Origin of the sequence: Nocardioides allogilvus (assembly GCF_003047285.1) — a bacterium.
Lineage (GTDB): Bacteria > Actinomycetota > Actinomycetes > Propionibacteriales > Nocardioidaceae > Nocardioides > Nocardioides allogilvus.
This window is the reverse complement of record NZ_PZYX01000005.1, coordinates 1-55,507: the sequence shown is the minus strand read 5'-3', so window position 1 is coordinate 55,507 and position 55,507 is coordinate 1. Positions and strand designations below refer to the sequence as shown.

Below are 55,507 nucleotides of genomic sequence, written 5' to 3'. Positions count from 1 at the left end.
CGGCGGTCGCGCCGGAGCCGATGACCACCACCCGCTTGCCGGCGAAGTCGAGGTCCTCGGGCCAGTGCTGCGGGTGCACCACCTGGCCGGTGAAGTCCGCGCGCCCGGGGAAGTCGGGGGTGAACCCCTCGTCGTAGCGGTAGTAGCCCGAGGTGGACATCACGAAGCCGGCCGTCAGCTCGTGCGTCTCACCGGTGTCCGTGCGCTCCACGGTGACGGTCCAGCGGGCGGTGGCGCTGGAGAACTCGGCCCGCACCACGCGCTGCTGGTAGCGGATGTGCTGGTCGATGCCGTGCTCCGCGGCGGCCTCGCGGAGGTAGGCGAGGATGTCGGCGCCGTCGGCGATCGCCTTCTTGCCCAGCCACGGCTTCCAGCTGAAGCCGAGGGTGTACATGTCGGAGTCGGAGCGCACGCCGGGGTAGCGGAACAGGTCCCAGGTGCCGCCCAGGCTCTCGCGCATCTCGAGGACCGCATAGCTGCGGTCGGGGAAGGCCTTGCTGACGTGGTAGGCGGCGTCGATGCCGGACAGTCCGGCACCGATCATCAGGACGTCGAGGTGCTCGGTCATGGTCGTCTCTTCTCTGTGGTCAGCCGGCCGCGGCGGCGGCGACGAGGGTCTGGGCGGGGACGTCGGGTACGTCGACGCCGCGACTCGCGGCGAGGTCGTGGATCTGGCACCAGGCACCCTGGGTGAGGACCTCGACGAAGAAGTCGATGTCGGGTGCGATCACGGGACGCGAGGACCAGCGGCGCACGGCCTGCATGCAGCCGCCGATCAGGCCGAAGACCCACGGGTCGAGGCTGGCCTTGTCGTGCTCGCTCAGCTCGCCGCCGAGGAGCGTGAGCAGCATCTCGATCATGGTCTCGACGCCGTCGGCGACCTGGGCGATCACCTGCTCCAGCGGTCGCTCGGTGGAGCCGGCCACGTCGCGTTCGACGAAGCGCAGCAGCGAGGCGTGCGCCACGGCCCAGTGGGTGTAGGTGGAGATGATCCGGCGCACGATCTCGCGCGGGGTCCCGTCGAGGGTGATGGCGCCCATCACCTCGGTCCCGGCGACCGCACAGATCTCGCGTTGCACCGCGACCTCCAGGTCTGCCCGGTCCTCGAAGTAGCGGTAGAGGGCGGAGCGGTTGATGCCGCCCCGGGCCGCGATCTGCGCGACCCTGAACTCCGCACCCGCGGGAGCCTCGTCGATCACCAGCAGCGCGGCGTCGATCACCTGCTGGCGGCGTTCCTCCTGGTGGCCGAGCCAGCGCGAGTGACGGCCGTCCTCGGCGCTCACGTCGGCACCCGCAGCCGTCGGCGGGGGCGGAGGCGTCCGGCCAGCGCCTGCTCCTCCGGGTCGGTGATCTTGAGCCGCGGGCGACCGACCAGGGCGCCGCGTGCCCGTTCCTCCGCGTCCAGGACTCGCCAGTCGTCGAGGCCGCTCACGTCAGGTCGCCGCTCGCGGACGAAACCGGCCGGGTCCGTGGTGATCACGGGCTCGGGGAGACCCGCGTCGAGGTCGTCCAGCAGGGTGTCGACCGTCTCCTGGGCGCAGGTCTTGTTGGTGCCGATGAAGCCGACCGGCCCGCGCTTGATCCAGCCGGCGACGTAGAGCCCGGGCTCCACCCGGCCCGCGGTGTTCGGCACGGTCGAGGTGACGGGGTCGAAGGGGAGCCCCGACACAGGGGTAGCGCTGTGCCCGACCGAGCGGACGACGAGGCCGGCCTCGAGGGTCGACTGCTCGTCGGTGGGCTCGGCACGCACGCTGCCGTCGGGGCCGGTGACGAGGTCGTTGCGGACCAGCCGGACCCCGCTCACGCGGCCGTCGCGACCGAGGACCTCGACGGGTGAGGTGGCGAAGGCCAGCACGATCCGGCGACGCCCGGGGTCACCGGAGGTCGTGCGGGCAGCGAGCTCGGCGAGCAGCCGGCTGCGCTGGTCGCTGCCGGTCAGGGTCGCCGGGTCGGCGTGCACCACGACGTCGACATCGCTCAGCCCGGCCAGGCCGATCAGCTCGGGCACGGTGAAGGCGGACTGCGCGGGTCCGCGCCGTCCGAGCACGACGACCTCGCGCACCGCGCTCGACCGGAGCGCAGCGAGCGGCCCGGGAGCCACGTCGGTGCGGGCGAGCACGTCGGGGTCGCGGGTGAGCATCCGGGCGACGTCGAGGGCGACGTTGCCGTTGCCGACCACGACCGCACGCTCGTGGTCGAGAGGCACGTCGAGGTCGCGTCGGCCGGGGTGGCCGTTGTACCAGCCGACGACGTCGGTCGCGGCCAGCGAGCCGGGCAGGTCCTCGCCCGGGATGGCGAGCTGCCGGTCCGCGGAGGCGCCCACGGCGTGGACGACCGCGTGGTAGCGGCTGCGCAGGTCGGCCAGCGTCAGGTCGGTGCCGACGTCGACGCCCAGGAAGTAGCGGAAGCCCGGCTGCTGCTCGATGGCGCCGAAGAGCTCGGTCACGCGCTTGGTGGAGGCGTGGTCGGGGGCGACGCCGTGCCGGACGAGGCCGTACGGCGTGCGCAGCCGGTCGTAGACGTCGACCGCCTCGACCTCGGGGTGCCGGAGCAGCTCGTCGGCGGTGTAGAGGCCGGCGGGACCGGCGCCCACCACCGCCACCCGCACGGGCGTCGCGGTCCGCAGCCGCCGTTGGGCGGGCACCGTCGCGACGGGAGCGCGGTCAGCGTGGGGGAACGTGGCGTAGTAGTCGGCGTTCAGCGCCAGGAACGGTTGCTGCGCCGGTGTCAGCTTCGTGTCGGGCACGATCGCGCCCACCGGGCAGGCCGTGACGCAGGCGCCGCAGCCGACGCAGGAGTCCGGGTCGACGTACAGCATCTCGGCCTCGGCGAAACCGGGCTCGCCGGGGGCGGGATGGATGCAGTTGACCGGGCAGGCGACCACGCACGAGGCGTCGGCGCAGCAGGACTGGGTGATGACGTAGGGCATCGGTCAGCTCGCTGCCGAGTGGGGCTCGCTGCGGAAGCGCGAGGGCCGACCGCCGATGCCGAGGAGGGTCCAGACCCGTCGGGACACGGGGTTCATCAGGCCGAGCTCGTCGGCCAGCATCCGCACGTCGCCGAAGGTGTCGCGCAGGAGCTTGCGGGAGTGCTCGCCGTCCCACCAGATCTCCTTGATCACCTCGGCGGGGATGTCGAGGTCGCGCTGCATCTGCCGGCTGGGCTTCATGATCACGTCGCACAGGACGCGCATGATCACCGGCATCAGGACGGACAGCACCGCGCGCTGGAGGCGCGAGTAGTCCTTCGAGCGCTCGGTCAGGTAGGAGTGGGCGAAGCCGATGTGGCGGGCCTCCTCGGCGACGTGGATCTGCATCACGCGGGTCACCATCGGGTGCATCTGCTCCCCGGAGCGCAGGATCGACTTCTGCAGGTGGTCGATCGGCTCCTCCCCGGCGAGCACGCCCATGAAGAAGATGTTGGGGAGGGGACCGGCCGCGATCGCGAGGAGCGGTGCGACGGCGCGGAACCAGCGGGGACCGCCCGGAACGTCCTGGCCGATGCGGTTGACCATCTCCTGGAACATCTGCGTGTGGTGGCACTCCTCGGTCGCCTCGTGCGTGGAGTAGCGGAACTCCGCGGAGCCGTTGGGCAGCGTCAGCGCGTGGTTCATCAGCCCGCTGATCAGCAGCTGCTCGAACTGCAGGCCGACCTTGGCGATGTTGGCCTGGCGATACATCCCGATCCGGATCTGCCGGTCGAGGGGGAGCGAGCGGTACCACTCGGTCGCGCCGAGCGAGTCCGCCCGGGGCATCACCCAGCGGGCGTCGGTCGGGTCGACGGCGAAGTCGGGGTCGTCCCACGTGATGTCGGTGAAGGCGTCGAAGTGCTGGTGCACGGAGGCCTCGGAGAGGTGGTGCAGCAGCTCGTCGTACGAGAAGTGCTCGGTCTGCGCGGTCATGCCTGCTCCCTCAATCGTCTGTGACGCGATGTCACAGACAAGTTAATGTGACATCGCGTCACAGGCAAGGGTTTCGCAGGAAAAGTTGGCGCGCGTCGCCGATCAGTGGTCCGGCCACACCTCCGGGGAGCAGGCGGCGACGATCGCCCGTCGCGACGCGCGCTCCAGCGGTTGGAGGGCGGCCCTGCGGGCCTCGATCTCGTACGCCGACACAGCACCTCCGTCGTCCTCGAGCGCCAGCTCCGTGATGGCCCAGCCCTGCAGCCCACGCGCCGCGAGGTCGGCGCAGCGCGGTGGTGTGCCCAGGGGAGCCTCGAGCCCGGGCCGGTGCCCGAGGTTCATCAGCCGGTCGGCCACCTCGGGGCGCCAGCGGGCGACGTCGAGGTCGGCGAGCAGGTTGGCCGAGTCGAGCAGCGCGGCGCGCAGCGACCGGTCGGCCTCGCCCACGTCGGGGAGCTGTCGCGGCGCCGCGGGCTGCACCCGCCAGTGGCAGACCTCGCCCACCACCTCCGGCACGACGGCCCAGGCGCCGACGACGACCGCCTCGCCGGCCTCGATCGCCGCGTCGTTGAACGCGCGTGGCCCGCCCAGGCCGAGCAGGTCACCCTCCACGGGCAGCGCCAGCCCCGCCCCGGTGGCGCCGGAGCGCCTCGCTTCGAGGAGGAGGTCGAGCATCGCCGTACCCCCCGCGAGGCCGTCGGCGAGGTGCGCCAGCTCGCCGTCGGTGACGGCGTCGAGCACGTGGTCGGTGACCTCCGTGCCGCGCAGCCAGGCAGTGAGCCACCAGGCGAGGCGGGCGGACAGCGGGAGTTCGAGGGACACGGCGCCAGAGAATACGTCGGGGTCCGGACCGGTGGTGCGGTGCTGGATAGGGTGACGCGCATGACCGCCGTGATCGAGTTCGCCGACCTCACGGTCCGCCGGGGCGGGGCGACCCTGCTGGACGAGGTCAACTGGGCCGTCGAGGAGGACGAGCGCTGGGTGATCCTCGGGCCCAACGGCGCCGGCAAGACCACGTTGCTCCAGGTGGCCTCGGCGCAGATCCACCCGACCTCGGGCGTCGCCGGGATCCTGGGCGAGGTGCTCGGCACGGTCGACGTCTTCGACCTGCGTCCGCGCATCGGCCTCACCAGTGCCGCCCTGGCCGATCTCATCCCGCGCACCGAGCTCGTCAGGGACGTCGTGGTCTCGGCCTCCTACGGCGTCCTCGGTCGCTGGCGCGAGGTCTACGACGACCTCGACCACGACCGGGCCGCGTCGCTGCTGACCGAGGTGGGTGCCGCCCACTTGGGCGAGCGCACGTTCGGCACGCTCAGCGAGGGCGAGCGCAAGCGCGTGCAGATCGCCCGGGCGCTGATGACCGACCCGGAGATGCTGCTGCTCGACGAGCCGGCGGCCGGGCTCGACCTGGGGGGTCGCGAGGACCTCGTGTCCACGCTCTCGGTCGTCGCCCTCGACCCCGACTCGCCCGCGACCGTGCTGGTGTCGCACCACGTCGAGGAGATCCCGCCCGGCTTCACCCATGCCCTGCTGCTGCGCGCGGGACGGGTCGTGGCGTCGGGTCCGCTGGAGCGCGTGGTCACGGCCGAGACGTTGTCGGAGACCTTCGGGATGCCGATGCTGCTGACGCAGGAGGACGGGCGGTTCGCCGCCCGCAGGCGCCCCCGCCACCTGGCTGGTTGACGCGGGCTAGGGTCTGTCCATGGAGTGGCTCAGAGATCATGCGTGGGAGACCTGGCTCGGTCTGACGATCGTCCTCGGGGTGGCCGAGATGTTCAGCCTCGACCTCATCCTCATCATGCTCGCGGCCGGTGCCCTCGTCGGCATGGTCGCCGCCCTCCTGGACCTGCACATCGCCATCCAGATCCTCGCTGCGTCCGCTGCCTCGTTGGCCGCGATCTCCGTGGTGCGGCCCTCGATGGTCAAGCGTCTGCACGGGGGACCCGAGCTGTCGCTCGGACACGGCAAGCTGGTCGGCAAGCAGGGCGTCGTCACCGAGGAGATCTCGGCGCTGGCCCCGGGCCGGATCAAGCTCGCGGGTGAGTTCTGGACCGCCGAGCCCTATGACGAGACCGCCACCATCGCGGCGGGCGAGACCGTCGAGGTGCTGGCGATCCGCGGTGCCACCGCCCTCGTGCACCCCGTCGCTCGTCTCGAGTCCTGACCCGAAGCCCGTCCCAGCCAACCCGTTCTGAGAAGGAGACGTCCATGGAGATCGCCCTGGTCCTGTTGGCGCTACTGGTCCTGTTCGTGATCGTGGTGCTCGCCAAGACGGTGCGCATCGTGCCGCAGGCCCGCGCCGGCATCGTCGAGAGGTTCGGCAAGTACAAGGGCACGCTGCCCGCCGGCCTCAACATCCTGATGCCGTTCATCGACCGACTGCGCTACCTCATCGACCTGCGTGAGCAGGTCGTCTCGTTCCCGCCGCAGCCCGTGATCACCGAGGACAACCTCGTGGTCTCGATCGACACGGTCATCTACTTCCAGGTCACCGACCCGGTCGCAGCGACCTACGAGATCGCCAACTACATCCAGGCGATCGAGCAGCTCACCATGACGACGCTGCGCAACATCGTCGGTGGCATGGACCTCGAGGAGACGCTGACCAGCCGCGACCAGATCAACTCCGGTCTGCGTGGCGTCCTGGACGAGGCGACCGGCAAGTGGGGCATCCGCGTCAACCGTGTCGAGCTCAAGGGCATCGACCCGCCGCCCTCCATCAAGGACTCGATGGAGAAGCAGATGCGCGCCGATCGTGAGAAGCGGGCCGTCATCCTCACCGCCGAGGGTTCGCGCCAGGCCGCGATCCTCACCGCCGAGGGTTCCAAGCAGTCGCAGATCCTCAACGCCGAGGGTGATCGCGAGTCGCAGATCCTGCGCGCGCAGGCCGACCGTGAGGCCTCGATCCTGCGGGCCCAGGGTGAGGGCCAGGCCATCCAGACCGTCTTCCAGGCGATCCACGACGGCCAGCCCGACCAGTCCCTGCTGGCCTACCAGTACCTCCAGATGATGCCGAAGATCGCCGAGGGCAGCGCCAACAAGGTGTGGGTCATCCCCTCGGAGATCACCAAGGCACTGGAGGGGCTCGGTTCCTCGATCCACGAGATCGCCGGCATCCCGCAGGACGCCACGCCGCGCACGCGCGTCGACATGGGCCCGACCGAGCCGCAGCTGCCGCAGTCGTCGGGGCACGGCGACACCAAGAAGGTCGTCGAGGAGGCCATCGCCGCCGCACAATCGGCCAGCCGCACGCCGTCGGCCGCTGCGCCGGCCACGCCGCCCGCCGAGCCGACCGTCGAGCCTCCCGCTGCCGAGGAGCCCCCCTCGGCGTGAGCCCGCTCGAAGCCGTGCTGATCGCCCTCGCGGGCGTGGCGGCCGGCACCATCAACACCGTGGTGGGGTCGGGAACGTTGATCACGTTCCCGACCCTGCTGGCGTTCGGCGTGCCACCGGTCACCGCCAACGTCTCCAACTCCATCGGCCTCGTGCCGGGCTCGGTCACCGGAGCGGTGGGCTACCGCCGAGAGCTCGTCGGCCAGCGCAGCCGCATCCTGCATCTCGCCAGCGCCTCGGCGCTGGGTGGGCTGCTCGGTGCGGTCCTGCTGCTGTGGCAGCCCGGTGCGTTCGAGGTGATCGTCCCCGCGCTGATCCTGCTGGGCCTGGTCCTGGTCGTCGCCGGCCCACGGATCTCGGCCTGGGTCGCACGCAGGCACGAGGCGACCGGAGGGTTGCCGGCCCGTGGCGCCTGGTGGGTGTGGCCCCTGATGCTCGCGTGCGGGGTCTACGGCGGCTACTTCGGTGCCGCCCAGGGCGTGCTGATGATGGCCGTGCTGGGGATCGGCATCGACGAGGCCCTGCAGCGGCTGAACGGGCTCAAGAACGTGCTGGCCGCCCTGGTCAACGGGGTCTCGGGCGTGCTGTTCGCGTTCGTCGCCGACGTCGACTGGCTGATCGTCGTGCTGATCGGCAGCGGGGCGATCGTCGGCGGACTGCTCGGCGCCTCGATCGGGCGCAGGCTGCCCGCGGCGGTGCTGCGGGCCTTCATCGTGGTCGTGGGCGTGGCCGCGCTGATCACGCTGCTGACCTGAGGTCGCGACTCACTCGACGTACGTCGCGAGCCACCTGTCCAGCTCGGCGTAGACGCGCGCCCTGACCTCGGGCACGGAGAGCACCAGGTCGTGGCGTCCACCGTCGATGGCGATGCTGGTGACGTGGGAGCCCAGCGACGAGGCCCAGCGCCGGATCTGCTGGACGTCGAGCACCACGTCGGCCCTGTTCACGGCGTCCGGGTCCACGGCAGCGGAGGCCGAGACCGTCGAGGACAAAACCAGCACCGGCGCGGACACGTCGAGGCCGGCGTGCACCCGGTCGTGCCCGGCGCGGATCGCCCGCAACCAGCCGGCATAGACCGGCCACGACTCGAGCGGCTTCCAAGCGAGGTCGTAGTCGAACTCGCCGCCATGGCTCGTGTGCAGCGCGCGGCCGTAGCTGGTGTCGACGTTGCGCGGGATCAGTCGCCTGGGCTGGCGCACACCCAGCTGGTTGAGCGCGGCGCGGGCGGCGGGGTTGCGCAGCCACCCGGAGCCCTGGAGGTCGAGCCAGGGGGAGTTGAGCACCATCGCGGACAGCTCGTCGGGGCGGCGGTCGTTGACCCACAGGGGCAGCGTCAGGCCGCCCGTCGAGTGGGCGGAGACCGCCACGCTGGTGTGGCCGTCACGCTCGGTGATGCGCTGCCAGGCCGCGTCGATCTCGAGGTAGTAGTCCGCCAGGTCCTCGGTGTAGTTGGGCGTCTGGTGGTCGAGGATCGAGCGGCCGTACTTGCGCAGGTCGAGGGCGTAGAAGGTGTAGCCGCGAGCCGTCCACCACTCGGCGTACTCGCGGTGGAAGAAGTAGTCCGCGAACCCGTGCACGTGCAGGACGGCGCGGCCGGCCCGCTTGCGGGTGGGCTTGTGCACGAGGGTGGCCACCACCGGGCCCTCGGAGTCGTCCGGGAGGTCGATGGTCTCGACGCGGTACGGCCGACCGAGGACGTCGGTCTCGAAGGCGGCGGGCATGGGCCGAACGCTAACGCCATTCCCGGGCGAGTTGTCTTGAATCATTCCAGAAAACCTGATTGAGTGCAGGGGATGTCACTTCTGCCCACTGTCGATCCCCGCGAGCGCCTCAAGGTGGCCGGCCTGCGCGTGACGCAGCCGCGCGTCGCCGTGCTCCACGCGTTGGCAGCGCAGCCGCACGTCGACGCCGACGCGCTGGCCACCGCGGTCCGCGCCGAGCTCGGCGCCGTGTCGACCCAAGCGGTCTACGACGTGCTGCACGCGCTCACCGATGCGCGGCTCGTGCGCCGGATCGAGCCGGCCGGATCGCCCGCTCGCTACGAGCTGCGCGTGGGGGACAACCACCACCACGTCGTGTGCCGCTCGTGCGGAGCGATCGCCGACGTCGACTGCGCCGTCGGGCAGCGACCCTGCCTCGACGCCTCCGACCACCACGGCTTCGTCATCGACGAGGCCGAGGTGACCTATTGGGGCGTCTGCCCCACCTGTGCCGAATCCACCCGAACCCCACTCAACGAGGAGCGATGAACGATGGCGTTTGAAGAGAACACCAACCCGATCACCACCGCGGCCGGCGCACCGGTCGCCGAGAACCAGAACAGCCTGACTGCCGGCCCTCGCGGACCGATGCTGCTGCAGGACCTGTGGTTCCTCGAGAAGCTCGCGCACTTCGACCGTGAGGTGATCCCCGAGCGCCGCATGCACGCGAAGGGCTCGGGCGCCTTCGGCACGCTCAAGGTCACCCACGACATCTCGCAGTACACCCGGGCGGCGATCTTCAACAAGGTCGGCAACGAGTGCGAGATGTTCCTGCGCTTCTCGACCGTCGCCGGTGAGCGCGGCGCAGCCGACGCGGAGCGCGACATCCGCGGCTTCGCGGCGCGCTTCTACACCGAGGAGGGCAACTGGGACGTCGTCGGCAACAACACCCCGGTCTTCTTCTTCCGCGACCCGCTCAAGTTCCCCGACCTCAACCGCGCCGTGAAGCGCGACCCGCGCACCAACCTGCGCGACGCGGAGAACAACTGGGGCTTCTGGACCAACCTGCCCGAGGCGCTGCACCAGGTCACGATCGTGATGAGCGACCGTGGGATCCCGAAGTCCTACCGCCACATGCACGGCTTCGGCTCCCACACGTTCTCCTTCATCAACGCCGCGGGGGAGCGCTTCTGGGTGAAGTTCCACTTCCGCACCCAGCAGGGCATCGAGAACCTCACCGACGACGAGGCCGCCGCCGTCGTGGCCGGCGACCGCGAGTCGTCGCAGCGCGACCTCTACGAGTCGATCGAGAAGGGCGACTTCCCGAAGTGGAAGTTCTTCATCCAGGTGATGCCCGAGGCCGAGGCCAACGACTACCGCTTCCACCCCTTCGACCTCACGAAGGTCTGGTCGAAGAAGGACTACCCGCTCATCGAGGTCGGCGAGTTCGAGCTCAACCGCAACCCCGACAACTACTTCGCCGACGTCGAGCAGGCCGCCTTCTCCCCGGCCAACCTGGTCCCGGGCATCTCCTTCAGCCCCGACCGCATGCTCCAGGGCCGGCTCTTCTCGTACGGCGACGCGGCGCGCTACCGCGTCGGGGTCAACCACCACCAGATCCCCGTCAACTACCCCCGTGGGGCAGTGCAGACGCTCAACACCTACCACCGTGACGGTGCGATGCGCGTCGACGGCAACCAGGGCTCGGTGCCCGGGATCGAGCCGAACAACTTCGGCCGCTGGCCCGAGCAGCCCGCCTACGCCGACCCGGCCCAGGCCATCGGTGCCGTCGCCGACCGGTTCGACTTCCGCGAGGACGACGACAACTACTACGAGCAGCCGGGCGACCTGTTCCGGCTGATGACCGCCGAGGAGCAGCAGCGTCTGTTCGAGAACACCGCGCGTGCCATCGACGGTGCCTCCGAGACGTCGGTGGAGAAGCACATCTTCCACTGCACCCAGGCCGACCCGGCCTACGGTGAGGGCGTCCGCAAGGCGATCGAGGCCCTGGCCGCCGGCCAGATCAGCGCCACGGAGCCCAACCCGGACAACGCTCCGGCCTGATCGCGCTCAGTCCAGCAGCCCGCCACGGCCGAACATCTCGGCCGCCTGGCGGGCTGTCGGCGTTCCGGCGTCGAGGTCGGCGCCGGCGGCCACCAGTCGCCGTACGACGTCGTCGGCGCCCTTGAACAGGGCGCCCGCGACGATCGACTGGTCGCGCGAGTTGCGCTGGTCGGGGTCGGCGCCGCGGTCGAGCAGCATCGACACGGTCTCGGGACGGTCGTGGTAGGCCGCCAGCATCAGCAACGAGTCGCCCGACTCGGACACCGAGTCGATCGGCAGGCCATGGTCGAGGAACTCCGCGAGCTGCTCGGTCTCGCCCGCGCGGGCGAGGTCGAGGGCGAGGGTGAGGACGCGCTGGGTCTGCTCGGGAGTGAGGCTCATCCGAGAAGTCTAGGAACGTGAGTAGAGCTCGCGGATGACGTCCTCGATGTCGGGCTCCTGGATGGACAGGTCGGCGAGGTCGTAGGCCGCCGCTATGGCGCCGACGATGGGCGCGGCGCTCGCGTCGGCCGGGAACGACAGCCACTGCCGCGGGCCCTCCACCCGGCGCACCGAGGCGCCCGGCACCGAGATCGGCTCCGACTCGTCGACGAGGTCGACCACCAGGGTGCGCGTGGAACCTCCCTGCTCGTGCAGCCCGGCGAGCGGACCGTCGAAGACGGCCGTGCCGTGGTCGATGACGATCACCCGGTCGCACAGCGCCTCGATGTCCTGCAGGTCGTGGGTGGTGAGCATCAAGGTGGTGCCGCGCTCGGCGTTGAGCGCGCGCAGGAACTCCCGCAGCCGACCCTTGCTGACGACGTCGAGACCGATCGTGGGCTCGTCGAGGTAGAGGATCTCCGGGTCGTGGAGCAGTGCTGCCGTGATGTCGCCGCGCATCCGTTGGCCGAGGGAGAGCTGGCGCACCGGGGTGTCCAGCTGGTCGCCGAGGTCGAGGAGCTCGACGAACCGCTCGAGGTTATGGCGATACCTCGTCGGGGGGATCCGGTAGATCTTCTGCAACAGCTCGAACGAGTCACGCAGCGGCAGGTCCCACCACAGCGTCGTCCGCTGGCCGAAGACCACGCCGATGCGGCGCGCGAGCTCGACGCGGTTGCGCTGCGGCTCGAGCCCGGCGACCGTCAGCTCGCCTCGGGTCGGCACGAGGATGCCGGTGAGCATCTTGATCGTCGTCGACTTGCCGGCGCCGTTCGGCCCGATGTAGCCGACCATCTCGCCTGCTGCGACGTCGAAGCTGAGGTCGCGTACGGCGCGAACGTGCTCGCGCACCTTGCGGCGCCGACCGTCCATCTTGCGGCGCACGACGAAGTCCCGCTCGAGGTTGCGCACGCAGATCAACGCGTCGTCGGTGGTGGTCACGAACCCATCATGGACTTCCCCAATTTGGGGCTACGTCGGGGTGGTCCTTCGGAGGGATGGTGAATGCCCAGACCAGCCATGGTCGATCCACCACAACTCACAGGCGTTCATCGTCGTGAGAGGGGAGCTCCTCATGGGATTCATCGCACGACGTCGATCGCGCACGACACTGGCCCTCCTGTCGGGTACGGCGCTCCTGGCCCTGGCGCCGTTCGGTGTGGCGATGAGTGCCGCCAGCGCGGGCAGCAACCTGGCGAGCGTCAACGACAACGACGCGGTCTGCCAGCCGCAGTCCGACCACAAGTTCCCGGCGGACGACAAGACCAAGTCCTTGGTCTACACCGCGCCCGCTGGCTTCCTCATCAGCGCCTACTGCGTGAAGGCCGGCTCGGATCAGCAGGGCGACGGGCCGCACTACGTGACGCTCGACCCGCCGGTCGCGTCGGTGACGATCACGCACCCCAGTGCCAAGGAGATCAGCCACTACACGATCACCCTGGTGCAGCCGACCACGACGCCGCCGGTGACGACCACACCGCCGGTGACGACCACGCCGCCGGTGACGACCACGCCGCCGGTGACGACCACACCGCCGGTGACCACCACACCGCCGGTGACCACCACACCACCGGTGACCACCACACCACCGGTGACCACCACACCACCGGTGACCACCACACCACCGGTCACGACCACACCACCGGTGACCACCACACCGCCGGTCGCGCCCCCGGTGATCGCGACGTCCGAGCCGACCGCCACGACCGAGGTGAAGGGTGAGCAGGCCACCGAGGTCAAGGCCGAGAACCCGGTGAAGAACAAGGGCCAGCAGCAGGCCGAACCGCAGCAGGTGGAGGTCCTCGGGGCGCAGGCCACGCTGCCGACCCAGGTCGCCGCGGGTCTCTCCGGTGACGTGTCACAGGCCTCGTCCAGCTCGTCGCTCTGGCTGGCCGGCATGACCGGACTGCTGGCGGTCGCCATCGGCCTGGGCCTGCTGTCCGCCCGGCGCCTGAGGGGTCGTGCCTGAGGCCCGCGCCGCCACGGCCGGCCGCGCGAGTCTCGGACTCGTCGCGGTCGGCCTTGCGGTCTGCTCGGTCATCCTCACCCTCGACCACGTGGGTGCCCGGGCCGGCGCACCCGTGGCCCCGGCGTTCGAGCGCAGTCCCGGTCCGTCGGTGGTGTGGACCCCGTCGGCGACCCGGCCCCCGTCGGCGCTGCAGGGGTACGGCGCCGTACCCCGCGCCAGGGAGGCCGCCGCCGGAGCGCCGGACCGAGTCGTGGTCGACGCCCTCGGGATCGACGTGCCGGTCGTGCCGATCCACCTCGAGGTGAGCACGCTCGTGCCGCCCTCCGACCCGCAGACGCTCGGCTGGTGGGCAGACGGTGCCGAGCCGGGTGCGAAGCGGGGGAGCGCCATCATCACCGGCCACACCGTGCACACCGGCGGGGGTGCGCTCGACAACCTGGAGAGCCTCGTGCCCGGCGACGTGTTCTCGGTGCGCACCGACGCCGGCAGCATCGACTACTGGGTCAGCCGCGTCGAGGTCCACGACAAGGACCGCGTCAGCCGGGCGGCCAAGCACCTGTTCAGCCAGCAGGTCCGCGGCCGGTTGGTGCTGATCACCTGCGAGGACTGGGACGGCACCGGCTATGCCAGCAACGTCGTGGTCATCGCCCGGCCGGTGTGAGCGCTCAGCTCCCGGTCGAGGTGTAGTGACGCACCCCGGTGCGCCACACCAGCAGGCTCGCGGCCACCGTGACCACGGCGGCCAGCGGTGAGGCGAACTGGAACCAGCCGGGCATCCCGAACGGGTCGTCGCGGCCGAGCACGAACAGCGCGGGATACCAGTTGACGAACGCGACCGGGATGACGAAGGTCAGCGCGACCAGCACCTCGCGCGGGAAGATCGAGAGGGGGTACTGCGTGATCGTCGCGCCGCCGTAGGTGAAGGCGTTGGCGAACTCGGACGCATCGGTGGTCCAGAACTGGATGCACGAGAACCCGACGAACAGCCCGAAGAACACGGCCGCGCCGCTGGCCACCATGGAGACGGTCACGAGCACGCGCAGAGGCGACCAGTCGACGTATGCCGCTGCCCACCCGAACACGACGAGCGCCTGCGTGATCCGTCCGAGCCGGCGCAGCGTGAACTGGTCGGCGCAGACCTGCACCAGCAGCGGCACCGGCTTGGTGAGCATCTGGTCGAGGCGCCCGGTGCGGACATAGGTGCCGATGCGCTCAACGCTGCCGATCAGGGTGTCGGCGATGCCGAGGCCGAGCGAGCTGGCGCCGTAGAGGAAGCCGACCTCCGCCAGCGAGAAGCCCGCGAGGTCGTCGAGGTGGCTGAACATGATCCAGAGCCCGACGAAGTCGAGACTGGTGATCATGGCGTTGCCGATCGCCAGCATGACGAAGGACGCGGGGTAGGCCCAGGCAGCGCGGATCCACAGCCACGCGATGTCGAGGTAGCGGCGAGCGTGCTGGAGTGCCTCAGCCACCCTGGACCACCACCTTGCGGGTCGCGGCCCCGAGCACGAGCCGGCAGCAGCCGAGCAGGACCACGGCCCACAGGACCTGGAAGCCGAGCGCCATCACCAGGTCGCCGCCGGTGCGCTTGCCCAGCCAGATGTCGGCCGGCACCTGGATGAAGGCCGCCCACGGCAGGGCCTGGGCGAGGGTGCCCAGCCAGCCCGGGAACAGCACCAGCGGCAGCATCAGCCCGCTGAAGAAGATCGCGAAGGCGCCGCTCATCACCTTCACGCCCGACTGGTCGAGCAACCAGAACGCCGAGCTCGCGACCAGGAAGCGGATTCCGAAGCTCACGACGACGGCGAGGGGTACGGCGAGCACGAACCCGAGCAGCGCGACCGGGGACTCGGGCGCCTTGAGGTCGAAGAGGACGGCGCCGACGACCGTGGGCGCGAGCCCGCGGGTGAGCAGGTGGTAGCACGCTCGGCCGAGGTCGCCGGCGAGGTACCACTGCACCAGACCGATGGGACGGTAGAGGTCGATGGCGACGTCGCCGGTGCGGATGCGCTCAGCCAGGTCGTCGGTCGTGCCGCCGCCCCACACGGCGACCGTCATGAGCAGGGCCTGGCCCAGCCACACGTAGGTGACCGCGTCACCCGAGTCGTAGCCGCCCGCGTTCGCGTTGGCCCGCCACAGGGCGAGGTAGGCGAAGGAGCCGATGATGCCGAAGACCGAGTTGGTGAAGATGCCCGCGAGCGTGGCCGCCTGGTAGGTCGAGTAGCGGCGGAAGGCCCGGGTCGCGATGGCGACGTACAACAAGTCCGAGCCCCCGATCGTGCGCATGAGCGCCCGATCGTGCCACAGCCGTGGGTCAGCGGGCGTCGGCCACGTTGAGCACGCCGACCTGGCGGCCCTGGCCGTCCATCACGACGGCGAGGCCAGCGCGGGTGGCGCGGCCCTTGAGGAGTACGGCGCGGTGGGACGGCGAGGCCAGCCAGGCGTCCACGATGGCGCGCGCGGTGAGCCCCTCGCCCCGGATCAGGTTCTCCCCGGCCCAGGACTGGTGGCACTTGCGCAGGACCTGGCGCTGGTCGCGGTGGGCGAACACCCCGGTCGAGGCGATGTGGCGGCTCCAGCCGGTGGCGAGCCGCTCGACGCAGGAGTCGAAGAACCGCACCGGCTTGAAGCCGGCCCGGGCGCGCGCCGCGTTGATCTCGACCATCACCTGGTCCTCGAACGCCGCGCCCGTGCTCGCCGTCGAGGCGGGGGCAGCGGTCGGCACGCGCGACAGACCGGCGTGCGCGGGGGCGCCGACGAGGCCGGACAGGATCGCGAACGTGGTGACGACAGGCAGCAGCAGAGCGCGGACGAGCTTCACGAGAACTCCAGAGGGGTGGGGGAACCTCAGTGGGGGGTCCCGGGGGCCACCGCGAAGATGGCCCGGCCGGGCTGAGGTCTCCGATGAGACGTCGGGGACGTCCTGGCGTGACGCGATTGCGGCCACGAACTTTTCAACGGACACCTGACGGTAATCATGAAAAATGGGTAGATCCTAATCGGCACGCCGAAAGATCCGGCACCAATGCGGCAGGAAGGGCGCTGCAGCGTGACGCGAATCACCTCGAGAAGGGGGCTGCGGCGCGTTCCGCAGCCTCAGTGCTGGTAGGTGCCGTGGATGATCGCGCGGCCCAGCGTCTTGAAGGCGAGGTTGAAGGACACGACCGCGTTGGACGCGTCGGCGTCGACCCCGAGCGTCTCGTCCTTGACGGCGTGCACGACGAAGAAGTAACGATGGGGGTGGTCACCCTGCGGGGGAGCGGCGCCCATGAATCCGGCCTCGCCGCCGTCGTTGCGCACGTGGAACGCGCCGGCGGGGAGCTCGCCGCCGGCCGCACCGGTCGGCAGTGAGGTGACGTCCGCGGGGATGTCCACGAGGTTCCAGTGCCAGAAGCCGGACGGCGTCGGTGCGTCGGGGTCGAAGCAGGTGACCACGAACGACCTCGTGCCCTCCGGGGCACCGGTCCAGGTCAGCTCGGGTGAGGTGTTGCCGGCGGCCGCCACCTGGTGCTGCTTCAGTGGCTGGCCGTCGGTCACGTCGGCGCTGGTCACCGTGAAGGACGCGACGCTCGGCAGGTAGTCGTAGGGATTGGGCACGATCGGGCGCTCGATGCTCATACCAGCGAACCTAGGAGCAGCGGTCCGCACAGGGCAAGTGGTGGACGCGCGTGCGCGGCGGGTGCTCGACGACGCAACAATGTCCTGCATGGAGCAGGCCAGCCCTTATCTCTCGGGCCTCATACTCACCGACCGTCTCGTCGTCGTCGTGGGCGGTGGACACGTCGCGCAACGGCGGGTGCCGGCGCTGATCGCTGCCGGCGCACGGGTCCACGTCGTCAGCCCCGAGGTGACGCCGGCGCTCGAGGGCATGGCGGCCGAGGTGACCCTCGTGCTGCGTGAGTTCGTCGAGTCCGACCTCGACGGTGCGTGGTACGTCGTCGCGGCCACCGACGACCCGGAGGCCAACGAGCGCATCAGCGTGGCCGCAGAGGCGCGCCGGATCTTCTGCGTCCGCAGCGACGACGGGACCCGCGGCTCGGCCTGGACGCCGGCCACCGGCAAGCACGGGTCGGTGACCATCGGCGTCGTGGGCAACCGGGAGCCGAAGAAGTCGGCCGCGCTGCGCGACGACATCGTGACGGCACTGCGCGAGGGCCAGCTCTCCTCCGTCGACGCCCACGACCGCTCTCCGGGCGTGGTGCTGGTCGGCGGTGGCCCGGGTGATCCCGACCTGGTCACGATCGCCGCCCGCAACGCCCTCGCCTCCGCGGACGTCGTGGTCGCCGACCGGCTGGCGCCGCGCGAGCTGCTCGACGTGCTGCCGCCCGGCGTGGAGCTCATCGACGTCGCCAAGCTGCCGCGCGGTCGCTACGCGTCGCAGGACTTCATCAACGAGGTGATCGTGGCCCGCGCCCTCGAGGGCAAGCGGGTGGTGCGGTTCAAGGGCGGCGACAACTTCGTCTTCGGTCGCGGCTACGAAGAGGTCATCGCGTGCAACGCCGCCGGCGTTCCAGTGACCGTCATCCCGGGGCTGTCGTCCGCGATCGCCGTACCCGCCCGCGCTGGGATCCCGGTGACGCACCGCGGCGTGGCGCACGAGTTCACCGTCATCTCCGGTCACCTGCCGCCCGGCCACCCCGACTCGCTCGTCGAGTGGGGAGCGCTGGCCAGGCTGCGCGGCACACTGGTGATGTTGATGGCCGTGGAGAACGCCGCCGCCATCGCCGCGACCCTGGTCGCCGAGGGTCGTGACGCCGACACCCCGGTCGCTGTGGTCGTGGAGGGGACGATGCCCGAGGAACGCACCGTGCTGGCCACGCTCGGCACCCTCGCCGCCGAGATCGCAGCCCAGCAGGTGCGGCCGCCGGCGATCATCGTGATCGGCGACGTGGTCGCGGTCGCCCACCCGGAGCACTTCTCGCGTGGCTGAGGTCCTCCACATCGAGGATCCGGCCGATCCGCGCCTGGCCGACTACCGCGACCTGCGCGACGTCGAGCTGCGCAAGCACCTGGAGACCGAGCACGGGCTCTTCCTCGCCGAGGGGGAGAAGGTCGTACGCCGCGCGGTCGAGGCCGGCTTCCGACCGCGCTCGCTGCTGATGGCGCCGAGGTGGGTCGAGGGACTGCAGGACGTGCTGGACCTGACCGACGCGCCCTGCTTCGTGCTCGACGAGGCGCTGGCCGAGCAGGTGACCGGCTTCCACGTGCACCGTGGCGCCCTGGCCTCCCTGGAGCGCAAGCCGCTGCCCAGCGTCGAGTCCGTGCTCGCGGACGCCCGCTCGGTGCTGGTGCTCGAGGACATCGTCGACCACACCAACGTCGGCGCGATCTTCCGCTCGGGCGCCGCTCTCGGCTTCGACGCCGTGCTGCTCTCGCCGCGCTGCGCCGACCCGCTCTACCGCCGCGCCATCAAGGTCGGCATGGGCGCCGTCTTCACGATGCCGTGGACGCGCCTGCCCGACTGGCATGCCGCGCTGCCGTCGCTGTCGGCGGCCGGCTTCACCACTGTCGCGCTCACCCTCGCCGAGGACGCGAGGCCGATCGAGTCCGCCGTCGCCGGTGTCGAGCGGCTCGCGCTGGTCCTCGGCTCGGAGGGACCCGGCCTCTCGCCGCGCTGGGAGGAGTCGGCCGACCGGCGCGCGATCATCCCCATGCGCGAGGGCATCGACTCCCTCAACGTCGCCGCCGCGAGCGCGGTGGCCTGCTACATCGCCGTCCGTCGCTGACGGAAGGCCTCCTCGAGCACGATCGAGCCCGCGGTCGCGGCGTTGAGCGAGCTCGCCGAGCCTGCCATCGGGATCGACACGAGCGGGTCGCAGGCCTCGCGCCACGCGGCGGTCATGCCGCTGGTCTCGTTGCCGACGACGACCACGAGCGGTCCCGTCAGGTCCGCGGCGCGTACGTCGATCGCGCCGGTCTCGTCCGTGCCGACGACCCTGATCCCGTGTGGCCGAGCCCAGTCGAGCACCTCGCGGTGCGAGGGTGCGCGCACGACGGTGAGCGCGAACAGCGAGCCGGTGCTGGACCGCACGGCGCGCGGGTCGTAGGGGTCGGCGGCATGGCCGGTGACGACCAGCCCGGACGCGCCGAAGGCGTCGGCGGAGCGGGCGAGGGTGCCGAGGTTGCCGGGCTGGGTGGGTCGGTCGAAGACCACCGTCAACCCGGTCGGGTCGAGTCGACCGAGATCGTCCGACGGCATCTCCACCACAGCGAGCAGCTCGCTGGGCTCGTCCTTCTCGCCCAGCTCGGCGACGAGGTCGGGGGCCATCACGACCTGCTCGGCCGTGGTGGCCTCCCACACGTCAGTGGCCCAGGTCGACATCCGCGGCCGGCCGTCACTGATCAGGGCGCGGACCGTCCACCCGTGCTCGATCGCCAGCGTGATCGGGCGGACGCCCTGCACGAGGAGCTCGCCCTGGCGGTGTCGCTTCGTGCGGTTGTGGAGCAGCGCCTCCCACTGCTGGAAACGTGCGTTGCGGGTGGTGATGCGGATGCTCACGCGTCGCTCTCCGCGCCGACCGGCCACTCGGGCGGGTAGTCGGCGGCGACCTTGTCGTGGGCCTTCGTCAGCTTCTTGAGCGCCTTCGTCGCGAGCCGGTCGCCGAACACGGTGCCGAACGTGTGGTCGGTCTCGTGCTGGAGGCAGCGGGCCAGCAGGCCGTCGCCCTCGAAGTGCACCGGCTCGCCGTCGAGCCCGAACCCGTCGACCGCGGCCCAGTCGGGGCGAGCGCACTCGACGAAGGCGCCGGGGAAGGACAGGCAACCCTCGTCGTCGGCATCGAGGCGCCGGTCGCGTCCCTCGGGCAGGGTCAGCGTCGGGTTGCAGACCACCCCCACCGTGTACCGGCCCGACTCGTCGGGGCAGTCGAAGACGAACATCGCGACGTCCTCACCGATCTGGCAGGCCGCGAGGCCGACGCCCTGGGCAGCGCGCATCGTGGCGACCATGTCGGCCGCGAGCGCGGTCAGCGCGCCGTCGAAGGCCGTCACGAGCTGCTGCGGGCGGTGCATGACCTCGGTGCCCCAGCGGGTCATCGGGCGGACGGTCCCGCCCTCGGGAAGGGGGGCGTGGGGGGCGAGGGGGGCGTCGTCGGGGGAGCTGTCAGGCATGGGGCGGATCCTAGTGACAGGCGACACGGCACAAGTTGTGGCGCTATGTGTAACTCAGAGTTACATTTGATTCATGTCCCTCATCAACGACACCTTCAAGCGAGGAAGCGCCGGCGCGTCGAGCAGTCGCCACGGCCTTGCCTCCGGTGAGAGCCGCGACGCGATCGGCTATGCGATCGCCGGCCTCCAGAAGCTCGCCCAGAACGAGCTCATCGACCGGCTCGGGCTGCGCAAGCAGACCGAGCAGCTGGTCTTCACCGCCACCCGCAACGGCTTCAAGACCGCGACCGTGGCCGGTCGTCAGTTCGGCAAGGTCCAGCGGAAGTCGGGTCCGGGCAAGCGCCCCGCCACGGCCAACCGCTCCGGCCTCTTCGACCTGACGCCGACCGAGGACGAGCAGATGCTCGTGGACGTCGTCACCGACTACGCCACCGAGGTGCTGCGCCCCGCTGCCGCCGAGGCCAACGAGACGTGCGTCGCGCCGGCCGAGGTGCTGGCCGCGAGCCTCGAGATCGGGCTGCCGATCCTCGGCGTCCCCGAGGAGCTCGGCGGCATCACCGAGGAGCGCTCGGCCATGGCCGGCACCCTCGTCGCCGAGGCGCTCGGCCAGGGCGACATGGGCCTGGCCCTCGCCGCGCTCAGCCCCGGCACGGTCGCCACCGCGCTCGGCCTGTGGGGCACCGCCTCGCAGCAGGAGACCTACCTCCCCGCCTTCACCGGCGACGACGTCCCGGTCGCCGCGCTGGCGCTCACCGAGCCCACCGTCCTGTTCGACGTGCTCAACCCGACCACGACCGCCACGCGCTCCGGCGACGGCTACGTCCTGGACGGCGTGAAGTCGAGCGTCGTGCGCGGAGCTGACTCCGAGCTGTTCATCATCGGCGCGATGCTCGACGGCTCCCCGACGCTGTTCCTCGTCGAGTCCGGCGCGGAGGGCCTGAGCGTGGAGGCCGACCCCTCGATGGGCGTCCGGGCCGCCTCGCTCGCCAAGCTCGTCCTCTCGGGCGTCCAGGTGCCGGCCGAGGCCGTGCTGGGCGAGACCGACGGGTCGACGTACACCGAGTGCGTGCGCCTCTCGCGACTCGCGTGGTGTGCGCTCGCCGTCGGCACCGGCCAGGCCGTGCTCGACTACGTCACGAAGTACGTCAACGAGCGGGAGGCCTTCGGTGAGCCGATCAGCCACCGCCAGGCCGTCGCGTTCATGGTCTCCAACATCGCGATCGAGCTGCAGTCGATGCGCCTGGTGACCTACAAGGCCGCCTCCCGCGCCGCTGCCGGCAAGGACTTCTCGCGCGAGGTCGCGCTGGCTCGCCAGCTGTGCGGCAGCAAGGGCATGCAGATCGGCCTCGACGGCGTCCAGCTCCTCGGTGGGCACGGCTTCGTCAAGGAACACCCCGTTGAGCGGTGGTATCGCGATCTGCGTGCCGTCGGAATCCTGGAAGGTTCGGTGCTCGTCTGATGATCAATCTCGAGACCCCCAAGAAGCACCGCGTGCTCGTCGACCAGGCCCACCAGGTCGCGATGAACATGCTGCGCCCGATCTCGCGCAAGTACGACCAGGCCGAGCACGAGTACCCCAAGGAACTCGACATGCTCGCGGCCATGATCGACGGGCTGTCCGACTCGGGCTCCAACGAGGGCGCCGGCGCGACCGGCGTCCGTCGCGACGAGAGCGCCGACGACGGCTCCGTGAAGAACGGCGCCAACCTCGCCTCCGTCCTCTCGATCGCCGAGATGTGCTGGGGCGACACCGGCCTGCTGCTGTCCATGCCCCGTCAGGGCCTGGGCAACTCCGCCATCGCCTCGGTCGCCAACGACGAGCAGCTCAAGCGCTTCGAGGGCACGTGGGCCGCGATGGCGATCACCGAGCCGAGCACCGGTTCCGACTCGGCCTCGATCACGACCACCGCCCGCCTCGACGGCGACGAGTACGTCCTCAACGGCGAGAAGATCTTCGTCACCTCCGGTGACCGGGCCGACTCCGTCGTCGTGTGGGCGACCCTCGACAAGGCTCTGGGTCGCGCGGCGATCAAGTCGTTCGTGGTCAAGAAGGGCAACCCGGGCATGAAGGTGGAGCGGCTTGAGCACAAGCTCGGCATCCGCGCCTCCGACACCGCGGTCATCACCTTCACCGACTGCCGCGTGCCCGCCTCCGACCTGCTGGGTTCGCCGGAGGTGGACGTCAAGCAGGGCTTCGCCGGTGCCATGGCGACCTTCGACAACACCCGTCCGCTGGTCGCGGCGATGGCTGTCGGCTGTGCCCGCGCCTCGCTCGACCTGACGCGTGACCTGCTCGCGCAGGCCGGCATCGTCGTCGACTACGACCGCCCCGCCCAGGTGCAGTCGGCAGCCGCCGCGAAGTTCCTCCAGATGGAGGCCGACTGGGAGGCAGCGCACCTGCTCACCATGCAGGCCGCGTGGATGGCCGACAACCGCAAGCCCAACTCGCTCGAGGCCTCGATGGCCAAGGCGAAGGCCGGCCGCGTCGGTTCCGACATCACGCTCAGCTGCGTCGAGCTCGCCGGCTCGGTGGGCTACAGCGAGGCCGAGCTGCTCGAGAAGTGGTCGCGCGACTCCAAGATCCTCGACATCTTCGAGGGCACCCAGCAGATCCAGCTGCTGATCATCGCCCGCCGGATCCTCGGGCTGACCAGCGCCGAGCTGCGCTGATCCACCACATGATCCCCCGCATATGCGGGGGATCATCACCTTCCCGAGTGTTGCAACACTCGAGAACGTTCAGTTCCCCCGCTTATGCGGGGGAACTGAACGCATTTCGTACGGCGCCCCGCGGGCGATCAGTTGCGCGGGACCGGCGTCCGGTTCGGGATCGTCTCGTACACCTCGGGATCGAGCTGCTCGACCGAGCCGTCGGCGATCGAGTCGATCAGGCCGTCGAGGCCGGTCTCGACCTGCTTGACGAGCATGCCCCTGGCCTTCAGTCCCGTGGACTGGGTGTTCGAGCTGGTCTCGAACAGCACCGTCGCGCTGCCGCGCAGCGCGAACGAGCCCAGTGCCGTCCCGGGCAGGTTGGTGTCCTGCGGGTAGAGCGTCAGGTCGCCGAAGCCCGAGTCGCCCCGGTCCTGGAGGGCGTTGAAGATCGCGACGTTGGCGCGACGCGAGGCGTCGTAGTCGAACTTCGGCCAGTCGCCGTGCTCGTTCGGGTCGGCGATGAAGCGGGCAGAGATCGAGAGGGTCGAGAGGCGGTCGGTGCCCTCGACCAGGTAGCACGGACCCTGGTTGTGCAGGTCGACGAAGTAGTCGACCGTCTCGAACTCGGCCTCCAGGTCCCGGTAGACCTCACGGACGGTCTGCGCCTCGGGCGTGATGTACCAGCCGACCGATGCGCTGTTGCCGGGGAAGTCCGCAGGCTGGGGGACGTAGTCCAGGTCGGGGTTGAAGTCCCGGTTGACGTCGAAGCCGGGCACGTTGGCGTTGTAGTTCCACGCGGGTGCGACGCCAGCGAGCTGGGGGAACCGCTCGACCGTCTGGTCCCAGGACTGGTCGTTCTGCCGGTGCTGGTGCTCGCCGCCGTCGACGTTGAGCCGAGGGATCGCCACGATCGTGAGCTCGTCGCGCACCGCGGCGGCCTCCGCCGTACTGCCGCCCAGGTGCTGGAGCGTGTTCAGCAGCGCCTCCGTGCCGTGGTTCTCGTTGCCGTGGATCTGGGACTGCACCAGCATGACCGTGTCACCCGTGCCGACCCATTGGGGATACCCATGGGTAGAGCAACCCGCACGACGAAAGCCCCTCCCGGACCATCCGGGAGGGGCTTTCGTGCGGTACGGCGTCAGGCGGACTTGAAGGGGTCGTGCTGGGCGAGGACCTTGTCGAGGCGGGCGGCGTCGAGGCGGTGGACGACGGTGCTGTCCTCCTGCATGTCCCGCACGACCTTGGCGAGGGTGAACGACGAGGTGGTCAGGTAGAGGGTGCCGAGGGCCATGAAGCCCTTGATCCACGGGTCGGCCTCCATGAAGTAGATGCCGACGAGCATCGCGAAGAGCGAGGCTCCGAAGGAGATGGCGGCCTGGGCGGCGAAGGCAGTGGTGTTCTTGGCGGCGGTGCTCGGAGTAGGCATGGCAGAAGCCTCGCGGCTGCCGGCTCGCGGCGGACCTGTCGTGCTACCCGACCCTCCCTGAGTACGCCCGCTCAACCGGCACCAGTACGTTCGGGCCATGGCGCACATGAGTCCCGAGGAGTTCCGCAAGCAGGGTCACGCGGCGATCGACTGGATTGCCGACTACTGGACCGGCCTCGACGAGCTGCCGGTGCTCTCGCAGGTCGCGCCCGGCGCCGTACGCCGCAGCCTGCCGGCCTCGCCCCCGGAGACCGCGGAGCCCTTCGACGCGCTGCTGGCCGACCTCGACGAGCTCGTCGTCCCGGGCCTCACGCACTGGCAGCACCCCCGGTTCTTCGCCTACTTCCCGGCGAACTCCTCGCCGGCGGCGATCCTCGGAGACCTCGTCTCCAGCGGCATCGGCGCGCAGGGGATGATCTGGGCGACCAGCCCCGCGGTCACCGAGATCGAGCAGGTCGTCGTCGACTGGCTGGCCCAGGCCCTCGGGCTGCCCGAGCAGTTTCGCCTGACCGACTACGGGCGCGGTGGGGGAGTCATCCAGGACACCGCCTCGACGGCGACGTTCACAGCCCTGTTGGCGGCTCTGCACGCCGCCAGCGACGGGACGGCTCGCGAGAGCGGCGTGGGTGCCCGGAAGTGGGCCGTCTACGGCTCCTCGCAGGCCCACTCGTCGCTGGTGAAGGCCGCCATGATGGCCGGCCTGGGAGCAGAGTCGGTTCGCTCCGTCGAGGTCGACCCGGTCACGCAGGCGATGGACGTGACCAGCTTCGAGCGACTGCTCGCCGACGACATCGACGACGGGTGGACGCCGCTCTTCGTGCAGGCGGCTGTCGGGACGACCTCCACCGGCGCGATCGACGACGTCCAGGCCATCGCGGAGGCCATCGACGGTGTCGGGGCGTGGCTGCACGTCGACGCCGCCTGGGCCGGGGTGGCTGCCGTGTGCCCCGAGCACCGCGACCGGCTGCTGAGCGGCGTCCACCTCGCCGACTCGATCGTCACCAACCCCCACAAGTGGCTGCTCACCACCTTCGACTGCAGCGTGCTGTGGGTCCGCGACCGCTCGACGCTGATCGACGCGCTGACGATCACGCCCGAGTACCTCCGCAACCCTGCCTCCGAGTCGGGAGCCGTCGTCGACTACCGCGACTGGCACCCGCAGCTGGGCCGCCGCTTCCGCGCGATGAAGCTGTGGGCGGTCCTGCGGACCTACGGGCTCGAGGGGCTGCGCGCGCACATCCGTGACGGCGTCGACCTGGCGGCGTACGTCGAGGAGCTGGTCGCCGACGACGAACGGCTCGAGCTCGTGACGGCGCGGTCACTGAGCCTGGTCGTCTTCCGCCATGTCGGCGGTGACGAGCCGACGCTGTCGGCCATGCACCGGCTCAACGCCAGCGGCGTCGCCTACCTGAGCCACACCGTGGTCGAGGGCCGCGCCGCGATGCGCCTCGCGGTCGGCAGCTGGCGCACGACGCGCGCGGACATCGACACGACCTGGGCGGAGCTCCAGCGGGCACTATGAGGGCATGAAGGTCTATGCCGACGCACCCGGCCGACGCACCCGACAGCTCCTGGTCGACCTGCTCCTCATCGCCTGGCTGGTGATGTGGGCCTGGATCGGGCTGGTGGTCCACGACGGGACGATGGCGCTCGCGGCACCCGGCCGGCAGACCGACGCGTCGGCGTCGGCCATGGCGGGGCAGCTGCGCGACGCCGGTGGCCGGCTTGACGACGTGCCGCTCGTCGGCGAGGAGGTCGCGACACCGTTCGACCGGGCCGCGGATGCCTCCGACGGGCTTGCCGCGGCCGGCAGGTCGTCGGTGGCGGCCGTGGAGAAGCTGGCGCTCGTGCTCGGCTTCGCGATCGCGTTGATCCCGATGCTGGTGGTGCTGGCGTTCTACGTGCCGGGGCGGCTGCGCTTCGTCCGGGAGGCGACGGCGGGAGCGCGCTTCATCGACTCCGTCGACGACCTTGACCTCTTCGCGCTGCGTGCCCTGAGCAACCAGCCGATGCGCGTGCTGGCGAAGGTGAGCGACGACCCCGCCGGCGACTGGCGCCGGCGCGACCCGGACGTCGTGCGCAGGCTGGCCGAGCTCGAGCTCGCGGACGTGGGCCTGCGCCCGCGCCGCTTGCCCGCGGCGTAGATTCCGTCGGGTGCGCTTCCTCCACGACGCGGCCCCGCCGCACGACCTGACCTACGACGACGTCTTCATGGTGCCGCGGCACTCGCAGGTCGCCAGTCGTCACGATGTCGACCTCGCGACCGAGGACGGCACCGGTGCCACGCTGCCGCTGGTGGTGGCCAACATGACGGCCATCGCCGGCAAGCGGATGGCCGAGACGACCGCCCGTCGTGGCGCCCTCACGGTGATCCCGCAGGACATCCCGATCCCCGTGGTCGCCGACGTGGTGAGCTGGGTCAAGGGCCGCCACCACGTCTTCGACACCGCGATCGAGCTGCACCCGACCCAGACGGTGGCCGAGGCCCTGTCCCTGATGCCCAAACGCGCCCACCGCGCGGCCGTGGTCGTCGACGAGGGGCGACCCGTCGGGGTCGTCACCGAGCGCGACTGCGTCGAGGTCGACCGGTTCGCGCAGGTCGGGCAGGTGATGAACCGGCACCTCGTGCTGGTCGCCCACGACGCCGACCCGCGGGCGGTCTTCGACGAGCTCGAGTCCGCCAAGGCCGAGCTGGCGGTGGCCGTCACGCCTTCCGGGGAGCTCATCGGCGTGCTCACCCGGCTCGGTGCGCTGCGCGCGACGCTCTACACCCCGGCTGTCGACGCGACGGGTGGGCTGCGGATCGCCGCAGCGGTGGGCGTCAACGGCGACGTCGCGGACAAGGCAGCACGCCTGCTCGCGGCCGGCGTGGACACGCTGGTGGTCGACACCGCCCACGGCCACCAGGACCGGATGATCGAGGCGCTCAGGGTGATCCGGGCGCTCGACCCGGCAGTCCCGATCGCCGCCGGCAACGTCGTGGACGCCGCCGGTACCGACGCCCTGATCGACACCGGGGCCGACATCGTCAAGGTCGGCGTGGGACCGGGCGCCATGTGCACGACGCGGATGATGACCGGAGTCGGGCGCCCGCAGTTCTCAGCGGTGCTGGAGTGTGCGACCGCTGCCCGGGCGCGGGCAAGCACGTCTGGGCCGACGGGGGAGTGCGGCACCCGCGCGACGTGGCGCTCGCGCTCGCGGCGGGGGCCAGCGCGGTGATGATCGGGTCGTGGTTCGCCGGGACACATGAGTCGCCGGGCGACCTGATGCACGACGCCGACGGCCGTGCGTTCAAGGTGAGCTTCGGGATGGCGTCGGCGCGTGCCGTCGCCAACCGCACGTCGGCCGAGTCGGCGTTCGACCGGGCGCGCAAGGGCCTGTACGAGGAGGGCATCTCGTCCTCGCGGATGTATCTCGACCCCACGCGGCCGGGGGTGGAGGACCTCATCGACCAGATCTGCTCGGGCCTGCGGTCCTCGTGCACCTATGCCGGTGCCGCGACGCTGGGTGAGCTGCACCAGCGGGCCGTCGTCGGCGTGCAGTCCGCCGCCGGGTTCCACGAGGGAAGGCCGCTGAGCACGTCCTGGTGAGGACGTGCCCAGCGGGCACTCAGGACTTCGAGTCCTCCGAGACCGCTGACTCCTCGGAGTCCGCGGAGCTCTCGGGCTCCTGCTCGACCGTGAACCGGAAGTCGTCACCGTGCTCGGTGACACCGGCGATCACGGCGTCGTGGACGGCCTCGCGCGCGACGCGGGTGCGCACGATCATCGAGTCGGTGCTGAGATCCTTCACCAGCGCGACGCACAGCCCGATCATCACGAGGACGAACGGCACGGCCGCGACGATCGTGATCGTCTTCAGGCCATCGAGCGCGGTGTCGCCGCCGACGAGCAGCATGACCGCGGCCACGCCACCGGTGGCGCAGCCCCAGAAGATGACCGGGAGACGCTTCGGCTCGATCGCGCCGTTGGACGACAGCGAGCCCATGACGATGGACGCAGCGTCGGCGCCGGACACGAAGAAGATCGCGACCAGTGCCATCACCAGGATGCTGGCGGCCGTGGCGAGCGGGAACTGGTCGAGCATCGAGAAGAGCTGCCCCTCCACGCCGCCGGCGCCGTAGATGTCGACGCCGTCCATCTGCAGCTTGATCGCGGACCCGCCGAAGATGGCGAACCACACGAGGCTGACCAGGCTCGGCACCAGCAGGACGCCGGTCACGAACTGGCGGATGGTGCGTCCGCGCGAGATGCGCGCGATGAACATGCCGACGAACGGGGTCCAGCTGATCCACCAGGCCCAGTAGAAGACGGTGTAGCTGCTGAGCCACGCGGCGGCTTCCTCGCCCTCGACGTTGGTGCGACCCGCCATGGTGGGCAGCTCACGGGCGTAGGCAGCGATCGAGCTCGGCACCATGTTGAGGATGAACATCGTCGGACCGACGACGAACACGAAGGCCGCGAGCGACAGCGCCAGCACCATGTTGATGTTGGAGAGCCACTGGATGCCCTTGGCGACGCCGGACACGGCGGACAGCACGAAGCAGACGGTGAGGACCGCGATGATGGCGACCAGGACGCCGTTTCCGACCTGCCCGATGCCACTCACGATCTCCAGGCCCGACCCGATCTGGATGGCGCCGAGACCGAGCGACGCAGCCGACCCGAACAGGGTCGCGAAGATCGCGAGGATGTCGATGACCTTGCCGGCCGGACCGTGCGCGTGCTTGCCCAGCAAGGGCTCGAACGCCGCGCTGATCAGCTGCAGGCGACCCTTGCGGTAGACGCCGTAGGCGATCGCGAGGCCGACGACGGCATAGATCGCCCACGGGTGCAGCGTCCAGTGGAAGAGCGTGTGCGCCATGGCGGCCTCGGCACGCTGCGGGTCGGCAAGACCCTCGGTGCCGGGCGGGGCGAAGCCCTCCTTGTCGGCGAAGAACGTGAGCGGCTCGTTGACGCCGTAGAACATCAGTCCGATGCCCATGCCGGCGGAGAACATCATCGCCACCCACGAGATCGTGGAGAACTCGGGCTCGTCGTCGTCGCGACCGAGCGGGATGTTGCCGTACTTGCCCAGGGCCAGCCAGAGCGCGAAGACCACGAAGCCGGAGGCGGTGAGCACGAACAGCCAGCCGAGGTACTTCATCGTGCTGGTCAGTGCACTGCCCGAAGCGCTCGACAGGGAGGCCGTGTCGAGGAAGCCCCACGCCAGGAAGGCGACGGCGATCGCGGCGGTCACACCGAAGACCACCTTGTCGACGGTCTGGGGGCGAGCGCCCTCGGCCTCGGGCTCGACGTCGAGCGCGGGGTGCGGGATGACGGAGTCGGTGGGGGACTTGATGGAGCCCTTGATCGTGTGGTCGTGTGGCTTGTGATCGTGCGGCGGAGCCTGGGTCACGAGTTCGTGACACCTCCCGATGGGGTGAGTGCGGACAGGTTGGACAACCGTTCGACTGTAGGTGGTCTGGACCGCCTTTCGTCAACCCCCGACCCGCTAGCGTGACCCGGTGCACACTCTCGTCGTGGCCGCCACGGCCGCCGAAGCCGCTCATGTCCCTGCCTCGCTCCCGCTCGTCGTCACCGGCCTCGGCAAGACCGCGGCGGCCGTCGCGACCGCCCGTGCGCTGGCGTCGCTGCCGTCGCTCGAGGGGCTGACGGTGGTCAACATCGGCACCGCAGGGGCATTGCGCGACGACGTCGTCGGGCTGCACGAGCCGGGTGTCGTGCTCAACCACGACATCAACGCCGAGGTGGTCAGGTCGCTGGGCTACGACCCCCGCGAGCGCCTCACCGTGGGCACCTCGGAGATCGTCCTGGCCACCGGGGACGTCTTCGTCACCGATCCGGTCGTTCGGACGCGACTGGCCGCCCAGGCCCACCTCGTCGACATGGAGGGCTACGCCGTCGCGTGGGCCGCGCACGAGTTCGCCGTGCCCGTCCGGCTGGTCAAGCACGTCTCCGACTCCGCCGACGAGTCCTCGATGGACTGGCCGGCCATGGTCGAGGCCAGCGCCGTCGTGCTCGGGGAGTGGCTGCGGGAGAACTGCTAGCGCGAGCTGTTGGCCGAGCGACCGCGCACCACGCCCACGAACGCCTGGGTGTCCTCGGCGTCGCGGTCGAGGAGCCAGATCAACGCGATCTGCGTCGGGTCGAGATCGGTGACGGGGCGCTGCACGATGTCCTTGCGCTGGTGCAGACGCGCGATCGACATCGGCACGATGACGATGCCGGTGCCGGCGGCGACCGTCTCGATGGCGTCCTTCTCCGACATCGGCGGCCAGTCGAGCTGCTCGGCGTCAGGTCGCCAGCCGCTGGCGTGGGGGCGCACGAGCTGCTCGTCGGCGAGGTCTGCGAGGGCCACCGTGTCGGCGGCGGCCACGAAGTGCTCGGCGCCGGCGATGACGACCGGCACCTCGGCGTACAGGCCGATGCAGTGGAGGTTGTCGCGGTCGACCGGGAGGCGGACGAGCGCCATGTCGAGGTCGCCGTCGCGGACGCCGTGCTCCTGCTCGGACTCGAGGATCGGCACGAGGTCGAGCGGTTCACGACGACGCTCGCGCCACGCGCGGGCCCACTTGTCGGGGGTCGCGCCGGTGACGAAACCGACGCGGAACGGCGATGGCCTGCTCATGTGCGTCCAGCCCCTCGTCAGCGCTCGTCAGCCCCTCGGACGAGGGGCTGCTGCGCAGACACTATCGGCGCCGCGCGGTCCGCGAAGACCCACCAGCGCATCGTGGAGTACATCCAGGCGGCCTCGGCGCCCGCGGCCACGAGCCGGGCGATCAGGAAGGGCACCCCGGCCGCATGCAGGCCGCTGCCCAGGCCGAGGACGAGGGCGACGTAGTTGACCGCCACCACCAGCACCCAGCGCGCCACCTGCCCGGTGACCGGTCCGTGGGCGTGGAAGTTGAACCGCCGGTTGAGGAAGAAGGCCAGCCCGAAGGCGGTGGCATAGCCGATCGTGATGGCGAGCGGGTGGGGGAGACCCGCGCCCCTGTACAGCAGCGCGAGCAGGCCGAGGTCGACTGCGAACGTGAACCCGTTGATCAGCGCGAAGCCGACCAGGCTCACGGGGACCCGTCGGCGCACGGGCCGGGGCAGCAGCAGCCAGAGGGCGCGTACGGCGCGGGCGAACGCCCGGTCGATGCGCTGGCCGAGGGAGTCGGGCGGGCAGATCGGCGCCTCGGTCACGCACCACAGCGTGTCAGACCCCCGAAATGGCAACGAGCCCCGACCGCAGATGCGGTCGGGGCTCGTCGTGGTTACGTCAGGAGACGCGAACGTTCTCAGCCTGCGGACCCTTGGGGCCAGCGGCGAGGTCGAACTCGACCTTCTGGTTCTCGTCGAGCGACTTGTAGCCGTCGGTCTGGATCGCGGAGAAGTGGACGAACACGTCCTCGCCGCCACCATCCTGAGCGATGAAGCCGAAGCCCTTTTCAGCGTTGAACCACTTGACAGTTCCCTGAGCCATGATCTTTGTCCTTTGTTTCGTGCCGGGGGCACTGTGCCCCGAGCTGCTGAAGACACCTGTGCTGATGTCCAGCGAACCGAAAACCAGGAGTACGAGATACAAGCCGCAACATCGTGCGCGGCCAGGACGACACGTGATGCCGTCCCTTCAACAAGAGCAACGATACGGCATGGGCCCCAAGAACCAAGTTTCGGCGCAGAGGCGCGTGTCGCGCCGCGCCGAAACGGGCCCTCGACGGGCTCAGAGCAGGCGGCCGCAGTTCGGCCACGGGGAGCGGCCGCGCGACTTGTAGAGCAGCTTGGCGCGGTAGGTCTGCTCCTCGGCCGAGGCGTGGTGCGGCATGCCGGAGCCGCCGACGCTGCCCCACGTCCCGACGTCGAACTGGTAGAGGCCGTAGTAGCCCGCGGGGTTCACCGCGCGGGGGTTGCCACCGGACTCGCAGTCCGCGAGGGCGCCCCAGTTCAGGCCGTCCGTGCCCGGCACCGACCAGGGCTCGCGGCCCACGAGCACCCGGCGCGACCGCGGCTCGACGACCAGGGTGCGGTCGACGACGCGGTAGCGCACCGGCTCGCCGTTGTGGAAGGTGCGCAGGGCGACGATCTCGCGCACGCCCGGCTTGCCCTCGCGGACCACCTTGCGACGGCCGGGGGCGAGCTTGGTGGTCGGGACCTCGACGACACCAGGGCGGACCCGGGCGCTCTTGGTCTTGCGCTGCTTCTCGACGGTCACCATGCGGACGGTGTCGCCGTTGCGGACGCGCTTGCGGGCGCCGGAGACCTCGCGGCCCTCGCGGACGACCTCGACCAGGTCGTTGTCGTCGACAGCGACGCCCTGGGCCTCCACCACGGCGACGGGCCAGGCGCGGGGGGCGACGGCCACCTCGACGGCAGGCTGGGTGGCCACCTTCAGACGGACGGACACCTGGCGACCGGCCTCGGCGGTGCGGGCGGTGTCGGCCTGCTCGGGTGCGGCCACGGCGGCGGGCGCCAGGGAGATCGCCAGGACGGCCGCGACGGTGCCGGCGGCGATCCCGCGCAGGCGGTGGGGGGCAGGGGTGTTGGTTGCATCTCGCACGTGCAAGACCTCACGAAGTCTCATGCGCCGCAGGGGGCGCTCGGACGCGACGCCGTCTTCCGGGCATCGAGGCCGCGGCGTACGACACCTCACGATGGGGAGGCGCCTCACGGTGGAGGGGCACAGCCAGCGGCTCCACCACCAGAACACGACTTCCGGGTCCAGTCGAATCGCGCGGTCGTCGATTTCGACGTTTCCACGCGTGTACGGCGGGCCGGGCGTGATCAGGTTCACGCTGGCCTACCCTTCGCGGGTGGCGGTCAACCGAAGTCGTCGAGCCAGGGCGGTGCGCAAGCGCAAGCGCCGGATGGACAGCGTCGAGCACGACCTCAGCGACGCCCAGTGGTCAGCCCTCAAGGCCGCCTGGGGTGGGTGCGCCTACTGCGGCGCGAGCGACCGGGTGCTCCAGCGCGACTGCGTGCTTGCGCTGTCGCGCGGCGGGCGCTACACCCTCGACAACATCGCGCCGGCGTGCGGTTCGTGCAACGCCAGCAAGTGCAACGACGAGGTCACCAGCTGGCTGCGTCGCAAGCGGCTGGACGAGGGCGCCTTCCTGGTCCGCCACGTCGAGATCACGCGCGACCTCGCGCAGGAGTTCGGCGCCGTACCGACCGATGGGGCCGGGCCCTGATGCCGAGCGGTGCCCATTTGTTGCACGAATGTGGATTTTCTGTGCAACTTCTGAGGATGTCCGGGCCGTAGGTTTCTCATCAGAACCACCCACGGACCCGAGACCGTGGGTGGTTCTAACTATTTCCGGCCTCCACGAGGGGGACGACCTCGGTGCCGAGGAGCTCGATGCCGCGGAGCAGGTCGCTGTGCGCCAGCCGTGGGTTGGTCATCTGCAGTGACAGCCGGTCGACGCCGCCGAGCTGCTGCGAGACCCGGCGGATCTTGTCGGCCACCGTCTGCGGGTCGCCCATGAAGAAGGCGCCGTTGGGGCCGGACGTGGCGTCGAACTGCTGCCGGGTGGGCGGCGGGAACCCGCGCTCGCGGGAGACCTTCGTGAACATCTCCTCCCAGCCGGGATAGATGGTGTCCGCCGCTGCCTGCGTGCTGTCGGCGACGAAGCCGAAGACGTGCAGGCCGACCTGCAGCCTGTCGGGGGAGTGACCGGCCTCCGCGCCGGCGCGGCGGTAGAGCTCGACGAGCGGCGCGAACTGGCGCGGCTCGCCACCGATGATCGCCACCATCAGCGGCAGGCCCAGGTGGCCAGCGCGCGCGAACGACGACGGGGTGCCGCCGACACCGACCCAGATGGGCAGCGGGTCCTGCATCGGCCGGGGATAGATGCTCTGGTGGTCCAGGGGCGGGCGGTGCCGCCCGGACCAGGTCACCTCGGTGGAGTCGCGGATCTGCAGCAGCAGGTCGAGCTTCTCGGAGAACAGCGAGTCGTAGTCGGCGAGGTCGAGGCCGAAGAGCGGGAAGGCCTCGGTGAACGAGCCGCGGCCCACCACGAGGTCGATCCTGCCCTGGGAGATCAGGTCGAGGGTCGCGAACTGCTGGAACAGGCGCACCGGATCTGCCGCGCTCAGCACGGCCACGGCGCTCCCGAGCCGGATGCGCTGCGTGCGGGCGGCCGCGGCCGCGAGGATCACCGGCGGCGCGGAGTCGTAGTACTCGCTGCGGTGGTGCTCTCCGATGCCGAAGGAGTAGAGCCCGACCTGGTCGGCGAGCTCGATCTCCTCCAGCAGGTGTTCCATCCGCTGCGCGGCTCCGATCACCTCGCCCGTGGACGGGTCGGTGACGGTCGAGACGAAGCTGTCGATCCCCAGGTGCATGGCACTCCCTCACTCTTCGGTCGGTGCTCGCATCGTTCCACGGCCGGGCAACGCCTGTGCCTCGAGCGCGACGCCCGGCTTCCCGGCGTCGGCGTAGGACCGGACGATCGAGGTGGTGAGCGGGAAGTCGATGGCCAGGTCGCGGAAGAGCAGTCCGGCCGCCGTCGCAGCCGCCGCCGTGGCCTGCGCCGCGACCGCCTCGGCGAGGTCGGTGGGCGTGTGCACGACGACCTCGTCGTGCAGGAAGAACACCAGGTGCGGGCGGGCGTCAGGCTCGCCCAGGCGCCAGAGCCGGTTGCGCAGGTCGGCGATCCAGCACAGCGCCCACTCCGCGCCGGTGCCCTGCACCACGAAGTTGCGGGTGAAGCGGCCATACGTACGGCGACGGCGGGCCTCGCCCTCCGGATCCGCCCGCGCGGCGTCCGGGTCGAGAGCCCAGGAGTCGCCCAGGGCAGGGCAGCCGCGCCCGAGCAGCGTGCGCACGACCTGGCCGCGCTCGCCGGCGCGGGCTGCCTCCTCGACCAGCCCGAAGGCGGCGGGGTAGCGCTTCGTGAGCCCGGCGACCATCCGGCCGCTCTCACCGCTGGTGGCGCCGTACATCGCTCCCAGCAGACCGAGCTTGGCGTCGTTGCGGGTCGCGACCGCCCCGTCGTCGACCATGCCCTGGTAGAGGTCGGTGCCCTGGGCCGCCTTGGCGAGCGCCCGGTCGCGGCTCATCCCGGCCAGCACGCGCGGCTCGAGCTGGGCGACGTCGGCGACCACGAGGCTCCACCCGTCGTCGGCGACCGCCGCGGACCGGACCTGCACCGGGAACGACAGCGCGCCGCCCCCGTTGGAGGACCAGCGCCCGGTGACTGAGCCGGCGGGTTGGTAGGACGGCCGGAACCGGCCACCGCTGACCCACTGGTCGGCCCAGGACCACCCGTTCGTCGAGAACAGGTGGGCGAGCTGCTTGTAGCGCAGCAGCGGGGCGACGCCCGGGTGCTCGATCGCGCGCAGCGACGACGCGCGGGTGTCCGCGACCTCGACCCCGGCGCGGCGCAGCGCCGACAGGAGCTCGGGGCGAGAGTCGGGATTGAGCCCGGGCGCTCCGAGGGCGCGGCGGATCTCGTCGGCCAGTGCCTCCAGCAGCGACGGACGGGCACCGCGCGGCGGCCGCGGGCCGAGCTGCTCGGTGAGCAGGCGCTCGTGGATGTCGACGCGCCACGGCACCCCCGCATGCGTCATCTCGGCGGCGACGAGAGCGCCCGCGGACTCCGCCGCGAGCAGCAGGCCGAGCCGCGCGGCGTCCGGTGACGCCGCGACCGCTGCGAGCTGCCGGGCATCCTCGCGGTCGGCGCGCAGGTGCTCGGCCGTGTCGTCGACGGAGAACAGCGCAGGGTCCGACGCCACGCTCGGCCCGAGCCGGTCCCAGGCCGCCGACTCGTCGCCCGCGAGCAGGGCGGTGTCGACGGCGGGTGCCCGTCGCAGGAGGTGACGCACCAGGCGCAGGTCGTGGCAGCGCTCGACGCGCAGACCAGCGGCCAGGAGCGGGGGATACCACCGCGCGGTGTCGTCCCAGACCCAGCGCGGGCCCTCGGACTCCCGCTCCTCGACGTACGCCGCAAGGTCGGCCAGGTCCAGCACGCGCTCCGCGCCGGCGTCGACCACCAGCACGCGATCGCCCGGGAGACGCGACAGCGAGACCCGGGTCATGGGGGACAGCCTTCCGCACCAAGGTGTCGTGAAATGAAGAAAAGGCCCCGTGGAGCCGGAGCCTCTTCAGTGTCCGAGGGGGGACTTGAACCCCCACAACCGTTAAAGGTCACTAGCACCTCAAGCTAGCGCGTCTGCCAATTCCGCCACCCGGACGAGTGCTGGAGAACAGTATCAAGACGGGCAGGAAACTCCCGCATCGGGGTGACCCTTCGAAACGGCTCCGAACCGAGGCAGGATGTGGACATGTCGCAGACCCCGGAACGACGGCCCGACGCAGCGGCCTACGACCCCGCAGCGGAGGTCGTGGAGCTGTGTCGCGAGCTGATCCGGATCGACACGAGCAACTACGGCGACGCCGACGGACCGGGGGAGCGCAAGGCCGCGGAGTACGCCGCCGGGCTCCTCGACGAGGTCGGCATCGAGTCGCGCCTCTTCGAGCCCGAGCCGGGGCGGACCTCGCTGGTCGCGCGCTGGGGTGGCGGCGACGGGCGGGCCCCGCTGCTGGTCCACGGCCACCTCGATGTCGTCCCCGCCGCCGCGCAGGACTGGCAGGTGGACCCGTTCTCCGGCGAGATCCAGGACGGGTGCGTGTGGGGCCGCGGGGCGGTCGACATGAAGGACTTCGACGCGATGCTGCTCAGCGTCGTCCGGGCGCGCGCCACGGCCGGCAGCCCGCCCGAGCGGGAGATCGTGATCTGCCTGACGGCGGACGAGGAGGCGGGCGGCCACAAGGGCGCCGAGGTGCTCGTCAACGACCACCGCGACGAGCTCGCCGACTGCACCGAGGCGATCGGCGAGGTGGGCGGCTTCAGTGCCACCGTCCGCGGTCGCCGGGTCTACCTCATCGAGGCCGCCGAGAAGGGCATGGCCTGGATGAAGCTGACCGCCCGCGGTCGCGCCGGGCACGGCTCGATGATCAACACCGACAACGCCGTCACCCGGCTGTCCGGAGCGGTCGCGCGCATCGGTGCACACCAGTGGCCGGTCCGGCTCACGCCCACGATGGAAGTGTTGCTCGCGGCGGTCGCCGACATCGCCGGCACCGAGGCGACCCCGGAGAACGCGGAGGCGCTGATCGACGAGTTCGGGAGCGCCGCCCGGATGCTCGGCGCGGTCATCCGCAACACCGCCAACCCCACGCAGCTCGGCGCGGGCTACAAGGTCAACGTCATCCCCACCGAGGCGACCGCCCACATCGACGGCCGCTTCCTGCCCGGCTACGAGGACGAGTTCTTCGACACCCTGCGCGCGCTGGCCGGCGACGGCATCGACATCGAGTTCCTCTCCCACCAGCAGCCCTGGGAGACGCCCTACGACGGCGACCTGGTCGCCGCGATGACCCGCTCGCTGATGGCCGAGGACCCGGACGCCGTCGTGGCGCCGTACCTCATGAGCGGGGGCACCGATGCCAAGCACTTCAACAAGCTGGGCATGCGCTCCTACGGCTTCGCTCCGCTGCGGCTGCCGGCCGAGCTCGACTTCACCGCGCTGTTCCACGGCGTGGACGAGCGGGTGCCGGTCGACGCGCTGGAGTTCGGGGCACGGGTCTTCGACCGGTTCCTGGACCAGATCTGACGATCAGCCGAAGAGGGTCAGCCGCTGGCGGATGATCTTGCGGCGCAGCACCACGCGACGCACGCCGTCGGTGCCGATCCGCAACCGGTCGAGCTCCCAGCCGCCGAACTCCGCACGCTCGACGAGCATCCGCGTCACCACGTTGCGCGAGAAGTCGCGTGGCAGAGTCAGCGTGTCGAACTCCCACTCCACACCCGGGCGGGGTGGTCGTCGGTGCTCGCGGGGCATGGTTCAGTCTCCGCTCACGTCGTCGAGTGCGTCGAGGATCTCGGGCGGCAGCGCCAGCTCCTCCACCCCGAGCGCTCCGCGCAGCTGGGCGGCGGTGCGGGCACCGACGATGGGGGCGGTGACGCCCGGTCGGTCCCGGACCCAGACCAGCGCCACCTCGAGCGGGCTCCAGCCCAGGCCCTCGCCGGCGCGGGCGACTGCCTCCACGATCCCGCGGCCACGCTCGTCGAGGTAGTGGTTGACGAAGCTGGCGAAGTGGGGCGAGGCGGCACGCGAGTCGGAGGGGGTGCCGGTGCGGTACTTCCCGGTCAGCACCCCGCGTCCGAGCGGCGACCAGGGGAGCACACCGAGGCCGAGCGCGGCAGCTGCGGGCAGCACCTCGTGCTCGATCCCACGGGCGAGCAGGGAGTACTCGACCTGCGTCGAGGCCAGCGGCGTCCGCCCCGGGACGGCGCGCTGCCAGGTCGCGGCCTGGGCGGTCTGCCAGCCGGTGTAGTTGGAGACGCCGACGTAGGAAGCGCGACCGGAGGACACCGCGAAGTCGAGGGCCGCGAGGGTCTCCTCGAGCGGGGTGTCGTCGGTCCAGACGTGCACCTGCCACAGGTCGACGTGGTCGACGCGCAGCCGCTTGAGCGAGGCGTCGAGGTTGTTGAGCAGATGACCGCGTGAGGTGTTGGTGACGCGCTCGCCGGTCCGCCGTGAGATCCCCGCCTTCGTCGCGAGCACGACATCGTCGCGGGCGATCACGTCGCCGAGCAGGGTGCCGATCAGCTCCTCGCTGGCACCGTCGCCGTAGCCGGCGGCCGTGTCGAGCAGGGTGCCGCCCGCCTCGCAGAAGGCGATGAGCTGGTCGCGAGCCTCGTGCTCGTCGGTGTCACGACCCCAGGTCATGGTGCCGAGGCCGAGTCGGGAGACCTTCAGACCGGTGGAGCCGAGTGAGCGCTGCTGCATGCGCCGAGATTAGCCACGCGGGCCGAGCGAGCCCCCACGGCTCGCCGTACTCGCGGCACGTAGGCTCCTGCGACGTGTTCGACCTGCTCAAGGCCGTGGTGCTCGGCACCATTCAGGGCCTCACCGAGTTCCTTCCCATCTCCAGCAGCGCCCACCTGCGGATCTTCCCCGAGCTCTTCGGCTGGGGCGACCCGGGCGCGGCCTTCACCGCCGTCATCCAGATCGGCACCGAGCTCGCGGTCCTGATCTACTTCCGCCACGACATCTGGCGGATCGGCAAGGCGTGGGTGCTCTCGCTGTTCAAGCCGGAATGGCGCGGACACCTCGACTCCCGGATGGGCTGGTTCATCATCATCGGCTCGCTGCCGATCGTGATCCTGGGGATCCTGCTCAAGGACGTCATCGAGAAGGACTTCCGCAACCTGTGGATCATCGGCACGACCCTGATCGTGATGGGCATCGTGCTGGGGATCGCCGACCGGTTCTCGCGCAACGACAAGAAGATCGCCAACATCACCCTGCGCGACGCCGTGCTGATGGGGCTCGCGCAGGCGATGGCCCTGATCCCGGGCGTCTCGCGCAGCGGCGCGACGATCTCGATGGGCCGGGCTCTCGGCTACGAGCGCGAGGCCGCCACCCGCTATGCCTTCCTGCTCGCGATCCCGGCGGTCGTCGGCGCGGGGCTCTTCGAGCTCAAGGAGATCCCCGGCGGCAGCAACGCCTACGGCTGGGGCCCGACCCTGGTCGCCACGATCGTCAGCTTCGTCGTCGGCTACGCCGCCATCGCCTGGCTGCTGCGCTACGTCTCGACCAAGTCCTACACGCCGTTCGTGCTCTACCGCGTGGTGCTCGGCTCGGCCACCCTGATCCTGGTCGGTGCGGGCGTCCTCAACGCCTGACCTGGCGCAGCGTGGTGGCGAGCAGCGCCAGCGCGACCAGCTGGCTGAGCGCGACGGCGATCACCAGGGCGGGCAACGACCGGTCGTAGAGCCACCCGGCGCCGGCCCCACCGGCGATCGCCAACGCACCCTGAATGCCTGCGAACACGCCGTACGCCGTCGCGCGACGCTGCGCCGGCACGAGATCGGCGACGGCCGCCTTGATGGTGGAGTCCTGCACGCCGTGGGCGAAGCCCCAGACCGCGACCCCCACCAGCACGAGCGCGTACGAGCCGCCGAGGGCGAGCGCGGGCACGATGGCGACGAGCACCGGCACGACGAACAGCACCTTCGCCCCGGTGCGGTCGTAGACCGAGCCGACGACCAGCGCCGCGACCGCCTCCACGGCCATCGCGCCGGCGTAGACGAGCGGCACGGCCGCGACGGGCACGAGCCCGTCGACGGTCAGGTGGTACCCGATGATCCCGAAGGTGACCAGCGCCCCGGTCGTCAGCGAGCAGGCCAGGGCGTAGCGGAAGAACACCGGCGGCAGGCCGACGCCGACCGCTTCGGCGAACCAGCGTCGCGAGGGCTCGGGCGCGGCCGGAGAGGCTGAGGGGTCGTAGACGGACGGGTCGGGCACGCGCCGGCACAGGACGACCAGCAGCACCATCGCGATCGCGCCGGGGACGGCGAGCACCGCCATCCCGGCCCAGATGGACGCGCCGGCGACGACTGCGGCCACCACCAGGGGACCGGAGAACGCCCCGACCTGGTCGAGCGCCTTGTGCACTCCGAAGCCCCGGCCGCGCCCGACGGCGCCCGCCGCATGGGCGAGCAGGGCCGACTTCGACGGCGAGCGGACGGCCTTGCCGAGGCGCTCGAGCAGGATCAGCACGATCGCGAAGGCGAGTCCGGCCGTGCCGAGCCGCGGGGCGAACCACAGCAGCGGCACGCACACGGCGGTCAGGCCGTAGCCGATGATCGTCAGCGACCAGTAGCGCCCGGTGCGGTCCGCTACCGGGCCGAAGAGCAGCCGCAGCACCAGCGCCATCGCCTCGCCGGCACCGGTGACCAGGCCCACGACCAGGCCGGAGGCGCCGAGGGCGGCCAGGATGGGGCCATACATCGAGCGTGCACCCTCGTAGACCATGTCGGCGGCAAGGCTGACGAAGCCGAACCACCAGACGACCTGCCACGCACTGAGGCGGGGCGCCGCGGCGACGGGCGCGGAGCTCACAACCAGCCGGACTTCTTGAACAACGCGAAGAGTGCGGCGGAGACACCGATCATCAGGGCCATGGCGAAGGGGTAGCCGTAGGCCCAGTGCAGCTCGGGCATGTGGTCGAAGTTCATGCCGTAGATCCCGGCGATCAGGGTGGGCACCACGACCAGTGCTGCACCGGCCGAGATCTTGCGCATGTCGTCGTTCTGCTGCACCGAGATGCTGGCGAGGTGGGCGTCGAACGCGGTCGACAGCAACCCGTCGAGGTTGTCGACGACCTCGACGACGCGGTGGAGGTGGTCGACGACGTCGCGGAAGTAGGTCGCGGTCTCCTCGTCCACGCCGTCCATCTGGCCGGTGGCGAAGCGGCGCATCGGCTCTCGCAACGGCATCACGGCTCGGCGTACCTCCGCGATCTCCCGCTTGAGCGTGTAGATGCGGGCCGAGTCGTTGGTGCGGGTGGGGGAGAAGACGGACTCCTCGACCTCGTCGACGTCCTCCTCGAGGGCCGCGCCGACACGTTCGTACTCGTCGACGACGCGGTCGCAGATGGCATACATCACCGCCATCGGGCCGTGCTCGAGCACCTGCGCGCGCTGCTCGAGGTCGCGGCGCGACGTCGCCAGGTTGATCCCCTCGCCGTGGCGGACGGTCACGACGAAATCCGGGCCGACGAAGACGTTGATCTCCCCGGTCTCGACGGCGTCGAACTCATCGACGTACCACAGAGTCTTGAGCACCATGAAGAGCGTGTCGCCGTAGCGCTCGACCTTCGGGCGCTGGTGGGAGTCGCCCGAGTCCTCGACCGCGAGCGGGTGCAGGTCGAAGGTGGCGGCGATCTGCTCCAGCTCGGCCGGGGTCGGGTCGTGGATGCCGACCCACTGGAAGTCGCCGGGGCCGCACGGCACCCGCGCCTGCCCCAGGCTCGGGTCGTCGCCGTCCAGCGGGACGCGCACTCCCTGGTGGTAGAGGGCGTTGTCGACGATCACGATCGTCAGGCTAGTGGCAGGCCCACGGATTTCGTCGCGCCGTCGCGCCCTCGCGGGCTCGGACGCGGGCTTGCTCAATCTCCCTCCCCACGCCAGGCACTCGTGCCTCGTGCCCGGCTAGGGTCACGACATGGCAACGGTGATCCTCGTCCGACACGGCCGTTCGACTGCCAACGCGACCGGTGTGCTGGCCGGCCGGCTGCCGGGCGTGAAGCTCGACCAGCACGGCCACGAGCAGGCCGCGGCGACCGCGGCCCGGTTGGCAGGGGTGCGGGTTGCGGCCGTCGTCACCAGCCCTCTCGAGCGGTGCAAGCAGACCGCCAGGACCATCGCCGGCGCGCAGCCGACGCGGCTCGAGCTCGGCACCGAGCGCAAGCTGAGCGAGTGCGACTACGGCGAGTGGCAGGGCCGTGCGATCAAGGACCTCGCCAAGGAGCCGCTGTGGAAGGTCGTCCAGGCCCAGCCGTCTGCCGCTACCTTCCCGGGTGGGGAGTCGATGCGGGCGATGCAGGACCGTGCCGTCGAGGCCGTACGCCGCCACGACCGTCGCGTCGAGGAGGAACACGGGCCCGGCGCGGTCTGGGTGGCGGTCAGCCACGGCGACGTGATCAAGGCGATCCTGGCCGACGCTCTCGGCACCCACCTCGACCTCTTCCAGCGCATCCACGTCGATCCGGCCTCGGTGTCGATCGTGCGCTACACCGAGGCCCGGCCCTACGTCCTCGGGACCAACACCTCCGCGGGCGACCTGTCCTGGCTCACCCCACCTGCGCCGGCCGCACCGAAGCGCCGTCGCCGGAAGAGCGACGACGACGCCGTCGTCGGCGGGGGATCCGGGCCCACCCCGGCTGGCTAGGCTGACGACATGCCCTTGGTTCATGCCTTCGACCCGCCGGAGCGCTTCGTCGTCGGCACTGTCGGTCCCCCCGGCGCCCGCACGTTCTTCCTCCAGGCCCGCGACGGTGCCCGCCTCACCAGCGTCGCGCTCGAGAAGCAGCAGGTGGAGGCGCTGGCCGAGCGCATCGACGAGCTGCTCGACGAGGTGATGCGGGCAGCCGACAACACGGCGCTGATCCCGGCGGTGGCGCCCTTCGACCTGATCGACAAGCTGCCGCTCGAGCAGCCGATCGAGGAGGAGTTCCGCGCCGGCACCATGACGCTCTCGTGGGACCTCGCGACCGAGCGGATCGTCATCGAGGTGTTCCCCTTCACCGAGGCCGCGGTCGTCTCGCCCGACCAGCTCGAGGAGGAGCTGGAGGAGCCCGAGCCCGACGAGATCTTCCTGGTGCGGCTCACGGCCGGGGCCGCGCGCGCCTTCGTCGACCGGGCGCGCCGCGTGATCGGGGCGGGCCGTCCCGACTGCCCGTTCTGCGGCAACCCCATCGACCCCGACGGCCACCTCTGCGTGCGGGCCAACGGCTTCCGCCGCCGCGACCCGCAGCAGTCGTGAGCGATCCGCTCGCCGGTGAGCTCACGCTCCACGGCCGGGTGATGCCTGCCTCCAACGCCACCTTCGTCGGTGAGATCGACGGCCTGCGGGTGGTCTACAAGCCGATCGCGGGGGAGCGCCCGCTCTGGGACTTCCCCGACGGCACCCTCGCCGGGAGGGAGGTTGCGACCCACCTCGTCAGCGAGGCCCTGGGCTGGAACATCGTGCCGCGCACGATCCTGCGCGACGGGCCGCACGGACCGGGCATGGTGCAGGTCTGGCAGGAGCCCGACCCGGCGCAGGCCGCGGTGGACCTCGTGCCAGCAGGTCAGCCGCCCGCGGGCTTCCTCCACGTCTTCGACGGTGTGGACGCCCACGACCGGCAGGTGTCGCTCGTCCATGAGGACTCGACCCCCTTGCGGCTGATGGCCGTGTTCGACGTGCTCGTCAACAACGCCGACCGCAAGGGCGGTCACGTGCTGGCGATGACCGACGGCCACCGCTACGGCGTCGACCACGGACTGACCTTCCACGTGGACCACAAGCTGCGCACCGTCCTGTGGGGCTGGCTGGGCGAGCGACTGCGCGAGGACGAGAGGCAGGGCGTACGCCGCGTGCTCGCGGAGGTGGGCGGCTCGCTCGGCGACGCCTTGTCCGAGCACGTCACACCGGCGGAGATCGAGGCCTTCGAGCGCCGCTGCCACGCCCTGCTCGCGGCCGACGAGCTCCCCTCCCCACGCGACGAGTGGCCGGTCATCCCCTGGCCGCCATTCTGAGCCGGATAGGCTGCCCGCCATGCGTTCGTGGTCATCTCCTGAGGTCCCTGACCTGACTGTCACCGGTCCCGTTGTCCGGATCCACGACACCAGCTCCGGTGGCCTGGTCGAGACCCGGCCCGAGGGCCCCGCCCGGCTCTACGTCTGCGGCATCACGCCCTACGACGCGACGCACATGGGGCACGCGGCGACCTACCTCGCCTTCGACCTCCTCAACCGCGCCTGGCGCTCGGCGGGTCACGAGGTCGCCTACGTCCAGAACGTCACCGACGTCGACGACCCGTTGCTCGAGCGGGCCACCAAGGTCAACATCGACTGGGTGGAGCTGGCCGAGCGGGAGACCGAGCTCTTCCGCAACGACATGCAGGCGCTGCGCATCCTCGCGCCCGACCACTACGTCGGCGCCGTCGAGTCGATCCCGCTCGTCATCGACCTCATCGTGCGGTTGCAGGAGGCCGGCGCGATCTACCAGGTCGACACCGACCTCTACTTCTCCGTCACGGCCGACACCGACTTCGGCGGCGTCTCCGGCTGGTCGCGCGACGAGATGCTGCGGATCTTCGGCGAGCGCGGGGGAGACCCCGAGCGCGAGGGCAAGCAGGACCCGCTCGACTGCGTCGTGTGGCGCGGCAAGCGCGAGGGCGAGCCCTCGTGGGACAGCCCCTTCGGTCCCGGCCGGCCGGGCTGGCACATCGAGTGCACCGCGATCGCGTTGGAGCACCTCGGCACCGCCTTCGACGTCCAGGGCGGCGGCAGCGACCTGATCTTCCCGCACCACGAGATGTGCGCCGGCGAGGCGCAGGTCGCCGAGCCGGGCCAGCCGTTCGCGCGGGCCTACGCCCACGCCGGGATGGTGGCCTACGACGGCGAGAAGATGTCGAAGTCGAAGGGCAACCTCGTCTTCGTCTCGGCGCTGCGCCTCAGTGACGTCGACCCGATGGCGATCCGCATGGTGCTGCTGCGCCACCACTACCGCAGCGACTGGGAGTGGACCGACGAGCAGCTGTGGGCCGCGGTCGACACCGTGACCCAGTGGCGCAAGGCGCTCTCCCTGGGCGCGGGTGCGCCCGCTGCACCGGTCGTCAGCGCCGTACTCGCCGCGCTCGCCGAGGACCTCGACGCCCCCACGGCCGTCGCGGCCATCGACGAGTGGGCCGCCTCGACGCTCGGCGACACCGCCCACGGCCTCGCCGACAACAGCGATCCCGACGCCGCCGCGACCCTCAAGCCCGTGCTCGACGCGGCGCTCGGCCTGTTGCTCTGATCAGTCCTCGGTGCGCCGCTTGAGGTAGCGCTCGAACTCGCGGGCGATCGCCTCGCCGCTGGCCTCGGGCAGGTCGGCGGTGTCGCGCGACTCCTCGAGCGAGCGGACGTAGTCGGCGACGTCCTCGTCCTCCTCGGCGAGCTCGTCGACCCCGCGCTCCCAGGCGCGGGCATCGTCGGGCAGCTCGCCGAGCGGGATGGAGCAGTCGAGGAGGTCCTCGAGCTGGCCGATCAGGGCGAGGGTCGCCTTGGGGCACGGCGGAGCGGCGACGTAGTGCGGCACGGCCGCCCAGTAGGACACTGCAGGGATGTCCAGCTGGATGCAGGCGTCCTGGAAGACGCCGACGATGCCGGTCGGGCCCTCGTAGGTCGACTGCTCGAGCTTGAGCCGGTCGACGAGGTCGGGCTCGGTGGCGCTGCCGGTCACCGGGATCGGCCGGGTGTGGGGCGAGTCGGCCAGCAGCGCGCCGAGGGTGATCACGAGCTGGCTGCCGAGGTCGTCGCACGCCGCGAGCAGCTCCGCGCAGAACTGGCGCCAGCGCATGTTGGGCTCGATGCCGCGGATCAGGATGACGTCGCGGTCGAGGTCGGGAGGCGAGGCGATCGCGATCCGGGTCGTCGGCCAGCTGAGGCGGCGGTGGCCGTGCTCGTCGGTCCCGACCATGGGGCGGTTGACCTGGAAGTCGTAGAACTCCTCGGGATCGATCGCGCCCACTACCTTCGCGTCCCACACCTCCATCAGGTGATCGACCACTCCGGAGGCTGCATCGGCGGCGTCGTTCCAGCCCTCGAAAGCAGCGATGACCACGGGGGAGACGAGGTCTTGCACGTCGTCGAACTCGATCACCCACACACCCTAGTTGGCCGCCCACGAGGCGGCGCCGATTTCGCTGCCGCGGGGCGCGGTGGAAGCATCGGTGTCCCGCGTCCAGCACGTGGAATTGCCGTCCGTAGTGTGGACGGCGCTCCGTAGGCTGGACGCCTCATCGATTGGAGTCTCGAGGCCTGTGACTGCTCTGCCCGCCCTCACCGCCGAGTCGATCACCCCGGACCACCGTCCGGACGCGACGGAGCTCCTGACCGCCATGCTCAACGAGCGGATCGTGGTGCTCGATGGCGCGATGGGGACGGCCATCCAGCGCGACCGGCCCGACGAGGCCGGATATCGGGGCGAGCGCTTCGCCGACTGGCCCAGCGACGTCCAGGGCAACAACGACCTCCTGACGCTCACGCGGCCCGAGATCATCGCCGGCATCCACCGCGAGTACCTCGAGGCCGGCGCCGACATCATCGAGACCAACACCTTCAACGCCAACGCGATCTCGTTGGCCGACTACGGCATGGAGGCGCTCGCCTACGAGCTCAACTACGAGTCCGCCCGGCTGGCGCGCCTCGAGTGCGACGCCGTCACTGCCCAGGACCCGGGTCGGCCGCGATTCGTCGCCGGTGCGTTCGGCCCCACGACCCGCACGGCCTCCATCTCGCCCGACGTCAACGACCCGGCCGCGCGCAACGTGTCCTACGACCAGCTCGTCGCGGCGTACAAGGAAGCCGGTCGGGGACTCCTCGACGGCGGCTCCGACCTGCTGTTCATCGAGACGATCTTCGACACCCTCAACGCCAAGGCCGCGATCTTCGCCGTCGAGACGCTGTTCGAGGAGTACGGCCGCCGCTGGCCCGTGATCATCTCCGGCACCATCACCGACGCCTCCGGGCGCACGCTCTCGGGCCAGGTGACCGAGGCCTTCTGGAACTCGGTGCGCCACGCCAAGCCGATCGCCGTCGGTCTCAACTGCGCCCTGGGCGCCAAGGAGATGCGCCCCTACATCGAAGAGATCAGCCGCATCGCCGACACCTTCGTGTCGTGCTACCCCAACGCCGGCCTCCCCAATGCCTTCGGTGAGTACGACGAGGCGCCGGCCGAGACCTCGGCGATCATCGGCGAGTTCGCTGAAGCGGGCTTCGTCAACATCGTCGGCGGCTGCTGCGGCACCACCCCCGCTCACATCGCGGAGATCGCGAAGGCAGTCGACGGCAAGCCCCGCCGCGAGGTCCCCGAGGTCCCGGTCGCCATGCGACTGGCCGGGCTCGAGCCGTTCACCATCGATGACGACAGCCTGTTCGTCAACGTCGGTGAGCGCACCAACATCACCGGCTCGGCGAAGTTCCGCAACCTGATCAAGGCCGGCGACTACGACACTGCGCTCAGCGTCGCCCTGCAGCAGGTCGAGAACGGCGCGCAGGTCATCGACGTCAACATGGACGAGGGCATGATCGACGGCGTCGTCGCCATGGACCGCTTCCTCAAGCTGATCGCCAGCGAGCCCGACATCAGCCGGGTGCCGGTCATGGTCGACTCGTCGAAGTTCGAGATCATCGAGGCCGGCCTCAAGTGCGTGCAGGGCAAGCCGATCGTCAACTCGATCTCCATGAAGGAGGGCGAGGACACGTTCCGCGAGCACGCCCGCCTGTGCCGCAAGTACGGCGCCGCCGTGGTCGTCATGGCCTTCGACGAGGACGGCCAGGCCGCTGACCTCGACAGCCGCAAGCGCATCTGCGAGCGCGCCTACAAGATCCTGGTCGACGAGGTCGGGTTCCCGGCCGAGGACATCATCTTCGACCCCAACGTGTTCGCCGTCGCCACGGGCATCGAGGAGCACGCCAACTACGGCGTCGACTTCATCGAGGCTGCCCGCTGGATCCGCGAGAACCTCCCGGGCGCACAGATCTCGGGCGGCATCTCCAACGTGTCGTTCTCGTTCCGCGGCAACAACGCCGTACGCGAGGCCATCCACGCCGTCTTCCTCTACTACGGCATCCAGGCCGGGCTCTCGATGGGCATCGTCAACGCCGGTGCGCTGGTGACCTACGACAGCATCGACCCCGAGCTGCGCGACGCGATCGAGGACGTCATCCTCAACCGCCTGCCCGACCCGATGCAGGCGACCGAGCGGCTGCTCGAGATCGCGGAGAAGTACCGCGCTACCGACGCCGTCGAGGAGAAGGCCGCCGCCGAGTGGCGCTCACTGCCGATCCGCGAGCGCATCACCCACGCCCTGGTGAAGGGCATCGATGCCCACGTCACCGAGGACACCGAGGAGCTCCGCGCCGAGATCTCGGCCGCGGGCGGCCGCCCGATCGAGGTGATCGAGGGCCCGCTCATGGACGGCATGAACGTCGTCGGCGACCTGTTCGGCGCGGGCAAGATGTTCCTCCCGCAGGTGGTCAAGAGCGCCCGGGTGATGAAGAAGGCCGTGGCCTACCTCCTGCCCTTCATCGAGGCCGAGAAGCAGCCCGGCGACGCCGAGACGAAGAACGGCACGATCGTGATGGCGACCGTCAAGGGCGACGTCCACGACATCGGCAAGAACATCGTCGGCGTCGTGCTGCAGTGCAACAACTACGAGGTCATCGACCTCGGGGTGATGGTGCCTGCGCAGAAGATCCTGGACGCCGCCGCGGAGCACGACGCCGACATCATCGGCCTCTCCGGCCTGATCACGCCCTCGCTCGACGAGATGGTCCACTTCGCCGGCGAGATGCAGCGCACCGGCATGACCATCCCGCTGATGATCGGCGGCGCGACGACCTCGCGCGCCCACACGGCGGTCAAGGTCGACAAGAAGTACGACGGGCCGGTCATCTGGGTCAAGGACGCGTCCCGGTCGGTCCCGACCGCGGCCGCCCTGCTCAGCGACGAGCTGCGCCCCAAGCTGATGGCCGACGTCAAGCTCGACTACGACTCGCTGCGAGCCCGCCACGCCACCAAGCACGACCGGCCGATGCTCTCGCTCGACGCCGCGCGCGCCAACCGCACGCCCATCGAGTGGGACGGCTACGTCCCGCCGACACCCGTCCAGCTGGGTGTCCAGGTCTTCGAGGACTACGACATCGCCGAGCTGCGCGACTACATCGACTGGCAGCCGTTCTTCAACGCCTGGGAGATGAAGGGCAAGTTCCCCGACATCCTCAACAGCCCCACGGCGGGCGAGACCGCGCGCAAGCTCTACGACGACGCGCAGGTCATGCTCGACCGCATCATCGAGGAGAAGTGGCTCACCGCCAACGGCATCATCGGGTTCTTCCCGGCGGCAGCGTCCGGTGACGACACGATCGTGTACGCCGACGAGTCGCGCACGGAGGTCCTCACGACACTGCACCACCTGCGCCAGCAGGGCGAGCACCGAGACGGCATCCCCAACCGCTCGCTCGGCGACTACATCGCGCCGGTCGAGTCCGGGCTGCAGGACTACGTCGGCGGCTTCGCCGTCACGGCCGGCCTCGGCAGCACCGACAAGATCATGGAGTTCAAGGCCGACCTCGACGACTACTCCGCGATCCTGCTCGAGTCGCTCGCCGACCGGCTCGCCGAGGCGTTCGCCGAGCGGATGCACCAGCGGGTCCGCAAGGAGTTCTGGGGCTACCTGCCCGACGAGCAGCTCGACAACGAGGCCCTGATCGGGGAGAAGTACGTCGGCATCCGCCCTGCTCCGGGCTATCCCGCCTGCCCCGAGCACACCGAGAAGTCGACGCTGTGGACGCTGCTCGACGTCGACAAGATCGGCATCGAGCTCACCGAGTCCATGGCCATGTGGCCCGGTGCGTCGGTCAGCGGCTGGTACTTCTCGCACCCGCAGTCGCAGTACTTCGTCGTCGGCCGGCTCGGTCGCGACCAGGTCGCCGACTACGCCGAGCGCAAGGGCTGGGACCTGCCGACCGCCGAGCGCTGGCTGTCGTCCAACCTGGGCTACGACCCCGAGGACTGATCGGGGACCTCGTCGTCCGGGTCCAGGTCGCCACCCGTCGGGTCGGGCGCTTGCTCGTCGTCGAGCCAGTCGCCGCCGATCGGCTCGCGGTCCCACGCCACGATGGCCCAGCCCTCCTCCGGGCTGCCGTCGAGGACGATGCAGCCGGTGTTGTGCAGGCCCTCGTGGATCGGGGCGTGCTCGCCGCTCGCTCGGTGGGTGACCCAGGTGCGGATCGCGGCACCGTGGCTGACGACCAGCGCCGCGGCGACACCGTCCGTGCAGACGCGGGCGATCGCGTCGTCGTACCGCGCGAGGAACTCGGTGCAGGTCTCGCCGCCCGGCATCCGGAGGTCGAGGTCGCCGTCGAGCCAGTCGGCGATGGTGCCGAGGAAGCCGAAGACCGCTTCCTCGTCGGCTCGCATCTCGAAGTCGCCGGCGGTGATCTCGCGCAGCCCGTCGTGCTCGGCGGGTGTGAGGGCGAGAGCGGTCGCGATCGGGTGCGCGGTCTCGGCGGTGCGCAGGAGGTTGGAGACGGCGATGGTGTCGATGCTCGTGCCGTCGAGGGCCTGGACGACCGCGTCGGCCTGGCGGCGGCCGAGGTCGGTCAACGCGGCGCCGGGGAAGGCGGTGTCGAGGGCGCCGGACACGTTGGAGTGGGTCTGACCGTGGCGGAGCAGCAGCAAGCGCATGCGACCAGCCTAGGTGGCACCACGTGCCCGACGCCCAGCCCTCATGGGGTGAAGACCACCTTGACCATGCCGCCCTCCTTGTCACGGAAGCTGCGGTAGGCCTCGGGTGCGTCGCTGAGCGGGAGGTGGTGGGTGGCGAAGTCCTCCACGCCCAGGTGGTCCTGGTCCTCCTCCAGCAACGACAAGATGTCGTCGCTCCAGCGGCGGACGTTGGCCTGGCCCATGCGCAGCTGCACCTGCTTGTCGAAGAGCTGGAACATCGGCAACGGGTCGGTGGCCCCGCCGTAGACGCCGGAGATGCTGATGGTCCCGCCTCGCCGTACGGCGTCGATGGCGGTGTGGAGCGCCGCCAGCCGGTCGGACCCTGCGGTCAGCATGACCTTCTCCTGGACCTTCTTGGGGAGCAGCCCCAGCGCCTTCTGCGCCGTCTCCGCCACCGGCGAGCCGTGCGCCTCCATGCCCACGGCGTCGATGACGGCATCCGCGCCGCGGCCGTCGGTCAGCTCACGCACCCGGGCGGGTACGTCCTCCACCTCGGACATGTCGATGGGCTCCGCCCCGATCGCGTGGGCGCGGCCAAGACGCTCGGGCACCGAGTCGACACTGATCACGCGCAGCCCGCGGTGGATCGCGATCCGGGAGGCCATGTCGCCGATCGGACCGGCCCCGATGACGAGCAGCGTCGCGTCCGGGTCGGCATCGGCGTACTCCACCGCCTGCCACGCGGTCGGCAGGACGTCGGACAAGAACACGAAGCGGTCGTCGACGGGTCCGTGCGACACCTTGATCGGCAACGTGTCGCCGAAGGGGACCCGGAGGGCCTCGGCCTGCCCGCCGGGGACCTGGCCGTAGAGCTTGCTGTAGCCGAACAGGCTCGCGCCCGTGCCGTGCTCGCGGTTCTGCGTGGTCTCGCACTGGCTGAAGAGGCCTCGCTCGCACATCCAGCACGCGCCGCAGCTGATGTTGAACGGGACGACGACGCGGTCGCCGACCTCGAGGCGGGTGACGGCGGCGCCGACCTCGCGCACGACTCCCATCGCCTCGTGGCCGACGATGTCACCGGGGGTCATGAACGGGGTGAGGGGGTCGTAGAGGTGCAGGTCGGAGCCGCACAGGCCGGTCGACGTGACGTCGATGACCACGTCGGTCGGCTCCTGGATCTCCGGGTCCGGCACCTCCCGGACCTGCATGTCGTGCCGCCCCTGCCATGTCACTGCCTTCATCCCTTGCTCCTTCCGCGGTCCTCGGCGACCGTGTCGTCGTCTTCCTGTGTCTGTCGGGCGGCGAAGCCCGCCGCCAAGGGGTCGGGCACCAGGCCTGCACCGGCCGCCTGCACCCTGTTGCGGGCAGCGCCCGCGACCACCTGGTCCTTGCCTGCCATCAGGGCGTCGAAGCCTTGCCGGGCCACGGTCTCGGCGCTGTCCTTCGGGCCCTGCGCCACCTTGGTGTGCTGCATTCCGGCCCGCTCGAAGAACGCGGTGTCCGTCGGGCCCGGGAGCAGCGAGGTGACGCAGACCCCGGTCCCACGAAGCTCGTGGCGGATCGCCTCCGCGAAGGAGTGCACGAACGCCTTGGACGCGGCATAGGTCGCGTGGCCCGGGCCCGGGCCCTTCCCGGCGATGGACGACACCAACAGCAACCTGCCCTGCGCACGCATCACCATGTCGCGGGTGAGGAGGCTGGCCAGGTGGACGGTCGAGCGGACGTTGAGGTCGATCAACCTCAGCTGCGCCTCGATGTCCGCCTCGTCGAACCGGCCGTGCACACCGATGGCCGCGTTGAGGATCCCGACCGTCACCGGGCCGGGCTGTGCCATGGCCACCTCGTGCAGGTGCTCGACGCCCACCCCGGCGGAGAGGTCGACGTGCACCGACGTCACGCGTCGCCCCGTCACCCTGAGGTCGTCGGCGACGTCGTGGATCAGGCCCTCGTCGGCGGCGATCACGAGATCGAAGCCCTCGGACGCCAAGATCTCGGCGAAGGCCCGCCCGATGCCGGTCGAGGCGCCCGTGACGACGGCCAGGCCGCGATCGGACGGGGGAGGGAGGTCGGAGTCGTCTGTCATGTCGAGGACGGTGCCCATTCGGGCCGGCGGCATGCGGCGCATGCGCGCAGCCGGACACGGGTATCGCAGCCCCACGAGTCGTCCGGTGTGGAGGGGTGAGCACGCTGCTGCAGTCGAACCTGACGGCCCCTGACGCGGGCTGGGGTCCGCGTGGACGCCGCAGCGATGCCGCAGCCTGCGCGGCGGGCATGGCCGTCACGAGCCTCGCCGCTCTGGGCGCCGACCGACACCCGCCCCTTGATCGGTGGGTGTTCGAGACGCTGAACGACCACGCGTCCGAACCGGTGCCCGTGCGGCTGGTCCAGCAGCTGGGCACACCGTGGATCCTCCCAGCGCACCACCCGATCGACGCGCTCGGGGGAGCGGCGCTCGGCATCGGGGTCGGCGGTGGCCTGAACTGGGCGGTGGAACGTGACGCGTCGCTGCGTGTCAGGATCCATGCGTGACTCTCGCCGCGGTCCTGTGGGACATGGACGGAACCCTCGTCGACACCGAGCCCTACTGGATCGCCACGGAATACGCGATGGCGGAGAAGTACGGCGGCACCTGGTCCGACGAGCACGCCCTCAACCTCGTGGGCAATGCGCTGCTCGAGTCGGGCGTCTACATCCGGGTGCACATGGGCATCGACCTGACACCCCAGGAGATCGTCGACGAGCTCCTCGACGGGGTCGTCGAGCGAGTGCGCGAGTCGGTGCCGTGGCGCCCGGGCGCGCGTGAGCTGCTGGCCGACCTGCGGGCCAACGACGTGCCGTGTGCGCTCGTGACGATGTCGTGGCAGCGCTTCGTCGCGCCGATCCTCGAGCACCTGCCGGCCGACACGTTCGCGACGCTCGTGACCGGCGACCGGGTCGAGTTCGGCAAGCCGCACCCCGAGCCCTACCTCACGGCCGCCGCCGAGCTCGGCGTCGCTCCCGAGGACTGCGTGGCGATCGAGGACTCCAACACCGGCGCCAAGTCGGGGGAGGCCGCGGGCTGCCTGGTGCTGTGCGTGCCCAACCACGTCCCGATCCTCGAGGGTGAGCGCCGGGTCTTCCGCGACACGCTCGTCGGGATGACCGCGGCGGACCTGGCCTCGCTGTAGCCCTCAGGGCGCGGTGACGACACCCTCGTCGGTGTCGAGGTCGCCGGCCGGATCGGGGACAGGCAGCCGCTCGGGCATCGGCAGGAGCGTGCCCCCGAACTCCGGGCAGTGGGCCTTGAACGAGCACCACGAGCACAGCCGCGACCGGTGGGGGAGCCACTCACCGGTCTCCTTGCACTCCGAGATCGCGCGCCAGATCGCCTCGACCTTGCGCTCGGTCGCGAGCAGGTCGTCCTCGTCCGGTGCATAGCGCAGCAGCTCGCCGTTGCCGAGGTAGACCAGCTGCAGCATCGCCGGGACGACGCCGCGGGTGCGCCAGATGACCAGCGCATAGAACCTCATCTGGAAGAGCGCCTTGGCCTCGAAGGCCTCGCCGGGAGCCGTCCCGGTCTTGTAGTCGACCACCCTGATCCGGCCGTCGGGCGCGACGTCGATCCGGTCCACGAAGCCGCGCAGCAACAGCTTGGAGTCGAGCAGCGCCTCGACGTACAGCTCGCGCTCCGCGGGCTCGAGGCGCCGCGGGTCCTCCAGCGTGAAGTAGCGCGTCAGGACCTCGCGACAGCTCGTGAGCCACGACGCCACGTCGGGGCCCTCGCCACCGAACATCTCGGCCAGCTCCGGAGCCTCGGCCAGCAACGCGTCCCAGGACGGCACGAGCAGGTCGGCGGCGGCATCGGGCGTGCGATCGGCAGGAGGCAGGTCGAAGAGGTCCTCGAGGACCTTGTGCACGACCGTGCCGCGCACGGCATCGACCGACGGCTGCTCGGGCAGCTTGTCGATGGTGCGGTAGCGATACATCAGCGGGCACGTCATGAAGTCGCCGGCCCGGCTCGGCGAGAGCGCACCGAGCACGTCGACCCCGTCGACCGGGGTGGAGACGATCTCGGCGGGCGACTGTCGGTGCATGAGGCGCACCCTAGGTGTTCTGTCCGGACAGGTTGGGCACGCGGTCGGCGGGTGACTTGCCTTTGAGTGCGGTGTGGCCGCGGTGGTGATTGTAGTGATGGAGCCA

Annotated in this window: 57 protein-coding genes, 1 tRNA gene and 1 pseudogene (1 of these 59 cut by a window edge); 26 read left to right on the top strand and 33 right to left on the bottom strand. The window is 70.6% G+C overall.

Translation table 11 applies throughout. The annotated features are described in order from the left end of the window. The 5 genes from C9J87_RS09905 to C9J87_RS09885 form a co-directional block, all read right to left on the bottom strand. Positions 1-568 carry the 5' end (the start) of a flavin-containing monooxygenase gene (locus tag C9J87_RS09905; protein WP_107705450.1) on the bottom strand. The gene continues 920 nt to the left of window position 1, outside the view, so 568 of the gene's 1,488 nt are visible here — the first part of the coding sequence; the start codon lies at positions 566-568; the stop codon falls past the left edge of the window. A gap of 19 nt (positions 569-587) precedes the next feature. Continuing rightward, complete coding sequence (locus C9J87_RS19960; protein ID WP_010833000.1) at positions 588-1,283, bottom strand: TetR/AcrR family transcriptional regulator; 696 nt, start codon at positions 1,281-1,283, stop codon at positions 588-590. Next, positions 1,280-2,929 carry a 4Fe-4S binding protein gene (locus tag C9J87_RS09895; RefSeq protein ID WP_010832999.1) on the bottom strand — a complete coding sequence of 550 codons (1,650 nt, stop codon included), beginning with the start codon at positions 2,927-2,929 and terminating at the stop codon, positions 1,280-1,282. The genes C9J87_RS19960 and C9J87_RS09895 overlap by 4 nt, the downstream gene beginning before the upstream one ends. A gap of 3 nt (positions 2,930-2,932) precedes the next feature. Continuing rightward, a complete protein-coding gene (locus C9J87_RS09890; RefSeq protein WP_107705449.1) occupies positions 2,933-3,901 on the bottom strand; it encodes an AurF N-oxygenase family protein in 969 nt (322 codons plus the stop codon). A gap of 102 nt (positions 3,902-4,003) precedes the next feature. Beyond that, positions 4,004-4,723 carry a hypothetical protein gene (locus C9J87_RS09885; RefSeq protein ID WP_036490698.1) on the bottom strand — a complete coding sequence of 240 codons (720 nt, stop codon included), beginning with the start codon at positions 4,721-4,723 and terminating at the stop codon, positions 4,004-4,006. Between the two features lie 60 nt (positions 4,724-4,783). On the opposite strand from C9J87_RS09885, the gene C9J87_RS09880 reads away from it, so the two are divergent. Genes C9J87_RS09880 through C9J87_RS09865 form a run of 4 tightly spaced genes read left to right on the top strand, consistent with a single transcriptional unit; the run spans position 4,784 to position 7,989 of the window. Next, the gene (locus C9J87_RS09880) at positions 4,784-5,584 is read left to right on the top strand and encodes an ABC transporter ATP-binding protein (protein ID WP_036490696.1); all 801 of its coding nucleotides are present in this window, start codon (positions 4,784-4,786) and stop codon (positions 5,582-5,584) included. A gap of 19 nt (positions 5,585-5,603) precedes the next feature. Further along, positions 5,604-6,065, top strand: a complete 462-nt coding sequence (locus C9J87_RS09875; protein WP_107705448.1) for an NfeD family protein — start codon at positions 5,604-5,606, stop codon at positions 6,063-6,065. Positions 6,066-6,109: 44 nt separating this feature from the next. Next, a complete protein-coding gene (locus C9J87_RS09870; RefSeq protein WP_107705447.1) occupies positions 6,110-7,234 on the top strand; it encodes an SPFH domain-containing protein in 1,125 nt (374 codons plus the stop codon). Continuing rightward, positions 7,231-7,989, top strand: coding sequence for a sulfite exporter TauE/SafE family protein (locus tag C9J87_RS09865; RefSeq protein ID WP_010832994.1), 759 nt, complete (start codon positions 7,231-7,233; stop codon positions 7,987-7,989). Before C9J87_RS09870 ends, C9J87_RS09865 begins: the two co-directional genes overlap by 4 nt. 9 nt (positions 7,990-7,998) lie before the next feature. Here C9J87_RS09865 and C9J87_RS09860 read toward each other — a convergent pair whose 3' ends face one another. Continuing rightward, on the bottom strand, positions 7,999-8,955 hold the full coding sequence (locus tag C9J87_RS09860) for an alpha/beta hydrolase (protein ID WP_107705446.1): 957 nt from the start codon (positions 8,953-8,955) through the stop codon (positions 7,999-8,001). Positions 8,956-9,027: 72 nt separating this feature from the next. Here C9J87_RS09860 and C9J87_RS09855 point away from each other — a divergent pair, with 72 nt between their 5' ends. Further along, positions 9,028-9,483, top strand: coding sequence for a Fur family transcriptional regulator (locus C9J87_RS09855; protein ID WP_107705445.1), 456 nt, complete (start codon positions 9,028-9,030; stop codon positions 9,481-9,483). Between the two features lie 3 nt (positions 9,484-9,486). Next, positions 9,487-10,998 carry a catalase gene (locus tag C9J87_RS09850; protein ID WP_107705444.1) on the top strand — a complete coding sequence of 504 codons (1,512 nt, stop codon included), beginning with the start codon at positions 9,487-9,489 and terminating at the stop codon, positions 10,996-10,998. 6 nt (positions 10,999-11,004) lie between these two features. Here C9J87_RS09850 and C9J87_RS09845 read toward each other — a convergent pair whose 3' ends face one another. Further along, on the bottom strand, positions 11,005-11,379 hold the full coding sequence (locus C9J87_RS09845; protein WP_010832990.1) for an ankyrin repeat domain-containing protein: 375 nt from the start codon (positions 11,377-11,379) through the stop codon (positions 11,005-11,007). Between the two features lie 9 nt (positions 11,380-11,388). Next, a complete protein-coding gene (locus C9J87_RS09840; protein WP_232820020.1) occupies positions 11,389-12,357 on the bottom strand; it encodes an ABC transporter ATP-binding protein in 969 nt (322 codons plus the stop codon). A gap of 133 nt (positions 12,358-12,490) precedes the next feature. On the opposite strand from C9J87_RS09840, the gene C9J87_RS19955 reads away from it, so the two are divergent. Next, the gene (locus C9J87_RS19955; RefSeq protein WP_198652325.1) at positions 12,491-13,384 is read left to right on the top strand and encodes a hypothetical protein; all 894 of its coding nucleotides are present in this window, start codon (positions 12,491-12,493) and stop codon (positions 13,382-13,384) included. Beyond that, on the top strand, positions 13,377-14,045 hold the full coding sequence (locus C9J87_RS09830) for a class F sortase (RefSeq protein ID WP_232820019.1): 669 nt from the start codon (positions 13,377-13,379) through the stop codon (positions 14,043-14,045). Before C9J87_RS19955 ends, C9J87_RS09830 begins: the two co-directional genes overlap by 8 nt. 4 nt (positions 14,046-14,049) lie before the next feature. On the opposite strand, the gene C9J87_RS09825 is transcribed toward C9J87_RS09830, so the two are convergent. From C9J87_RS09825 to C9J87_RS09810, 4 genes are all read right to left on the bottom strand, one after another. Further along, positions 14,050-14,856, bottom strand: a complete 807-nt coding sequence (locus C9J87_RS09825; RefSeq protein WP_107705443.1) for an ABC transporter permease — start codon at positions 14,854-14,856, stop codon at positions 14,050-14,052. Further along, a complete protein-coding gene (locus tag C9J87_RS09820) occupies positions 14,849-15,670 on the bottom strand; it encodes an ABC transporter permease (protein ID WP_107705442.1) in 822 nt (273 codons plus the stop codon). Before C9J87_RS09820 ends, C9J87_RS09825 begins: the two co-directional genes overlap by 8 nt. Before the next feature lie 28 nt (positions 15,671-15,698). Next, positions 15,699-16,205 (bottom strand): CAP domain-containing protein, encoded by a 507-nt coding sequence (locus C9J87_RS09815; protein WP_107705441.1) that lies wholly within the window; start codon positions 16,203-16,205, stop codon positions 15,699-15,701. A gap of 275 nt (positions 16,206-16,480) precedes the next feature. Continuing rightward, positions 16,481-17,002 (bottom strand): YbhB/YbcL family Raf kinase inhibitor-like protein, encoded by a 522-nt coding sequence (locus tag C9J87_RS09810; protein ID WP_107705440.1) that lies wholly within the window; start codon positions 17,000-17,002, stop codon positions 16,481-16,483. An 88-nt stretch (positions 17,003-17,090) separates the two neighbouring features. Here C9J87_RS09810 and cobA point away from each other — a divergent pair, with 88 nt between their 5' ends. Beyond that, positions 17,091-18,314 carry a uroporphyrinogen-III C-methyltransferase gene (gene cobA / locus C9J87_RS09805; protein WP_036490636.1) on the top strand — a complete coding sequence of 408 codons (1,224 nt, stop codon included), beginning with the start codon at positions 17,091-17,093 and terminating at the stop codon, positions 18,312-18,314. Next, the gene (locus tag C9J87_RS09800; protein WP_010832835.1) at positions 18,307-19,110 is read left to right on the top strand and encodes a TrmH family RNA methyltransferase; all 804 of its coding nucleotides are present in this window, start codon (positions 18,307-18,309) and stop codon (positions 19,108-19,110) included. The genes cobA and C9J87_RS09800 overlap by 8 nt, the downstream gene beginning before the upstream one ends. Here C9J87_RS09800 and C9J87_RS09795 read toward each other — a convergent pair. Beyond that, positions 19,089-19,883: a TrmH family RNA methyltransferase gene (locus tag C9J87_RS09795; RefSeq protein ID WP_010832836.1), complete on the bottom strand. Its 795-nt coding sequence runs from the start codon at positions 19,881-19,883 to the stop codon at positions 19,089-19,091. The genes C9J87_RS09800 and C9J87_RS09795 overlap by 22 nt on opposite strands. Continuing rightward, positions 19,880-20,494 (bottom strand): peptide deformylase, encoded by a 615-nt coding sequence (gene def / locus C9J87_RS09790; RefSeq protein WP_036490638.1) that lies wholly within the window; start codon positions 20,492-20,494, stop codon positions 19,880-19,882. Before def ends, C9J87_RS09795 begins: the two co-directional genes overlap by 4 nt. Positions 20,495-20,567: 73 nt before the next feature. Here def and C9J87_RS09785 point away from each other — a divergent pair, with 73 nt between their 5' ends. Beyond that, entirely contained in the window at positions 20,568-21,953 is a 1,386-nt protein-coding gene (locus C9J87_RS09785) for an acyl-CoA dehydrogenase family protein (RefSeq protein ID WP_010832838.1), read from the top strand. Beyond that, entirely contained in the window at positions 21,953-23,164 is a 1,212-nt protein-coding gene (locus tag C9J87_RS09780; protein WP_107705439.1) for an acyl-CoA dehydrogenase family protein, read from the top strand. The genes C9J87_RS09785 and C9J87_RS09780 overlap by 1 nt, the downstream gene beginning before the upstream one ends. Positions 23,165-23,292: 128 nt before the next feature. Here the strand turns inward: C9J87_RS09780 and C9J87_RS09775 are convergent, their stop codons facing one another. Both C9J87_RS09775 and C9J87_RS09770 read right to left on the bottom strand, forming a co-directional pair. Next, complete coding sequence (locus tag C9J87_RS09775; protein ID WP_107705438.1) at positions 23,293-24,177, bottom strand: M14 family zinc carboxypeptidase; 885 nt, start codon at positions 24,175-24,177, stop codon at positions 23,293-23,295. Between the two features lie 107 nt (positions 24,178-24,284). Continuing rightward, a complete protein-coding gene (locus tag C9J87_RS09770) occupies positions 24,285-24,572 on the bottom strand; it encodes a YiaA/YiaB family inner membrane protein (protein WP_010832840.1) in 288 nt (95 codons plus the stop codon). Between the two features lie 97 nt (positions 24,573-24,669). On the opposite strand from C9J87_RS09770, the gene C9J87_RS09765 reads away from it, so the two are divergent. The 3 genes and pseudogenes from C9J87_RS09765 to C9J87_RS09755 all read left to right on the top strand — a co-directional run bounded on the left by C9J87_RS09765 (position 24,670) and on the right by C9J87_RS09755 (position 28,162). Next, entirely contained in the window at positions 24,670-26,094 is a 1,425-nt protein-coding gene (locus tag C9J87_RS09765) for a pyridoxal phosphate-dependent decarboxylase family protein (protein ID WP_198652323.1), read from the top strand. A gap of 4 nt (positions 26,095-26,098) precedes the next feature. After that, positions 26,099-26,716, top strand: a complete 618-nt coding sequence (locus tag C9J87_RS09760) for a hypothetical protein (RefSeq protein ID WP_107705437.1) — start codon at positions 26,099-26,101, stop codon at positions 26,714-26,716. Positions 26,717-26,726: 10 nt separating this feature from the next. Beyond that, positions 26,727-28,162, top strand: a pseudogene (locus C9J87_RS09755) (GuaB1 family IMP dehydrogenase-related protein). A 19-nt stretch (positions 28,163-28,181) separates the two neighbouring features. On the opposite strand, the gene C9J87_RS09750 reads toward C9J87_RS09755, so the two are convergent. Continuing rightward, positions 28,182-29,969, bottom strand: coding sequence for a BCCT family transporter (locus C9J87_RS09750; RefSeq protein ID WP_010832844.1), 1,788 nt, complete (start codon positions 29,967-29,969; stop codon positions 28,182-28,184). A 109-nt stretch (positions 29,970-30,078) separates the two neighbouring features. Between C9J87_RS09750 and C9J87_RS09745 the strand changes: the two genes are divergently transcribed. Beyond that, entirely contained in the window at positions 30,079-30,621 is a 543-nt protein-coding gene (locus C9J87_RS09745) for a nucleosidase (protein WP_107705436.1), read from the top strand. On the opposite strand, the gene C9J87_RS09740 is transcribed toward C9J87_RS09745, so the two are convergent. From C9J87_RS09740 to C9J87_RS20230, 4 genes are all read right to left on the bottom strand, one after another. Then, positions 30,618-31,202, bottom strand: coding sequence for a LysR family transcriptional regulator substrate-binding protein (locus C9J87_RS09740; RefSeq protein ID WP_107705435.1), 585 nt, complete (start codon positions 31,200-31,202; stop codon positions 30,618-30,620). The two genes, C9J87_RS09745 and C9J87_RS09740, sit on opposite strands and share 4 nt — an antisense overlap. Before the next feature lie 17 nt (positions 31,203-31,219). After that, on the bottom strand, positions 31,220-31,762 hold the full coding sequence (locus C9J87_RS09735; RefSeq protein WP_198652322.1) for a GtrA family protein: 543 nt from the start codon (positions 31,760-31,762) through the stop codon (positions 31,220-31,222). Between the two features lie 76 nt (positions 31,763-31,838). After that, positions 31,839-32,042 (bottom strand): cold-shock protein, encoded by a 204-nt coding sequence (locus tag C9J87_RS09730; RefSeq protein ID WP_036490641.1) that lies wholly within the window; start codon positions 32,040-32,042, stop codon positions 31,839-31,841. Between the two features lie 240 nt (positions 32,043-32,282). Further along, the gene (locus C9J87_RS20230) at positions 32,283-33,116 is read right to left on the bottom strand and encodes a resuscitation-promoting factor (protein ID WP_232820018.1); all 834 of its coding nucleotides are present in this window, start codon (positions 33,114-33,116) and stop codon (positions 32,283-32,285) included. 253 nt (positions 33,117-33,369) lie between these two features. On the opposite strand from C9J87_RS20230, the gene C9J87_RS19950 reads away from it, so the two are divergent. After that, entirely contained in the window at positions 33,370-33,747 is a 378-nt protein-coding gene (locus C9J87_RS19950) for an HNH endonuclease (protein WP_232820017.1), read from the top strand. 115 nt (positions 33,748-33,862) lie between these two features. On the opposite strand, the gene C9J87_RS09715 is transcribed toward C9J87_RS19950, so the two are convergent. The 3 genes from C9J87_RS09715 to C9J87_RS09705 all read right to left on the bottom strand — a co-directional run bounded on the left by C9J87_RS09715 (position 33,863) and on the right by C9J87_RS09705 (position 36,748). Beyond that, positions 33,863-34,897 (bottom strand): LLM class flavin-dependent oxidoreductase, encoded by a 1,035-nt coding sequence (locus C9J87_RS09715; protein WP_107705433.1) that lies wholly within the window; start codon positions 34,895-34,897, stop codon positions 33,863-33,865. 9 nt (positions 34,898-34,906) lie between these two features. Then, positions 34,907-36,592: a bifunctional 3'-5' exonuclease/DNA polymerase gene (locus C9J87_RS09710; protein WP_107705432.1), complete on the bottom strand. Its 1,686-nt coding sequence runs from the start codon at positions 36,590-36,592 to the stop codon at positions 34,907-34,909. A gap of 70 nt (positions 36,593-36,662) precedes the next feature. After that, positions 36,663-36,748, bottom strand: a tRNA-Leu gene (locus C9J87_RS09705). Positions 36,749-36,838: 90 nt separating this feature from the next. On the opposite strand from C9J87_RS09705, the gene C9J87_RS09700 reads away from it, so the two are divergent. Then, positions 36,839-38,170, top strand: a complete 1,332-nt coding sequence (locus tag C9J87_RS09700) for a M20/M25/M40 family metallo-hydrolase (protein ID WP_107705431.1) — start codon at positions 36,839-36,841, stop codon at positions 38,168-38,170. 3 nt (positions 38,171-38,173) lie between these two features. On the opposite strand, the gene C9J87_RS09695 is transcribed toward C9J87_RS09700, so the two are convergent. Beyond that, positions 38,174-38,398: a DUF5703 family protein gene (locus tag C9J87_RS09695; RefSeq protein ID WP_051204179.1), complete on the bottom strand. Its 225-nt coding sequence runs from the start codon at positions 38,396-38,398 to the stop codon at positions 38,174-38,176. Between the two features lie 3 nt (positions 38,399-38,401). Next, positions 38,402-39,349 (bottom strand): aldo/keto reductase, encoded by a 948-nt coding sequence (locus tag C9J87_RS09690; RefSeq protein ID WP_010832853.1) that lies wholly within the window; start codon positions 39,347-39,349, stop codon positions 38,402-38,404. A gap of 74 nt (positions 39,350-39,423) precedes the next feature. On the opposite strand from C9J87_RS09690, the gene C9J87_RS09685 reads away from it, so the two are divergent. Beyond that, complete coding sequence (locus tag C9J87_RS09685; protein ID WP_107705430.1) at positions 39,424-40,248, top strand: undecaprenyl-diphosphate phosphatase; 825 nt, start codon at positions 39,424-39,426, stop codon at positions 40,246-40,248. On the opposite strand, the gene C9J87_RS09680 is transcribed toward C9J87_RS09685, so the two are convergent. After that, a complete protein-coding gene (locus tag C9J87_RS09680; RefSeq protein WP_232820016.1) occupies positions 40,238-41,467 on the bottom strand; it encodes an MFS transporter in 1,230 nt (409 codons plus the stop codon). The two genes, C9J87_RS09685 and C9J87_RS09680, sit on opposite strands and share 11 nt — an antisense overlap. Next, positions 41,464-42,441, bottom strand: a complete 978-nt coding sequence (gene corA, locus C9J87_RS09675) for a magnesium/cobalt transporter CorA (protein ID WP_107705429.1) — start codon at positions 42,439-42,441, stop codon at positions 41,464-41,466. Before corA ends, C9J87_RS09680 begins: the two co-directional genes overlap by 4 nt. 130 nt (positions 42,442-42,571) lie before the next feature. On the opposite strand from corA, the gene C9J87_RS09670 reads away from it, so the two are divergent. The 4 genes from C9J87_RS09670 to mshC are packed head-to-tail and all read left to right on the top strand — an operon-like array spanning position 42,572 to position 45,910. After that, positions 42,572-43,297 carry a histidine phosphatase family protein gene (locus C9J87_RS09670; protein WP_107705428.1) on the top strand — a complete coding sequence of 242 codons (726 nt, stop codon included), beginning with the start codon at positions 42,572-42,574 and terminating at the stop codon, positions 43,295-43,297. A 9-nt stretch (positions 43,298-43,306) separates the two neighbouring features. Further along, entirely contained in the window at positions 43,307-43,891 is a 585-nt protein-coding gene (locus tag C9J87_RS09665; RefSeq protein ID WP_036490648.1) for a DUF3090 domain-containing protein, read from the top strand. Next, positions 43,888-44,646: an SCO1664 family protein gene (locus tag C9J87_RS09660; protein ID WP_269801731.1), complete on the top strand. Its 759-nt coding sequence runs from the start codon at positions 43,888-43,890 to the stop codon at positions 44,644-44,646. The genes C9J87_RS09665 and C9J87_RS09660 overlap by 4 nt, the downstream gene beginning before the upstream one ends. A gap of 19 nt (positions 44,647-44,665) precedes the next feature. Continuing rightward, the gene (gene mshC / locus C9J87_RS09655) at positions 44,666-45,910 is read left to right on the top strand and encodes a cysteine--1-D-myo-inosityl 2-amino-2-deoxy-alpha-D-glucopyranoside ligase (RefSeq protein ID WP_107705427.1); all 1,245 of its coding nucleotides are present in this window, start codon (positions 44,666-44,668) and stop codon (positions 45,908-45,910) included. Here the strand turns inward: mshC and C9J87_RS09650 are convergent, their stop codons facing one another. Further along, complete coding sequence (locus tag C9J87_RS09650) at positions 45,911-46,756, bottom strand: PAC2 family protein (RefSeq protein ID WP_036490652.1); 846 nt, start codon at positions 46,754-46,756, stop codon at positions 45,911-45,913. Between the two features lie 238 nt (positions 46,757-46,994). On the opposite strand from C9J87_RS09650, the gene metH reads away from it, so the two are divergent. Further along, positions 46,995-50,675 carry a methionine synthase gene (gene metH / locus C9J87_RS09645; protein WP_198652328.1) on the top strand — a complete coding sequence of 1,227 codons (3,681 nt, stop codon included), beginning with the start codon at positions 46,995-46,997 and terminating at the stop codon, positions 50,673-50,675. Here metH and C9J87_RS09640 read toward each other — a convergent pair. The 3 genes from C9J87_RS09640 to C9J87_RS09630 are packed head-to-tail and all read right to left on the bottom strand — an operon-like array spanning position 50,657 to position 53,411. After that, positions 50,657-51,346: a histidine phosphatase family protein gene (locus C9J87_RS09640; RefSeq protein WP_107705426.1), complete on the bottom strand. Its 690-nt coding sequence runs from the start codon at positions 51,344-51,346 to the stop codon at positions 50,657-50,659. The two genes, metH and C9J87_RS09640, sit on opposite strands and share 19 nt — an antisense overlap. 41 nt (positions 51,347-51,387) lie before the next feature. Then, positions 51,388-52,569, bottom strand: a complete 1,182-nt coding sequence (locus tag C9J87_RS09635; RefSeq protein WP_036490654.1) for a zinc-dependent alcohol dehydrogenase — start codon at positions 52,567-52,569, stop codon at positions 51,388-51,390. Further along, positions 52,566-53,411 (bottom strand): SDR family NAD(P)-dependent oxidoreductase, encoded by an 846-nt coding sequence (locus C9J87_RS09630; RefSeq protein ID WP_036492733.1) that lies wholly within the window; start codon positions 53,409-53,411, stop codon positions 52,566-52,568. Before C9J87_RS09630 ends, C9J87_RS09635 begins: the two co-directional genes overlap by 4 nt. 95 nt (positions 53,412-53,506) lie before the next feature. On the opposite strand from C9J87_RS09630, the gene C9J87_RS09625 reads away from it, so the two are divergent. Both C9J87_RS09625 and C9J87_RS09620 read left to right on the top strand, forming a co-directional pair. Beyond that, positions 53,507-53,857 carry a hypothetical protein gene (locus C9J87_RS09625; protein ID WP_010832867.1) on the top strand — a complete coding sequence of 117 codons (351 nt, stop codon included), beginning with the start codon at positions 53,507-53,509 and terminating at the stop codon, positions 53,855-53,857. Beyond that, a complete protein-coding gene (locus C9J87_RS09620; protein ID WP_010832868.1) occupies positions 53,854-54,495 on the top strand; it encodes an HAD family hydrolase in 642 nt (213 codons plus the stop codon). Before C9J87_RS09625 ends, C9J87_RS09620 begins: the two co-directional genes overlap by 4 nt. A 3-nt stretch (positions 54,496-54,498) precedes the next feature. Here C9J87_RS09620 and C9J87_RS09615 read toward each other — a convergent pair whose 3' ends face one another. After that, on the bottom strand, positions 54,499-55,401 hold the full coding sequence (locus C9J87_RS09615) for a RecB family exonuclease (protein ID WP_010832869.1): 903 nt from the start codon (positions 55,399-55,401) through the stop codon (positions 54,499-54,501). Positions 55,402-55,507: the final 106 nt, after the last annotated feature.

Bases quoted from the DNA above. Each gene is read 5' to 3' on its own strand.
- C9J87_RS09895 (WP_010832999.1), bottom strand. From the start codon at position 2,929: ATGCCCTACGTCATCACCCAGTCCTGCTGCGCCGACGCCTCGTGCGTG.
- C9J87_RS09890 (WP_107705449.1), bottom strand. From the start codon at position 3,901: ATGACCGCGCAGACCGAGCACTTCTCGTACGACGAGCTGCTGCACCAC.
- C9J87_RS09880 (WP_036490696.1), top strand. From the start codon at position 4,784: ATGACCGCCGTGATCGAGTTCGCCGACCTCACGGTCCGCCGGGGCGGG.
- C9J87_RS09875 (WP_107705448.1), top strand. From the start codon at position 5,604: ATGGAGTGGCTCAGAGATCATGCGTGGGAGACCTGGCTCGGTCTGACG.
- C9J87_RS09870 (WP_107705447.1), top strand. From the start codon at position 6,110: ATGGAGATCGCCCTGGTCCTGTTGGCGCTACTGGTCCTGTTCGTGATC.
- C9J87_RS09860 (WP_107705446.1), bottom strand. From the start codon at position 8,955: ATGCCCGCCGCCTTCGAGACCGACGTCCTCGGTCGGCCGTACCGCGTC.
- C9J87_RS09855 (WP_107705445.1), top strand. From the start codon at position 9,028: ATGTCACTTCTGCCCACTGTCGATCCCCGCGAGCGCCTCAAGGTGGCC.
- C9J87_RS09850 (WP_107705444.1), top strand. From the start codon at position 9,487: ATGGCGTTTGAAGAGAACACCAACCCGATCACCACCGCGGCCGGCGCA.
- C9J87_RS09845 (WP_010832990.1), bottom strand. From the start codon at position 11,379: ATGAGCCTCACTCCCGAGCAGACCCAGCGCGTCCTCACCCTCGCCCTC.
- C9J87_RS19955 (WP_198652325.1), top strand. From the start codon at position 12,491: ATGGGATTCATCGCACGACGTCGATCGCGCACGACACTGGCCCTCCTG.
- C9J87_RS09820 (WP_107705442.1), bottom strand. From the start codon at position 15,670: ATGCGCACGATCGGGGGCTCGGACTTGTTGTACGTCGCCATCGCGACC.
- C9J87_RS09810 (WP_107705440.1), bottom strand. From the start codon at position 17,002: ATGAGCATCGAGCGCCCGATCGTGCCCAATCCCTACGACTACCTGCCG.
- cobA (WP_036490636.1), top strand. From the start codon at position 17,091: ATGGAGCAGGCCAGCCCTTATCTCTCGGGCCTCATACTCACCGACCGT.
- def (WP_036490638.1), bottom strand. From the start codon at position 20,494: ATGCCTGACAGCTCCCCCGACGACGCCCCCCTCGCCCCCCACGCCCCC.
- C9J87_RS09785 (WP_010832838.1), top strand. From the start codon at position 20,568: ATGTCCCTCATCAACGACACCTTCAAGCGAGGAAGCGCCGGCGCGTCG.
- C9J87_RS09780 (WP_107705439.1), top strand. From the start codon at position 21,953: ATGATCAATCTCGAGACCCCCAAGAAGCACCGCGTGCTCGTCGACCAG.
- C9J87_RS09775 (WP_107705438.1), bottom strand. From the start codon at position 24,177: ATGCTGGTGCAGTCCCAGATCCACGGCAACGAGAACCACGGCACGGAG.
- C9J87_RS09770 (WP_010832840.1), bottom strand. From the start codon at position 24,572: ATGCCTACTCCGAGCACCGCCGCCAAGAACACCACTGCCTTCGCCGCC.
- C9J87_RS09765 (WP_198652323.1), top strand. From the start codon at position 24,670: ATGGCGCACATGAGTCCCGAGGAGTTCCGCAAGCAGGGTCACGCGGCG.
- C9J87_RS09760 (WP_107705437.1), top strand. From the start codon at position 26,099: ATGAAGGTCTATGCCGACGCACCCGGCCGACGCACCCGACAGCTCCTG.
- C9J87_RS09740 (WP_107705435.1), bottom strand. From the start codon at position 31,202: ATGAGCAGGCCATCGCCGTTCCGCGTCGGTTTCGTCACCGGCGCGACC.
- C9J87_RS09730 (WP_036490641.1), bottom strand. From the start codon at position 32,042: ATGGCTCAGGGAACTGTCAAGTGGTTCAACGCTGAAAAGGGCTTCGGC.
- C9J87_RS09715 (WP_107705433.1), bottom strand. From the start codon at position 34,897: ATGCACCTGGGGATCGACAGCTTCGTCTCGACCGTCACCGACCCGTCC.
- C9J87_RS09710 (WP_107705432.1), bottom strand. From the start codon at position 36,592: ATGACCCGGGTCTCGCTGTCGCGTCTCCCGGGCGATCGCGTGCTGGTG.
- C9J87_RS09700 (WP_107705431.1), top strand. From the start codon at position 36,839: ATGTCGCAGACCCCGGAACGACGGCCCGACGCAGCGGCCTACGACCCC.
- C9J87_RS09695 (WP_051204179.1), bottom strand. From the start codon at position 38,398: ATGCCCCGCGAGCACCGACGACCACCCCGCCCGGGTGTGGAGTGGGAG.
- C9J87_RS09690 (WP_010832853.1), bottom strand. From the start codon at position 39,349: ATGCAGCAGCGCTCACTCGGCTCCACCGGTCTGAAGGTCTCCCGACTC.
- C9J87_RS09670 (WP_107705428.1), top strand. From the start codon at position 42,572: ATGGCAACGGTGATCCTCGTCCGACACGGCCGTTCGACTGCCAACGCG.
- C9J87_RS09665 (WP_036490648.1), top strand. From the start codon at position 43,307: ATGCCCTTGGTTCATGCCTTCGACCCGCCGGAGCGCTTCGTCGTCGGC.
- mshC (WP_107705427.1), top strand. From the start codon at position 44,666: ATGCGTTCGTGGTCATCTCCTGAGGTCCCTGACCTGACTGTCACCGGT.
- metH (WP_198652328.1), top strand. From the start codon at position 46,995: ATGCTCAACGAGCGGATCGTGGTGCTCGATGGCGCGATGGGGACGGCC.
- C9J87_RS09640 (WP_107705426.1), bottom strand. From the start codon at position 51,346: ATGCGCTTGCTGCTGCTCCGCCACGGTCAGACCCACTCCAACGTGTCC.
- C9J87_RS09635 (WP_036490654.1), bottom strand. From the start codon at position 52,569: ATGAAGGCAGTGACATGGCAGGGGCGGCACGACATGCAGGTCCGGGAG.
- C9J87_RS09630 (WP_036492733.1), bottom strand. From the start codon at position 53,411: ATGACAGACGACTCCGACCTCCCTCCCCCGTCCGATCGCGGCCTGGCC.
- C9J87_RS09615 (WP_010832869.1), bottom strand. From the start codon at position 55,401: ATGCACCGACAGTCGCCCGCCGAGATCGTCTCCACCCCGGTCGACGGG.